The sequence below is a fragment of the Vibrio pomeroyi genome (assembly GCF_024347595.1).
GTDB classification, from domain to species: domain Bacteria; phylum Pseudomonadota; class Gammaproteobacteria; order Enterobacterales; family Vibrionaceae; genus Vibrio; species Vibrio pomeroyi.
This window is the reverse complement of sequence record NZ_AP025506.1, coordinates 1211100-1268770: the sequence shown is the minus strand read 5'-3', so window position 1 is coordinate 1268770 and position 57671 is coordinate 1211100. Positions and strand designations below refer to the sequence as shown.

The window sequence follows — 57671 nt, the reverse complement described above, 5'->3', positions numbered from 1 at the left end:
CACAGAATAAGGGACAACTTCAGCTTTGCTAGGCTTTATCGACTCATTGATTTCAAGCGAATAGCCCGTTTTACTCACGGTACGAATCGTCGCACAACCACACGTGACTCGAGACAGGGTTTTGCGAATCTTGGAGATCACATTGGTGAGAGCTTGTTCTGAAACAATCACATTGCCCCAGCACCTATCAAATATCAGGCCTCGTTCAATGCATTCACCAGCATTCTCTAGCAAGAACAAGAACACCTTACCTTCTAACGGCGCGATAGTTTCTACGTGGCCATCTTCACGCACAAACTGCCTTAGCAAGGGATCATAACTAGCATCACAAATTTGGTAGCTTTGTTGTTTCACTATCGTCTTCTAGGTTTTAATTCGGTCGCATATGATATTGAATAGTTTATAAATGACCAGTGAATTTTCCAATTTTCACGCAATTATTTCGCGACGATAAATAATATTTTTATTTGTAAGGACAACCAACTAGATGGTCATTAACCATACCTGTTGCTTGCATAAACGCGTAACAGATTGTTTCCCCTACAAACTTGAATCCTCTTTTCTTCAAAAACTTGCTCATCGCTTTGGATTGCTCGGTAGAAGCCGGGACTTGAGACATCTCTGTCCATTGATTGACGATCACCTCATTATCAACAAACTGCCATAAAGCATTCGATAGAGAACCAAACTCTTTCTGAAGTTCAAGCGTTGCACGCGCATTATTGTAAACCGAGGCAATCTTGCCCTTATGTTTAACCACATCGAAGTTTTCAATGATATTTGGCACATTGTCTTCATTGAGTACAGCTAGCTTATTGAGGTCGTAGTTTTCAAATGCAGCACGATAGCCTTCACGTTTTTTAAGTATCGTAATCCAACTTAGGCCGGCTTGGGCACCTTCTAGCGTAATGAACTCAAATAGCACTTGGTCATCATAAACAGGCACGCCCCACTCTGCATCGTGATATTCCCTTTCAAGTTCATGTTTCAGTGCCCATGCACACGTTCTATCCACTGTATTCGCTTCCATTTCGATGGTCTCTTTTTAGTAATCGTACATAAAAATAATGCCCCAATTAGGGGCATTATTTCAAAGGTTAGTTGGCGTTAAGCTACTTCAATTTTATGGAATAGACGATACAGCACAGGTACTACGATTAGCGTGAGTACAGTCGCAAAGCCCAAACCAAACATAATGGTTACCGCCATTGGTTTGAAGAAGATATCTGGTAGCAGAGGGATCATACCAAGAATGGTAGTGATCGCCGCCATACATACCGGACGAACACGACTCAGTGCCGCATCAACAACCGCTACATATGGATCTTTACCTGACTTCATCTCAATCTCAATTTGATCAAGCAGTACGATACCGTTCTTCAGAAGCATCCCTGATAGACTCAAGAAGCCCAACAGCGCCATAAAGCCGAATGGTGTATTCAAGGCTAACAAGCCTGTCGTCACCCCTATCAAGGCGAGTGGCACTGTTAACCAAACAATCAGAGGCTCTTTCACCGAGTTAAACAAGAACACAGTGATCAAGAACATGAACAAGTAACCCAGAGGCATGGTTGTAAACAGTGACGCCTGTGCATCTGCCGACGACTCATATTCACCACCCCACTCCAATGAGTAACCCGGTGGCATCTCAATCGCTTCAATTTGTGGTTGTAAGCGTTTCTGTAGAGTCGAAGCCGTTTCCTCACCCAATAGATCAGGATCCGCCATTACCGTCAGCATACGCTTACGGTTTTTACGGATGATCAGCGGGTCTTCCCATTCCAGTTCGTAACCTAGCGTTACTTGTTGCAGTGGGATGTACTCACTTAGTGCTGGGCTCCAAATCTTCATGCCTTCGATGTTACGAATATCAACACGCTCATCTTCAGGTAAACGAGCCACGATAGGCATCAGCGTAGTACCGTCACGATACACACCAATCGATTTACCCGAGAAAGACATCGCCAGGAAATCATCAACGTCAGACTTAGTAATACCGTAACGACGAGCTTGGCTTTCGTTGAACTGAGGCTCTAACACCTTAGTTCTTTCACGCCAATCGTGACGAACGTTAAATGCACCATCATCAGCACGCATGATGTCCATCACTTGGGCTGCAATTGAACGTAATACCGTTGGATCAGAGCCTACAATTCGCGCTTCAATTTTCGCACCGCCACCAGGGCCTAATTCGATTTGTTTCAGCTTGTAGTCGATCTCAGGGAACTGACCATTTACATGTTCACGGAAACGCAGCATCAGCCCTTCAAGCACTTCATAGCTCTTCACACGAACCGTTATCTCGCCGTATGCGCTATAACTTTTCTCTGGTGAGTAAGTCAGCATGAAACGTTGTAGACCTTTACCTGCTGTCGTCGTGATGTGCTCAACTTCGTCCTGCTCTGCTAACCAACCTTCAAGCACTTTAAGCTTGGTGTTGGTCGCACGAATATCGGTCCCTTCCGGCATCCAAACATCCACTTGGAACATTGGCGTAGTAGAAGATGGGAAGAAGGCTTGTTTTACAAAACCAAAACCGTAAACACTCGCACCCAAACCAATAATCAGAACGAACATGGTTAGCCACGCACGCTTCATACAGAACTCAAGGAAGTTTTTATAGATAACAAAAACCATCCCGTTGTATGGGTCTTTGCCTTCGTTATCAGGATCAACCTTCTGACCTTTAAAGAACATATCAGCAAAGAATGGCGTAATTGAGATTGCCGTAAACCAACTCAACATGAGCGAGATAAGCAGAACCGTAAACAAGGTGCCACAGTATTCGCCGGTTGAGTCTTCAGACAAACCGATAGGCGCAAAAGCGGTCACCGCAATAACGGTTGCACCCAACAGCGGCCATTTAGTTTGGGTAACGATATCGGTGGCGGCCTGCATCCGGGTTCGCCCCTTCTGCGTGCCGATCAATATCCCTTCCACCACCACAATGGCATTATCCACCAGCATCCCCAAGGCGATAACCAATGCGCCTAATGAAATACGTTGGAGATCAATCTTGAAGTACTGCATGAAAATGAAGGTACCGAAAACGGTCAACAACAGTATCAAACCGATCAACAGACCGGAACGTAACCCCATGAAGAACAGCAGAACTACGATTACGATCGCAACCGCTTGTCCGAGGCTGACAACAAAACCACTGACCGACTTATCTACCTCTTTCGGTTGGTTATAAACCTCAGATATATCGATGCCGACAGGTTGTTGGTACTTAAGCTCAGCAAGTCGTCGGTCAAAGGCTTCACCGACAGCAACCACGTTTACACCTTGAGCAAAAGAGACACCAAGGTTGAGTGCCAGTTTACCGTTATAGCCAATGATGTTGCTCGGTACTTCAACGTAGCCACGAGTAACGTCAGCTACGTCTTTCAAATAGATAAGACCTTGAGCACCGCCTTCAGTTAGAATCAAATCGCCGAGCTGTTCAACATTCTGAAACTCACCCGTTGGATGGATGCGAATGTATTCGTCGCCAATTCTTACCGCACCGGCACTTGATACAATGTTTTGAGTCGATAAAAGATTAAATACCGTGCTTGGAGACAGACCTAAGGAGCTTATCCGCTTCATCGATATCTCAATGAATACTTGCTCTTGTTGTTGACCAGAAACGGAGACCTTACTGACCCCATCAACCAACTCCAGCTCTCGCCTTAGGTAATCGATGTAATCCAGCAGCTCTTTGTAACTGTAGCCATCGCCCGTTACCGCGAGCAAAATACCGTAAACGTCACCGAAATCATCAATAACTTGAGGGTCATTTACGCCCGGCGGCAATTCGACCTTCAAATCATTCACTTTTCGACGAAGTTCATCCCATATTTGCGGAAGATCATCGGGGCCGTAGTTATTCTTCATCGTTACCGTTACCTGCGACAGGCCACGGCTTGAGATAGAGTTCACTTCGTCTACATAAGTAAGCTGTTGAATCGCTTTCTCTAATGGATAGGTCACTTCCTCTTCCACTTGCTGAGGGGTCGCCCCAGGGTAAGAGGTTACAACCATTGCATCTTTGATAGTGAAGGCAGGATCTTCTAGACGACCCAAACCAAAGAATGCAGAAACACCACCAATAAGAAAGATCAGAGATAGCATCCAGCTAATGACTTTGTTACGTATAAAGTAAGAAGCAACACCTGTGATCTGATCATCACCCTGTTGATCGTCATTTTGAGGCTTGTTATTCACTTCACTCATTGTTCGTCTCCTGAGACAATACTTCCACTGTCATCCCATCTCGCAATCGCGATACGCCTGCAACAACGACATGCTGCCCCATTTCTAATCCTTTCATTATCTGCAATGTTTTCTGGTTTGCTTTTCCTAACACGACTTGTTGTTTCGAGACTGTCTTGTCATCGTTAAGAACCCACACATAAGAGTTTTTACGATCCAGTTCATCACCGTCTGCATTGAATACCGCTTCGATCGGGATAAGTACGCCAGCTTTTAGCTCCAAACCGATATCTCGCCCGTTTGAGGTCACATCAACGGCCATACCATCAAGAATCAAATCGTCTTCTGGCATCGGCAAAGCTAGTGTCACCGTGAAGGTACCCGTACTTGGGTCCGGCTCAGTGGTGAACTCTTTAATACCTGCTGTGTATTCATTGCCGCTTGGCACTCTCACCACAGCTTCAACATTCGACAGTAGCGTCTCATTAGGTTGATTCACATAGATTTGGTCAGGGAGCTGAATGACAACTTCGACATCCTCGACACTGTGAATGTTCACAATCTGTTGGCCAACCTGAATATTTTCATATTGGTCGACACTCACGCGAGAGATAATCCCATCAACTGGGGCACGAAGATTAGTGAAAGACAAACGCAGTTTCGCAAGCTCTAATTCGGCATAAGCGATCTGACGTTGCGCGGCGATTTCATCGAACTGCGATTTCGCCAATAGCCCTTTCTTCACCAACGGACTTGAACGTCTGTATTGGCTGTTGATTACCGTGTAACGCGCCTGAGCGTTGTCCACATCCAATTGATAATCGGTCGGGTCAAGCTCTGCAATGATGTCACCAGCAGAAACACGTTCGCCTTCTTTAACATCAAGCTTATAGATTTCCCCCGCCACTCGGAAACTAAGGTGAGCTTTCTCAGCCGCATTTGCGACCGCTGGGAAATAGAGCTTGTCGCTAAAATCAATGACTGAAATCTCGACGGCTTTAACTAAGGGTGTATTGTCCACTTCTACCACTTGTTTATCTTCACAAGCTGTCAGTAAGGCTAAACACGACAGTCCTGCGGCCACTTTAAGTGTTTTCATGTTATAGCCCCCTTTCCTTGATCCACTCTCGGACTTTTACGCCCGGCTCAAGACCATTAACGCCAGAAGTGACAATGCGGTCTCCATCATTCAGCCCAGAGACGATATGGCGTTTTTCATCAATGACGATTGCTACATTCTCAACAATTCCATCGTTGTTTACACGCCATACCGACACATCATCGCCGTCAGTTATCATTGCTGACGTAGGGATTTTGGTCGCAGCAGCTTGCGCAGAAACAAGTCTTACCGTGCCAGACATGCCCGGTAAAATACCGATATCGGTTGGTCTTTCCATAACCATGGTTACCTTGTATGAACCCGTTTTTGGATCCGCTTCGGTATCAACTTCTTGGAAGGTCAAAACGTAAGGGTTCTCAGGAAACGCATCAAATACCATGGTTGCATCGGTTTCAAACCCTGAAGAAAAGCGCGTGATAAGTTGGTCGGGTAATAAGAAGACGACTTTAAGAATCTGATTAGTTTGAATATTCATCACACCTTGTTTCGCGGCGATGTATTCATGGTTTTCAGCAGGAATGATGGAGATCGTTCCATCGTAAGGCGCAACCAGAGTGGTGTAACGCAGGTTAGCTTTAGCTTGGTTCAAGACAGCTTTAGCCGAGTTGTGATTCGCTTTCGCTTGGTCGAAATCTTGCTCTGAAACCACTCGATCTTTACGCAGCTTGATCGAACGTTGGTATTGAACATCGGCAAGTTTAAAGTTGGCTCTCGCTTGCTTTTCTAACAGCTGATATTCATCAGGGTTAAGCGTTGCAAGTTTGTCACCTTTGGTAACCTGTTGACCCGATGTGACATCGATAGTCTGAAGTAACCCAGGAACACGAAACGCAAGAACGGCTTTATCGCCAGCTTCTGTGGTGGCGGGGAAACTACGTTCAAAGGCATTATTACCGACGGAAACGGTGAAGAGTTTGGCGGGTCTAGATTCAGGCTCAGGTACGGGAGGAAGCTCCTTACCACACCCAGACAACCCAGCTATGGCTGTCAATAGGACAAGGGAGGCTCTATACATTGGTGATCATCCATATCTATAAATATTTTTATAACATAGATTAATCGCATGTAACTTACCAGTCGGCGTAAGATTTATTTAGAGAAAATTATTAAAAAAAATAACGGCTTGGAATAAATTTTCCTAAACCGTTATCTAATCTTTTTTAGGTTTTAGCGCTACATGTTCTTAAATTCACGATTCACTTTAAACGTGTCTGAGGTGACATAAGCTTCCATGTTGCGGACACTGGTCTCTAACTTCTGGAAATCACCCTCTAAAGTGCCCAGTAAAGACTCTGCTGTTTGCCCTTTTTCCCAAGGCTTTTGCTTCAGCGTATGCTCTTGTTTGGCTTTCATCTCATCCACATACTGAGGTGGTTGTTTTTCAAGCATAAATGTCAAAGCTAAATACGCTAACAAGACAAGAAAACTACCACCAAGCAGTGCTGCAGAGATAACTAAGATTCGAACCAGCCAAACTTCAAGCCCAAAGTAGTTCGCTAAGCCCGCACACACGCCAGACAATTTTCCGTTGATTGGGTCGCGATACAGTTCTCTACTCATAGTTTCGTCTCCAGTTAGGCGACTCCGCATCCAGTATTTTTTCTAGTGTTTTCACACGATCTTGCATCGATTCCGCTTGCGCTGAAAGCTTGTGCAGACGCTGAAGATCCGTTTCTGAAAGACCGTTACTGGATTTCTTCTTGCTGCGGTAATGTAAGAATAACCATAGCGGTGCCACGAAGATTAAGAAGACAATCAGTGGACCTGCAATTAGAAATGTTGACATAGAAAACTCCTAAATTATTTATCGCGGTTTTCAACTTGTTGCTTCAGTTTCGCTAGCTCTTTTTCAATTTCATCTTGAGCTTGTAGCTCGGCAAACTCTTGGTCTAAAGATTTTGCGTTGCCTGTTTTTGCGTAAACGTCAGCTTCAGCTTCTAATTCATCCACTTTACGCGAGAATTGCTCAAACTTCGCCATTGCTTCGTTGGTTTTGCTTGAATGCAGATGTTTTTGAACATCACGACGATTGCTCGCAGCATTATTACGAATCATCAATGCTTGCTGCTTGGCACGAGTTTCTGCAATTTTAGTTTCTAGCTTGCCAATCTCACTGGTTAGCTTCTCGATGGTTTCATGAACCAAAGTTTGCTCAGTGTGCAGGCTCTTGATGATGTCTTCAAGTTTTTGCTTTTCAATCAGAGCTGCTCTCGCCAGATCTTCGCGTTGTTTAGTTAGCGCTAGTGTCGCTTTATTTTGCCAATCTAGAATCTGAGTTTCGATAGCTTCAACTTTGCGTGCTAGCTCTTTCTTGTCTGCGATGGCTTTTGCTGAGTTAGTGCGAACCTCAACCAGCGTATCTTCCATTTCTTGGATAATCAGGCGAATCATCTTTTCAGGATCTTCAGCCTTATCTAATAGTGCACTGATGTTTGAATTTACAATGTCTGCAAAGCGAGAAAAAATACCCATGAGGAACTCCTTAATTACAATGATGGCAAATGCGTTTTAAATCGTCATTAGACTCTCAATCCACTTGCTCACAAATTTACGTTTGTTGTTAAACCTACCATAACTAATCCAAGTAGCGTGCCAACTTTTAAGCCTTTTATTATCAGACACTTACAATAAAATGGTGATTAACTCGATACATGCTATGATGAATTTAGCCAAGTATTGGTATTTTTCACCACTACAGCCTTTAAATGAACTCCATCAGTGCTCAGCTCACACAAGGACCCACTATGCAGCAGAATCTTATTGGTGAATCACCTAGCTTTCTCTCTGTTTTAGATAAAGTTTCTCAACTCGCACCAATCGAAAGACCCATTCTGATCATTGGTGAGCGTGGTACAGGTAAAGAGTTGATTGCTCAAAGGCTGCATTACCTTTCAAGACGCTGGGATCAGCCTTTAATCTCGCTGAACTGTTCAACACTCAGTGAAGGCTTGATTGATTCTGAGTTATTTGGTCACGAGTCTGGCTCTTTCACTGGTTCGAAAGGTCGTCATCAAGGTCGCTTTGAAAGAGCAGAAGGCGGCACACTGTTTCTCGATGAACTTGCTACCACTCCTCTTGCCGTTCAAGAAAAATTATTACGTGTTATCGAATACGGACAATATGAACGTGTTGGCGGCCAAAAGGCTTTGAGTGCCAATGTAAGACTGGTATGTGCAACCAATGCTGACTTACCTGAGATGGCATTAAAAGGCGAGTTCAGAGCCGATTTACTCGATCGATTGGCGTTTGATGTGATTACTATCCCGCCGCTTCGTGAGCGCAAAGAAGACATCACGTTATTGGCAGAATACTACGCCATCAAGATGTGTCGTGAATTGGAATTAGAGTTGTTTGTCGGCTTTGCTCCGTCAGCCGTTGAGTCGCTATTGGAGTACTCTTGGCCGGGGAATGTGCGAGAGCTGAAAAACGTCATTGAACGCGCGATCTACCAGCATGGTAAGAATCCATATCCTATTGAATCTTTGGTGTTTAACCCATTCAAACCGGCATGGAAAACAGATCAAGATTCGACGCCAGAAACTGGCAATGCTCAGTCCAACAGCCATACTTCATTTGATAGCGCTTTTTCTTTGCCGTTGGATTACAAAGCATGGCAGGAGCAGCAAGACATCAAACTACTCAATCAAGCCTTAAAACAGAGCAAGTACAATCAGAAGCAAGCCGCTGAATTACTCGGGTTAACATACAACCAATTACGAGGAATGGTGAGGAAGTACGCGATTGTCGGACAAGCTAACGATAAATAGCTGCCCACACTAGATTATTATTTGGAGCCGAATAAATAAAATGTTAAATTGTCCGGATCTTGAGGCTCCTCTAACGCCTCGTTTCGAAAAGTATTTCTTTTTATGAAAGCACTAATAAGACTATCACTGAGCATCTGCACGCTGAGCTTTTTAGCCGGATGTGGTGAGAGTGTGGATCACGAACAGATCCGTGAAAAAGGCTTCATTTATTGCGGCCAAGGTAACCCTAGTACCTTCAACCCACAATTGGTTGATAGTGGCATTACCGCAGAATCGCTGAGCCCTCAAATCTTCGATACCTTGCTAACGCTTGATCCTATGACTTACCGACCACAACAGAACTTGGCAACGAGCTGGTCTGTCGATAAATCAGGTACTGAGTACACTTTCACATTGCGCCCTAATGTTGAGTTTCAAACCACAGATTGGTTTACTCCAACTCGTAGCATGAATGCGCAAGACGTGGTCTTTAGTTTCGAACGCATCATCGATAGCTCGAACCCATTTCACTATGTGGGTGGTGGCTTATATCCATGGTTTGCGGGTATTGATTTCAAAAACCTGATTGTCGACATTACTGCAGTCGATGACCTTTCGGTTAAATTCCAATTAAGTCGCCCTGACAATTCATTCCTTAATAACATAGCCACCAGCTACGCGGTCATTCACTCCAAAGAATACGCTAATAAGCTCGTTGCTGCGGATGAGAAAAACCAAATTGATTCTAAGCCAGTAGGCACTGGTCCTTTCTACTTAGATGAATACCAGATCAACGATCTAGTGCGCTTGAAAAAGAACAAGCATTACTGGAAAGGTGACGTTCAAATGGACCAAGTTGTGTTCGACACCTCACAACGTGGAACAGGTACACTTGCTAAGCTTCTTCGCAACGAATGTGACGTGCTGAACTCACCGATTTCAAGTCAAATCCCGATTATTCAAGCTCATGAAGAGTTACAGATTTCCGCAACGCCTGCGGTTAATGTTTCTTTTATTGCGCTAAACACTGAACACCCAGCCTTACGTGATTCGCGAGTCCGTAAAGCATTGAACTTGGCGATCAACCGCCAGAACATTCTCGATTCTGTTTATTACGGTACAGGCACCAAAGCTTATACCTTGTTGCCACCAACCTCTTGGGCCCACCAAAAAGACAGCGTTCAAGTTCGCTACGATCGAAACTACGCTGTGGCACTGTTGAAAGAAGCAGGTGTTGAACCGGGGTTAGAACTTTCAATGTGGGTACCTTTAGAGCCTCGCGCCTACAACCCAAGCCCACGAAAAACGGCAGAATTGATTCAAGCAAACTTGGCTGACATTGGTATCGAACTGAAACTCTATACCGACGACCGATTCGATCGTACTCAACTGTCATCCATTGCTTCAACAGACTTGCTTCTTACAGGTTGGATTGGCAACACGGGCGATCCTGACAACTTCTTACGTCCCCTGCTCTCTTGCAGTTCTGAACGCGCAGGGTTAAACGTCTCTATGTGGTGTAATTCAGACTTTGATTTCCTTCTGGATTTAGCATTAGAGATCAATCAACAAAGGCACCGTGTGAACTTGTATCGACAAGCGCAAAACATTCTCAACGAAGAAGTTCCTGTAATTCCTCTGGCGCATGGCGTGCAATTCCGAGTTCACGATCGTTCGCTAACCGGCTTTAAACAGAGCCCATTCAATGCCCAACCTTTTGATCAAGTCAGAAGAGAGGTGCGCTAATGTTTTGGTATACATTAAGACGTATAAACTTATTCGTTATTACCCTAGCGATTCTGACTCTGGTTGGCTTTTCACTACTTCGATTAGACCAAACCTCTCCTTGGGCTATCCAAGATTTCTGGCCCGGTTGGATTAGCTATATTACTGAATTATCGACGCTCAACTTCGGTTTGAGTAAACACGGTGTGCCCATCATTGATGAACTAGTCGTTGTGTTCCCTGCGACTCTGGAACTGTGCTTCTTCGCTTTTGTACTAGCGCTTTTCATCGGTATCCCTTTTGGCACCATCGCGGGTATGAGACAAGGTAAATTTGTCGATACTACTATCTCGTTCACCTCAATGGCAGGCTACTCGGCACCTATATTTTGGGTCGCACTATTGATGATCATGGTGTTCTCACTGCACTTTGAGATGTTCCCTGTTGGCGGTCGATACGATCTACTTTACGAGATTGAGCACGTGACTGGCTTCGCGATGATTGATGCTTTTTTTGCTGAAGGTCGCTACCGAGCACATGCATTGCAAAGCGTTATCGAACATATGGCACTGCCTTGTCTTGTTTTAGCACTCGCGCCAACGACGCAGGTTATCCGACTTATGCGCGCGTCGGTAGCAGAGGTGATGACTCAAAACTACATTCGTGCGGCACGAATAAAAGGTCTTTCAACAAGAGAGATCATCACTCAGCACGTGTTAAGAAATGCGATTCCACCGATTATTCCTAAGGTCGGCGTTCAGCTATCGAGTATGTTAACGCTCGCGATCATTACCGAATCGATTTTTAACTGGCCGGGCATTGGCCGCTGGTTATTAGATGCTCTGTCTAATCAAGATTATGTGTCAATTCAAGCGGGCGTAATTGTGGTGGCAACTCTGGTTTTGACTGCGAACATTCTGTCCGATCTATTGGGCGCGATGGTCAATCCACTGGTAAGGAAGGAATGGTATGCTAACAAATAACGTCTACCAAGAAGAACAGATTCCAACCCAGTTCGAACGTTTCTGGCGAAGCTTCCGTGCCAATAATCTAGCGATGTTTGGCCTGTGGTGTTTGGTGCTTATCATTCTGGTTACCGTCACTTCACCATGGCTTGCGCCGCACGACTCTCAAGAACAAACCGGGCATCTATTAACGCCGCCTTCTTGGGATCCAGCAGGCACCGTTGAATACTTCCTAGGTACTGATGATTTGGGCAGAGACATTCTTTCTCGTCTGATTATTGGCTCTCAGCTGACTTTCGGTGCTGCAGTTGTTATCACCTTTATCGCGGCTGTGATTGGCTGCCTGATTGGCGTACTTGCTGGTATGACTCGCGGACTGCTATCAAGCACGCTCAACCACCTGCTTGATACGGTTATGTCGATTCCATCGTTGCTACTGGCAATTATCTTCGTGGCCTTTCTTGGATTTGGTGAATTTAATATCCTGCTTGCCATCTGTTTGGCACTAATACCGAGGTTTATACGCTCGGTATACATTGCCGTGCATGCCGAAGTAGAGAAAGACTACATTCTCGCTTCTCGCCTTGATGGTGCGAACGACTTTTATCTGTTATGGAATTCGATTGTTCCCAATATTCTTACCGTGGTTGCACTAGAAGTGACATTGGCATTATCAGTGGCGATTCTTGATATCACAGCATTGGGCTTCCTTGGTCTTGGCGCTCAAGCACCAAGTACAGAATGGGGCTCAATTTTGGGTGATTCAGTAGAATTGATTTACCTAGCACCATGGACAGTAACCCTACCCGGCTTAGCTATTATGTTTACAGTGATCGTGATTAACCTTGTCGGTGAAGGTGTTCGCCAAGCGCTAAACGCAGGAATCGAATAATGCCGTTACTTGATATTCGACATCTAACCATCGAGATTGAGACTCCTCAAGGGATGGTTAAAGCGGTAGATCGAATGAGTATTACCCTCAATGAAGGGGAAATTCGTGGTCTAGTAGGCGAATCCGGCTCTGGTAAAAGTTTGGTTGCGAAAGCGATCGTTGGTGTTTGTAAGGAAAACTGGAAGGTCTCAGCTGACCGAATGCGACTGGGGAACGTTGACTTACTCCAACTGACGCCTAAAGAGCGCAGACGTGTTATTGCTCGTGATATCGCGATGATCTTCCAAGAACCATCAACGTGTCTTGATCCTTCCGAAAAAGTGGGACATCAACTGATCGAAGCGATTCCTTCTCACGCATTTGAAGGTCGTTGGTGGCAACGATTTAAGTGGCGTAAGAAGCAAGCGATAGCACTACTGCACAAAGTCGGTATCAAAGATCACTCACGTCTAATGGACAGCTACTCATATGAGCTGACCGATGGTGAATGTCAAAAAGTGATGATTGCCATGGCGATCGCAGCCAAGCCAAAAGTCTTGATTGCCGATGAACCAACCAACGATTTAGACCCAATTACACAGTCTCAAATACTGCGTTTGTTGAGTCGAATGAATCAGCTCAATAACACGACGATTGTTCTGATTGGTCATGACTTAACCACCATTACCCAATGGGCGACTCGTATTACCGTTATGTACTGTGGACAGTCTGTTGAATCGGCTGACACGCAAAAGCTTTTGGATGCGCCTAAACACCCTTACACGGTTGCGCTATTGAAAGCGATGCCAGACTTTAACGACTGGATCCCTCACAAAGAGAAGCTTCAGTCGCTGCCGGGGTCGATTCCACCGTTACAACACCTTCCGATTGGTTGTCGGTTGGGACCACGTTGCCCATACGCGCAGAGACAGTGTGTCGAGATCCCACACACCAAGCGCATCAAAAACCACAAGTTTAACTGTCACTTCCCTCTGAATATGGAGAAGAAAAAGAAATCATGAGTGCATTATTAGAAGTCAGTGATCTATCTAAAGACTTTACGACTCGCTCTGGTCTTTTCCGTAAGAAGATTCATCAAGCCGTAAAGCCAGTGAGCTTTAGTCTTGAAGCCGGACAGACGATTGGTTTTATCGGCCAGAATGGCTCAGGGAAATCGACATTAGCGAGAATGCTAGCAGGCATGGTAGAGCCAACTGCAGGCGAGATTCGTGTGAATGGTGAAAAGCTAGAGCATAAAGACTACTCGACTCGCTGTAAGCTAATTCGCATGATCTTCCAAGATCCGAACACATCGCTTAACCCACGCATTCAGATTGGTCGTATTCTTGAAGGCCCATTGAAGCGAAACACCAACATGCCTCCAGAAGCCCGTATGCGTCGTGTGAAAGACACGTTGTTGCGTGTTGGTCTTCTACCGGAACATGCTTACTTCTACCCTCAGATGCTTGCTGCGGGTCAGAAACAGAGGGTTTGTTTGGCTCGTGCGTTAATACTTCAACCATCGATCATCGTTGCTGATGAAGCGTTGAATGGTTTAGACATGGCGATGCGCTCTCAAATCATCAATTTGTTCTTAGAATTGCAAGAAGAGATGGGCGTGTCGTTCGTTTACGTATCTCAGCACCTCGGTATTGTTAAACACATCACCGACAAGATCATCGTGATGCACGAAGGTGATGTGGTTGAGAGTGGTGAAACGGATCAAGTGCTGACCAACCCAACTCACCAAATCACTCAAAGACTGGTTGAGAGCCATTTCTCCAAAGCGCCAAACCACTAGACTGGTTTCGCTTTTTTAACTCGCCACTAGAGGGGTAACGCATGCTAACAAAAGCTTCAATGCTTCCCCTCTTGCTTGCGGTTGTTTCCTTCCATGCCATAAGTACACCACTCACTTGGTTAGATAAGTCGTTCGTAGAAACGGCCTTCTACAACGTCGCGCTGCAACACGAATACTCCCAAGGTAATAAACCACTCGCTAAATGGAAGCAACCTATCAAGATATGGGTTGATCACCAAGTCGGCGACAAAGAACTCCATCAAGAACTCACAGAACTTCATATCCAGCACTTATCCGAAGTGACACAACACCCCATCAAAATCGTCAGCAAAGAGTCCGAAGCCAATGTTAAATGGATATACACAAGGCAAAGCAACTGGATAGCGGAATCTAAAACCATACTCAAGCTTAAATCGACACAGCACCTAAACAGCGCTATCTGTACTGCTGGTTATCGAACTAACTCCAAAGGTGAGATTATTTATGCTGGGATTATTATCCCCGTTGACCAAGCAAGACAGCGAGGCAAGCTTGTCGCCTGTATCGTAGAGGAGATAACGCAGGTGCTAGGGCTACCTAACGATTCCGATAAAGCCTACCCTTCTATCTTCAATGATCACACGCCAGAGGACTTATTATCGCCATTAGATGTGGTGCTACTAAAGATGTTGTATGAACCAGAATTAAAAGCGGGAATGACCAAAGCACAAGCTAAGCCTGTGGTGAAAAAGATTCTAAAGAAATACAGCGAAACAGGCGTACTTCAACGAGCAGCAAAAGACGCACAACAAGCACCTTTGTATCAGTTGATTGGGTATTAACAAAACTATCAAAATAAACGGTGAAACCAAAAATTCTTTCCTACAATAGTTTAAACGGATTAAAAGGAAAGGAGACCGCTTGGAAGACCAAATCAAACAGCCTTTTAAGTGGCGATCTTATAATTTAGGTATATGCCTGATTTTTCTATTCTCCGTTCAGGCTTTTTACATCCAGTCATCCATGATTCTAAATGCGGATGTCTCTTTCTTATCACAAATGGCTATTTATTCAGAAGGTAGTGATTTTTACCTTCAATTCTATGAAGTTAATCCCCCTCTCATTGTTTATATTTACAAGCTATTCATCTCAATTGGTTCTGTTTTACATATCAATGATATATCAGCGTTAAGAGTGGGGATGTTAATCTACATATTTTTATGCTCTAGTATAATACTATACAATTTTATTAACATAAAAAATGGATTATTAATCGCCTTAACTCTATCCTTCTGTCTTTTCTTTACTTTCCCTAATGACTTTCTTCAACGAGAACACATCATCACCGGTTCGTTCCTTTCATATTGCAGCATGATATCAATAAGGCTACTAGGAGTAAGTCCGAATAAAAAAGTTATAGTTGCTAACATTCTAATTATAGCTTTGGCGATCTCATTAAAACCACAATATTCAATAGTCTTTTTAGTATCTGAGCTCTATCTTTCCTATCATTTAAAATCCATTAAAACACTGTTCAGGAAAGAAAATTTTTTAATATTGTTACTTGGTTTAGTCTATGTGTCGTTTGTTTACTTTAACCATGAAACGTATTTTTCGACAGTGGTTCCATTAGCCTCTACATCATACTCGTCTTATTTTATTTCAATAGAAGATCTTTTCTTATTACCTATTATCCTACTACTCGTATCTTTTCTTCCATTAAGATTTATCTATACACACAGTCGTAACTCACCTCTAATGACTACAGTTACTTATGTTATTTTGATATATCTATCTTCTATTGTAACTTTTTTAATAGGCAGAACCGGATTCAGCTACCACTTACTCCTAACCGCTAATCTAGCCTTATTTTTTGTTTTTTTATTTATGTATTCATCATTCGCTAGTTTACGCAGCAAACGAAGATTAAAAGATATAATACCTCTATCTTTAGCCATTTGTTCCCTTGTTTATTTACATAGCATGAGTTACTACAATGTCCTGCCAAACAGCAGATTGTCCGTCAATCACAACAACATCGACAGCTTAGTTAATATCGTTTTGGATAACGAGGAAAACCGTCATTTATCACCTCTATTTAATTCAATAGCATTGTCTTCTATTCCTCAAGATAAAGTATTCGCAATAACGACAACACTTTACCCTATAAATTCGATAGCTAGGCATAGCCAGTTGCAATGGGTTAACAAGTTTCCTGCGATGTGGTCATTGCCTAACCACGTTAATAGTGAGAATGAGGAAAGCAAAGAGGTTTTAAAGCTAGTAATAGAATCTATAAAAAATGACATAGTGTCTAATTCGCCTGAAATAATAATCATAGAAACAAGTGAAGAACTTAAAAGGCTGCCGTCAGGGTTTTCATTTATAGACTTCATTAGGTCAAGCTCTGTAATCTCTGAAGAATTAAATAAATACGAAATATTTGATACCATCATGATTAGAAAATACAGAGATATGGAGTTTACAATCTACAAAAGGATTTTAGATGAGTAAACTAATCAGTATAATATGCCCTGTATTTAACGAGGAAAATAGTTTACTTCCTTTTACATCAGAAATATCGAAAATTTTTGACAATTTGGATTATGACTTCGAGATAATATTTGTCGATGATGGGTCTATTGATTCTACTTTGATAAAAATCAAACGAATTAAGGAAGAATATAACAACATTGAGTTTATATCCTTCACGAGAAACTTTGGCAAAGACGCAGCACTGACAGCAGGACTCAATTACGCTAAAGGGGACGCCGTAATACCAATGGATGTTGACCTGCAAGATCCACCCAATCTAATTCCAAGAATGATCGAACTATGGCAATCAGGTAAAGACATAGTGCTCGCTAAGCGAGGTAGTCGATCAAAAGATTCTTGGCTTAAAAGAAACTCAGCAACCTTCTACTATTACTTGATGGACAAGGTCGGAGACCAGCATCTTCATTCAAATGTTGGGGATTTCCGATTAATGAGTCAACATGTTGTTTCTGCTATTAATACCTTGGAAGAACGCTCCCGATACATGCAAGGGTTATTATCATGGGTCGGTTACGATGTTGCTATCATTGAATTTGACAGAGTAGCGCGCCATTCTGGAAATACAAAATTCAATTATACAAAACTTATTTGTCATGCTTTAGATGGCCTAACAAGCTTTAGTATTGTACCACTGCGATTTTGGGGCTTTCTTGGGTTTATCTTCTCTAGTATCGCTTTTATATATGGAGGGTATATTACACTGTACACGCTCATTACGGGTGGTGATACAGATGGTTTTGCTTCCATATTTGTTGCGATTGTATTTTTTGGCGGAGTTCAGTTGATCAGTATAGGTGTTCTAGGGGAGTACATAGGCAGAATCTATATGGAGACCAAATCTAGGCCAATATACCTAATAAAAGATAAGACGATTAAGAAAAAATAAAGTTAGTTCTATTTTCTTCGGAGAGCTGAAGTAATAAAACAGAACTAAAGCGCTGCCTAGCAGAAGGCAACGCTGACTTATGATGTTACGAGAAGATTATCGCTTAGCAGCCTGCTTCTTCAGCTCGAAGTCGAACTCATCAGGGAACAGGATAACGCCTTCTTCTTGCTCGTTCGGGAATACCACGATAGCAAGTTCATCGTCTTCTAGACCGTTAGTCCAGCGACTGTCCCATTTGTTTAATGAGATAGACTTAGCTTTACATTCAGACCAATCACCCGTTGCCCACGACTCCGCGAACTCTTGGTTTGGCCATACTGGAACACAGTCTTCGTCTTCTGTGTTTAGCATTACACAACCGTGTTCATCGGTTAAGATCCATACTTCACGGTTTGCTACGATTTCTTTCACACAGTATTTAAGGCGTTGCTCACCCGTATACTTATTAATTTCAGCGATTTTTTTATCGTCTAGCTGTGTAGTCATCTTAATTTCCTACGTTAGTCAGTAACTTTGTTCATCTTATGCTGAGTAGTATTAACTTCAAATATTTCTATTGAGAAGAAAGGCTACTTCAAAGAAAAACGCCTGCTAAATAAGCAGGCGTTTATTATTTAAGTGACTTGATTAAACAAGCTCACCTTGTAGCCAAGGCCAGCCTTGCTTCTTACGGCTTAGTGTATTTTCCATCATCAATACGCCGTCTTTCTCGTGCTTAACCAATTTCTCAGCCCACTCACCTTTGTAAAGAAGACGAGTTTGCGCAGTAGTGATGTCAGTTAGCATTACCGCAGCAAATGCTAGACCGTCTTTCTCACAACGCTCTTCAAGATCAGCTTCTAGAGCTTCGATCATACCGTCTACTTGCTCAAGAGTCGCAAGCTCAACTTGACCAACAACAACATCGCGACCGTTGAATGGGTAACCTTTAAGGTCTTTTTCTACTAGCTGTGCAGCAGATAGGCCTTCGATGTTTGTTTTAGCGATTAGAAGTGCTTTGATGAATGCATCAACGTCTTCTACACCTGCGATTTCAGCAAGTTCAGCAACCGCGTCTTTGTCTTTTTGAGTACATGTTGGAGATGCGAAACCAACGGTGTCTGAAAGAATTGCAGACATCATTAGCTTAGCGATTTGTTGAGAGATAGCGTGACCTTCAATCTTGAACATGTTGAAAAGTACAGTGTTTGTACAACCAACAGGCCAGATCCAAGCTTCCATTGGGTTTACTGTCATCACGTCGCCTAGACGGTGGTGATCGACAATACCTACGATCTCTGCATCAGCAACATCGTCTGGTGCTTGTGCTAGATCTGAGTAGTCAACTAGCCAGATTTTCTCACCAGCAACAGAAGTACGAAGCTCTGGCTTTTCAGCACCAGCGACTTCTAGAATGTGTTGAGTTTCGCGGTTGATCTCGCCTTGGCGAATTGGTGTCGCTTCCTCGCCACGAGCTTTAAGAAGCTCTGTTGCAACTAACGCACTACAAATACTGTCACTATCAGGGTTTTTGTGACCAACAACTAAAATCATGTTTCTTCCTATTACACTAACAATTATGACTCTACCTTTAGAGCCTCTCTTTATTAGCCATACTTTACCTCATTTTTTTAGATTGGTCATGTTTCCTAGGTTTAGCCAATAGTAACAATAGATAAAAAAACAACAAATGCAATTGATAATTATTATCATTCGTATATATTTATCTTAAGCCACTAATTTTGAGTAACACCTATGGATCGTCTAATCTCTTTTTTGCCAAGCAGTCGTGCTTCGAAAACAACTCAGTTTTCACTGTCATTTAAGCGACTGCTATTACCTATCTCACTTGCCGCTCTTGTGGCAGCTCCCGCTACACGTGAATTGACGGTGACCACTCTGTCAGACGCGTTCTGGGCAGTGTCTTGCTATGTTGCTTTAACCTTGGCGATTTACCACTGGTTAAGCCTTTACATCAACAAAGACAACGTCTTCAACAAGCTTGTGCATCAGTCTCGTTCAAACCAAGTAGTATTTGCTGCACTCATGGGGGCTTTACCCGGTTGTGGCGGTGCGATTGTGGTGACCACGCAATTTATATCCGGCAAACTCGGGTTTGGTGCGGTTGTGGCCGTGCTAGTCTCCACCATGGGCGATGCTGCCTTCTTGTTGATAGCAAGTGAACCCAAAACCGGTTTAGCTATGATGGCGATGGGCGTAATTGTGGGCACGGCGTCAGGTCGAATCATTAACCTATTCCATGCGGATGACTTCTTACGTCCAAAACAGGCTGAGCAAAATGAAGCTGTTCGCAGGTGCTCATCTCAATCCCAAGACAAAGAATCCGTCTCTAAAAAGGCGATCAACCTGCAAGGCTACCTATGGTCGGTGCTGATTATTCCCGGCGCTGCAGTGGCCCTACTTGGCTCTTTTCAAGTGGACGTCAACGAGTTACTCGCGTTGCCTGAAATGTCGATGGAATGGGCGGGAACAATTTTACTGATTAGCTCCATGTTTCTATGGGGCCTGACTCGAGAAATTGAAGATTACAAATCAGCAGTAAGTGAAGATGAGAAATGTTTAGGCTCTCATCCACTGCAAAAAACCGCTCAAGACACCAACTTTGTCACAGCGTGGGTTGTGGTTGCCTTTCTTTTCTTCGAATTTGGTTCTGTGCTAGCAAATGTGGATTTTGCGACGTTATTCTCAAGTTGGGGGATCATGCTCCCCCTGGCGGGCGTGTTGATGGGTTTGCTACCTGGCTGTGGTCCACAATTATTGGTCACTAGCTTGTACCTGTCGGGTGCGCTGCCACTTTCGGCTCAGGTTGGTAATGCGATTTCAAATGATGGTGACGCGTTATTCCCTGCAATTGCCATGGCACCGAAAGCAGCGCTTATCGCCACCTTGTATTCGAGTGTGCCCGCTTTGATCTGTGCATACGGTTATTGGTTTATGTTCGAAATGTAGGCTTAAGCTTCTATTCAAAACTCAAGTTTTTATTCAAGATTTAGGCTTCACTCCATAGGTTTCTAATCGGCCGGTACTTTGTATCGGCCTTTTTGCTTTCGACGACCTAGTTCTTAAGAGAGCCCCTTCAAAACACCCTCTTCCTTTGCTCCATAGCTGTTACCACGTTACTTGTGCAATTTATCTCAATCTATACGTTATAGCTCCCCGGTAGAAAGCCCTCATAAACGCGACTACATGACTTAATTAGAAATCTCTGTACAGATATCAGAAATACAAAAAGCCCCTGTAAGAACGCTTACAGGGGCTTTAATTCAAGCTTTAATCTCAGCTCTTAAGCGAGAGGCTTAAGCAACTTCGATTGGACCACCGAATGAAGTTACTGGAGGCAGTTTGCCTTGGAACTTCTCGAAGTTAACCAAACATGTGTTTGCTGACGTTGCTTGAGCAAGTTCAGACGTACCGATGTCTTGAGTCAGTGTGTTTGGATCGCCGTATGTATCTAGCGCGCCCACTTTCTCGTTGATCGGACCGTACCAAGCACCTTCTTCGATACGTACAACACCAGGAGCGTAGCTATCCATCAGAACAGCACCTGCTAGTAGTTGACCACGGTCGTTGAAAACGCGTACTACATCGCCATCTTTGATGCCTTTCTTCTTAGCATCTGTTGGGTTGATGTAGATTGGCTCACGGCCTTGTACCGCGTAAGTTGCACGCCACTCTTCAGATTCACACATCTGTGAGTGAAGACGCTTGTCTGGGTGACAAGATTGTAGCCAGTACGGGTGTTTGTCAGAGCCTGGACCACCGTGTGAACGTTCAGATTTCTCGAACCACATTGGGTGTTCTTGACAGTGCTCGTAGCCCATGTTGCCAACTGTACGGCTTGTGATTTCAATGAAACCAGAAGGCGTACCTAGTGCGTTGATCTCTGGATCTTCACGGAATGAAGCGTGACGAGTCCATGGCTTACCTTTACCAAAGTCTAGGAAACCTTTTTCCCAGAACTCAGTGAACTCAGGCATTTCAAAGCTGCCTTCGTTTGAAGCGCGACATTCGTCGTACAGAGATTTAACCCACTGCATTTCGTCCATACCACGCGTGTAATCGTCGTAACGACCCCAGCGCTTAGTCAGGCTAGACATGATCTCGAAGTCAGTCTTAGACTGGAACAGAGGATCCACTAGCTTGTGCATTGCGATCAAACCACGGCCAGAGTATGCACCGTAACCGTCAATATCGTTACGTTCCCACTGAGTACATGCAGGAAGCACGATGTCAGAGTGACGACAAGTTGCAGTCCAAGCGAAATCAACAGCCACTACAGTTTGTAGGCTCTTGAATGCTTTACGCATCTTGTTGCGATCTTGGTGGTGGTGCCACGGGTTGTTACCACTGAATACCATCATCTTGATGTCAGGCAGTGTCACCGTTGCGCCGTTTGCTTTGATCTTCTTACCAGGCTCTAGCAAGCTATCTACCCAACGCGCAACAGGGATTACGCGGCTGTAACCGTTGTAATCAGTGTTAGTGTGCTTAGGCGATTGACCTTGGTCGATGTTCAGCGGGAATGAACCCGGAGCAGCGAAGCCAGTTGAAGATACACCGATACCAGAGTAGTGGTGACCGTAAGAGATACCACCACCTGGAAGACCAATTTGGCCAACCATTGCTGCGATAACTGCACACATCCAGTAAGGCTGTTCACCGTGCTCTTGACGTTGGATACTCCAACCAACAAGAATCTGTGTACGACCGTTAACCAGCATCTTAGCGAATTCACGGATTGAGTCAGCGCTTGCGCCACAGATTTCTGCAGCCCATTCTGGTGTCTTCTCAACTTTATCTTTCGTTTCACCTTGAACGTACTTGATGAAGTCTTCAAAACCTAGACAGTAAGTTTCAATGAACTTCTTGTCGTATAGGTCTTCGTTGTAAAGAACGTGAGCAACACCAAGCATGAACGCCACATCAGTTTGTGGGTTGATGTACATTTGCTCGTTTTCTAGGTAACGACCTGTTTTGTTCTTAACAGGGTCAACAGAAACAACGTTGATCTCTTTCTTAGCAACTTTTTCTTTCAGCTGTTCTAGGTATGCGAACGACTCGTGAGTCTCACATGTCCAACCTACTTGAAGGTTTTTCACTGGATCGTTACCCCAAAGAACAATGTTGTCACTGTTTTCTAGGATAAGTTCCCAAGATGTACCTTGTGCGTAAACTTCAGTAGAACCTAGCACGTAAGGCATGATCGTTTGACCAGCACCTGTTGAGTAGTCACCGATTTTCTTCACAGAGTAACCGTGAAGTGCCATTGCACGTTGCATGTGGTTCGTACAGCTGTGGAACTGACCTGTTTGTCTCCAACCAGTTTGACCTGTGTGAAGCGCCCATGGACCGTAATCTTTCTGTACGCGCTCTAGTTCGCGGTAAACAAGGTCTAGTGCCTCGTCCCAAGTCACACGAATGAAGCGGTTGTTACCACGCGTGTCTGCGCTGTATTTGTGCTTCTTCAACCAATCTAGGCGAACCATTGGGTAACGCACACGTGATGGGCTGTAGATAATACCTTTGATACCTTTCAGCATTTCTGTTGGGTGCTGATCGATTTCTAGAGGTTTAATTTCTTGTACTTTACCCGCGTAAACACGAGCTCGGAATGCACCCCAGTGAGAACCTGATACTTTCCAAGTTCCCTCTGTTTCTGCTGCTGAAGCCGACGCTGACGCCAATAAGCTTGGGCCAATAACAGATGCCGCACTTGTGGTAGCGACACCTTTCAGAAAACTTCTTCTTGTAATTGCCATTGTGTTACTCCAATTGACGTCTTATTAGTGATGGCCTTCAGAAAAATCTGATGAGTGCTTCTGTAGATACTTAAGAACAAGTGCTTCTGTATCTGTGTCGAAGTTAACGAATGCGATCATACCATCTAGCATGCCTACCCAGCCGTTCGCGCTGAAGTGAGCTTCATCTGGCTGTGAGTGACACGTTGAACAGTTAGATTGGTAAGCTTGACCAGCTGCATCCCAAATCGGTGCGTAGTCGCCAATCATAGACTCTTTCTTCATCCAAAGTGTTAGGTCAACTTCTTCCCAAGGAAGGCCTGTTAACTCATCTTCTTTCTTCTCACCAATAGTAATGCCGTTACTTTGAGACACTTCTTTAGTCAGGATTGCAGTAGAGATGTTCATACCGAAGTCTTCTTGGATTACACGTCCGAAGCCTTTCGCTTTACGCCAACCGTCGATCTTAACTTCGATCATGTCGCCTTTCTCGCCAACGATAGCCACTTTACTTGCAGGGCTTAGTAGGCCAGCTTCAACTTCTGCAGTTTCGTCTGTGTATAGAGGAAGGTGACGAATAGAAATCACATCATTACCTTCAGAGTAAGACGTGCTGCTCGCAACGTTTTCTAGCTCACCAACGATACCACTTGCCGAGTCCATATCTAATGGAAGGTTGTGTGCGATACCTTTGTGACAGTCAACACAGCTTTGGTCACGCTCTGCCGCGTTCTTCATTTGGATACGCGCTGTTGGGCGCATGTTTTCGAAATCCATTGAATCGTAGTTGTGGCAGTTTTTACATTCTAGAGATTTGTTCGAAGAGAAACGATCCCATTCATGCTTAGCCAATTCGATACGACGTGCTTCGAATTTCTCTGGTGTGTCTAGGTCACCAAATACTTGTGCGAATACTTCTTTAGATGCTTGCATCTTACGAGCAATTTTTGCTGTCCATTCATGTGGAACGTGACAGTCAGGACAAGTAGCACGTACACCAGAAGTGTTTTTCCAGTGAACCGTTTCTTGCAGTTCTACGTATACATTGTCACGCATGGTGTGACAGCTTACACAGAACTCTTCTGTATTTGTGTGCTCTAGAGCGGTGTTGAAGCCACCCCAGAAAATAACACCGGCGATAAAGCCACCCATTGTTAGTACACCAAGACTGATGTGTACTGCTGGGCGAGTCATTGTGCGCCATAATTTCACTAAAAATGATTTCATGTTTAGCTCTCTTAAATATTGGTTTAAAAAAAGTTGTTACTAGAGGGCATTACATGCCGCCGTGAGCACCAGGAGGTCCGAATACGAATACTTGTAGTGCCCAAACTATGAAGCCGTAACCGCCTACAAAAGCCACACTTAATATTGGAAAGAGAACCACCGCAATGAAGAGGAATGACTTCCACTCCAGCGAGCGTTTTTCGCCAGTTTCAATTTTTTTAACATCACTCATACATTTTGCCTATTTTGTATTTAGTAATTTCGAGTAACCCATTCTATGGGGCTAAAGTTCTTGAGTATCTAACAACAAATTTTAGACCATACTCAAAGTAGGGTTCAATCAAATCTCCCCTTATAACCCTTGCTAATCAATACTTTTTTGAGCTCATCCAAAGTTGTTTTTAGTTAAACAAAGTTATTAAAAAGTATTAACAAATGTGAAGAATTAAGTATATTTCACAAATGTTAAATTCCAACACTCACACAACCTTATTGTAACCAATTTTAACGTTTTACCTACTAAGTAGTAGCTAAAAATGCCTTAAACAACCAATATTTTGTACTTTGGTTGTTAAATAATTGAGCACTTTTTGAATCGACGGGTTTGAAGCTGAAATACATCATTTGGCACTTTCAGATATGATGGAGGCCTACTTAAAAGGAAGCACTATGCAAGACGTTATTGATATATCTTGGTGGCAGTTGTTGTTCTTCAGTTCACTTCTCTTTCTGCCCATTGCCATCAACCACAAGCTGAAACTCGGCCTTGGAAAAGAAGCCTCTATCAGCATCATTCGCATGGTTATTCAGCTGTTTCTTGTGGGTCTTTACCTAGAGTATTTGTTTACCTTGAACAGTTTGTGGGTCAATTTGTTGTGGCTGTTTGCCATGATAATTGTCGGTGCGAGCTCGATTGTTGAGAAGTCTAGGTTACCAAAGCAGCTATTATTAGCGCCTGTTGCCGTTAGCCTTGCCGTAACCTGTGTACCCATCGTCTTGTTTATCTGCTTTTTCATCATTAAACCGACACCGGTTTTCAACGCGCAATACCTTATCCCTATTGCAGGTATGTTATTGGGCAATAGCTTAAGCAGTAATATAGTGGCATTGCAGAACCTGTTTGGTGCTTTTGAAACGCAGAAATCAGAATATGAAGCGGCAATCGCGCTAGGTGCGTCTCCAACCTACGCTGCTACGCCTTTTGTACGTAACGCGATACAGAAAGCAATGTCTCCAATTATGGCCTCTATGGCGACCACAGGCTTAGTGACACTGCCAGGCATGATGACTGGTCAGATTTTAGGAGGCGCTTCACCGATGATCGCCATTAAATATCAACTGATGATCATGTTGGCTATTTTCGTGATGATGAGCTGCTCTTTGGCACTGGCTCTTCACCTCTCATTGAAGACTTCTCTGACAAAAGAAGGTCGAGTTCTCGCTCAAATAAAACCAGCAAAATAGCCTCTCCACTCCCCCTTAGATCTGGTTACTCACTGAATTTGAGACAGGTTATCCACAGAAACTGTGGATAACCAAATCAATATAGATCCTTTTTTGTCCATTTCGACCATTAGAAAGATCATTGCTATTGATCCTTGGGTAATTTCAAAGACATATGCACACATGTTGATCAATGCTGTTGTCTCTTCAGGTGACAAACAGAGCAACAAAAGGAATGGTTTTCCACAAATAAAAAACGGCCTGCAATGCAGACCGTCTTGTAAGTGTCATATGTCAATTCAATTGTTTCGCTGAGCTTTAACTACTCTCGTCGACTGAACTTGTCACGCAATCACTGTTGATCGCGTCATCTATATTAATCACGCAGGTAGATTAACCAGTACCACATACCAACAAAGATACCGCCACCAATGATGTTACCTATAGTAACGGGCAGCAAGTTGTTCATCAGAAAGTCCATCATGTTCAGGTCAACGTAATCCGCAGGGTTAGCGCCCGTCATCGTCCAGAACTCAGCAGGGGCAAACGTCTTGATGCCGATTGCTAATGGAACTTGGAACATGTTGGCAATACAGTGCTCAAAACCTGCTGATACAAACATCGCAACAGGTAGAATCATTACCGCGATTTTGTCGGTCAATGTGCGTCCACTGAATGTCATCCATACTGCGATACAAACCAATACATTACACATGATACCTAGTGCGATAGCTTGGATGAAATCATGGTGCATCTTATGTTGGGAAATCGCCATCGCGTTTAAGCCCACTTGGCCGTGGTCAAACATGTATTGTTTGGTCAGCAACATACAAGCCACCAGCAACAAAGCGCCGATCAAGTTGCCTACATAAACTGTCGCCCAGTTCTTAACGAGTGTACGCCAAGTGATCTTGCCACTTGCGCGCGCCACCAGAGTTAACACCGAACTAGTAAACAGCTCACCGCCAGTCACAACAACGAGGATCAAGCCTAAGCTAAATGCCAAGCCACCTAATAAACGTGTAATGCCCCATGGCAAATCACCAGCACCGGTGGTAACGATGGTGTAGAACACAAACGCAATACCGATATGGATACCAGCTGAAATCGCTAGGAGAAAAGATTTGATTGGATCTTTGGTTGCTTTACCTACGCCAATATCTGCAGCGCGCTCAGCCATTTGTGGCGGTAATAATGAGTCAAATTGGTTTAGATTCATGATGATTTACATTTTGAAACATGTCGTCGGGAGCGCGATAATCCTCTCTTTCATTTCTTAATTCAAGAGCTATTTTATGCTCGAATTTCCTTCAACAACTAAGAAAACGCCAAACCTCCAATGATATTGGAATTTCTTACGACTTTAGTAGTAAAAAGAAAAGTCTGATGAATGAAAGCAAACTAACGATAAAAACAACACATCTATAAATATCAACAAGTTACGTTAAAACCAAAAGAATGACGTACACTATAGACCTGTTTTGAAGGCTTTTATTTTCAGATTTTGACATAGATCAACAGAACGTAAAAAAGCGCCCTAAGGCGCTTTTAAGTCAGTCACAAATAAAGACATTGGTTATGCTAAACCGAAGGTTCAATCACTTCTTCTGATGATTGATCTAAAGCCGCATCTTCGAGGTTAGATTCAACGTTAGTTGGCGTAACGTCGGAATCGCTTTCATTCGCTACCTTACCACCTAAGCTTTTCAAGCTATCCACCAACTCTTCCAAGCTTTTTATATGAGCATCACTCTTAGTCACCTGCTCATCCAATAGCTGATTGTGTTTGGTCGCTTCAGACAATTGCTGTGCTTGTTGCTGGTTTTCACTTTCAAGCTTAGCTAATTGCTCAGTCAACGTTTCGATCTCTGACTTTAATAAAGAGGTCATGTCTGAGCTTTTTAACGCTTTGACACTCTCTACAATCTTTTGAGACTGAATACGCAGCACAACGTCACGGTAATCTTCATCATTCACCACTTGTGAAATACTCAGCAACTGGTTCTCAGCGTTCAATACCGACTGCTCGAACTTGTCCCCTTTCACACTCGCCAGCACTTTCACTTCATGAGCGACGCTGCGCACGTGGTTCAATTCAAACTCGGCTGCTTGAACTGCGTCTTGGATGATCGACTTTTCACGTGGGCTTGCTTTCACTTGGTTTTCTGCCAACGTGATTTGAGCAGCAGCCTTAGCAAACGTTAATGGAACAACGTCATCAAAGTCTTCATCTTCTAAAAACTCTAATTCATCCTTCAAAGGCTCAATGTATTTCTTGTGTGCCACTTTCACTTCAAGCAAACGAGCGTTATTGAGGAATTCAACTTGAGCTTCTTGAGCATCTTCAAGCTCGTCGACTAGTACGTACTCGAACAGCTCGCTGTATTCTGAATACAACCTTTTATAGCTCGACGTAAACATGGTATCTGCGCCAAGAAACTTAAGGTAATCCATTTGTACAATCGAATCGGCTAATACTCGGTCAGCCTTTTTCTTAAGCGCTAAGATCGAATCATAGTTCGATTTGATCAAAGCGATTTTTTCATCAAAAGCTTCAGCGTAAGTTAGGCTGGAAAAAATCGAGTAGCTCTTCGTCAGGCGAGATTCGTCTTTCAGTAAGTCCGCATAAATGCTTTCAGCATCGTCCCATGCGTCTAACAATTCATTGTAATTCTCTGGTGCATAGAGAGACAATTGAGCATGGTCTTCAAGCTTAACTTCCCATTCGGAATAAACGCTTTGGACAGACTGGAAAGAACGGACCTCTACGGTTGATTCATTGTTGTTCGTGGTTTGGTTCGCGTCTGTCTGCTCTGAGGGTGTGCTTTGACAACCTGAGATAGCAAATAGCATACTAATAACTAATGCTACTTTGTTCGCTCTCACTGATGCATTTCCTTTTTTATTCAATATTAGCTGAATGCAATATATTTCTAGTCCCACAATATATTACAACCACTTAGCAATAAACATCATTCGCAATTTAAGTGGGTGCAAATCACCCAATCTAACCAAAATAAACCCATCATACGTCGATTAATCATTCAATTTGGTATCACTTATCAATTCTATTTATTTGCTATTGCCTGAGTTGTGAATGCGCACTAAGGTGAAGGTAGAGAACGTTATGAATATATAGGTTAATTATGAAGTACAACGCTGAACATATTGCTGATTTAAACCTCCTTCTTCAATTTGATGTAAGTAGCGCAGCTACGGGCATTAAAGTTCATCAAGAGGCTGCTCAAGAAACTCAAGACGCTGTTAAGCGCCTATTCGAAAAGAACCTTTGTACTCAGCCAGACGGCGGTTACCTAACAGATGAAGGTATCGAGATGGCAGAGCGCGCAGACAAACTACTTCGCGTACTTAAATAAAGCTTCATTGTTCTAGTAAAAACTCCACTCGCTTCGGCTGTGGAGTTTTTTCATTTTTGGCCAAAGGTTTGTTAGGCTTATTCTAAATCCATAGCTTGTCGTTGTGAGGTACAGATGGCTTCTATATTTATTGTCGGTGCAGGATGGGTAGGCGCCCCTTTATCTGAGCATCTAGAGAGACATGGTAACCGAGTGGTCGTCACCAAGACGACTCAAGCGGGTGCAGACACCATCGGTAATGAGCGTATTCCCTGTGAAGTATTCAGCTTTAACGCATCACAGGCTGACCAAACTATCGGACAACTCTATTCGCTGTTACTCGAAAACAATGCCGAGATTGTGATAGGCAGTTTCCCTCCTGGTTTTCGAAAAGGTGCAGGCCAAGAGTACGCTGATTACTGGCAGCAGCTAACCAGAGCTTGTCAGAAGGCGAACGTTAAGAAGCTCATTATGGTGAGCTCAACCACGGTTTACCCGACTAAGCCAGGTGTATTAAATGAGCAAGATGCCTCACTGCTCCTCTCCACCTCAGATAAAGAGCACGCATCTTCATTTTCCGATAACGCACGCGTCATGCTGCAAGCTGAACAATTGGTGATAGATTCAGGTATCGATTACACCATTCTGCGCTTTAGTGGCTTAATTGGTCCAAGTCGCCACCCATCAAGGTTTGCTAGTAAATTGAAGCAAGTGAGCACTCAAGCTCCGGCTAACATGCTTCATCTTGATGATGCCATTGGCGCCGTCGACTTTGCTATTAACCAGCTTCACAATGAAGTGGTTAATGTGACCACACCAAATACCGTAAGTAAGGCGGAATTTTATGCCGCGGCACTGAAAAGCGCGAATAGCAGCGAGCCTCTGCCACCAGTCGTTGATACACCAGACAAGCTGATCTCGTCGAAAAAGATACTCGACTTAGGTTATTCGTTTAAATTCGAATCCACATTGGACGCATTGCATGACTGAACAATCTATAGCTAAGAAAGAGCCCAATATTAAGCTGCACCGCGCGATCGACACCCTTTGGAACTTCATGTCTATGGGTCACAAGGTTAAACCCTCAGACTGTATTTTTGTGTTGTGCAGTAACGATACTCGTGTTGCTGAATACGCAGCCGAGCTCTATCACCAAAGGGTTGCGCCATACATCGTTTTTTCTGGTGGTGTCGGACGCTTTACCGAAGGCAGCTTTGAACGCTCAGAAGCAGAAACCTTCGCAGCTATTGCACGTGACTGTGGCGTGCCAGATTCAGACATTATCATAGAGAAACACGCGACTAATACTGGGGAGAATGTCCGCTTCACTCATGAGTTGCTGACTGAGCGAGGGTTACGTCCGAAAAGGCTGACCTTAGTGCAGAAGCCTTTTATGGAGAAACGTACTTACGCGACCTTCAGTAAACAGTGGCCTCAAGAGACGACAGAAATCACCGTGACATCTAAATGGCAAGATTGGGTCGATTACTTTAATGAAGACTTGCCATTGGACATGGTTTTAGGCGCGTTAGTGGCCGATTTTGAGCGTATCAAGACCTACCCTGCTCAAGGCTTCCAGATCGAAATGCCGATTTCCGAGGAAGTTGATCACGCCTATTTAACGATTAAGAAGCTCGGCTTTGAATAAATAGCGATGACCTACCAGAAAACAAAAACGGTGGCACTTGGCCACCGTTTTTTATTTTACTGCTTCGCTTCGTCATCTATTGCCGAAACATTAAGAAGCTCTTATTTACCTAAGGCTTCTTTGTAGTGCAAACGGCAGACAGACACATATTTGTCGTTACCACCAATAGCAACTTGGTCACCTTCAGCAATCGCAACACCGTGCTCATCAGTACGAATCACCATGTTCGCTTTACGACCGCAGTGACAAATCGTTTTTAGCTCAACTAGCTTGTCAGCCCAAGATAACAAGTAACGGCTACCTTCAAACAGTTCACCCAAGAAATCAGTACGTAAACCGTAACACAGTACAGGAATGTGCAGCTTATCCACTACTTCTGTTAGTTGGTATACCTGCTCTTTCGATAAGAACTGACACTCATCAATCAAAACACAATGACGCTTCTCTTCATCGTTTAGCTTTTTGATCGCATCAAACATGTTGGTGTCGTTTTTAAACAGTTGCGCTTCAGATTGCAGACCAATTCTAGAGCTTACTTTACCGATACCATAGCGATCATCCAATGCAGCCGTGAAGATCACTGGCGTCATACCGCGTTCTTGGTAGTTGAATGACGATTGAAGAAGCGTTGTTGATTTACCCGCATTCATTGCCGAGTAGTAAAAATACATCTGAGCCACAGAAATATTCCTGTTAAATAAAATTGAATATGAAAAGGTGAAATTAGAGAATTTTTGTTAGAAAAAAGGGCTGAAAATCAGCCCTTTTTATAAGATTTACTTACGACGCCAAGTCGTGCCTTCAGGGCCATCTTCTAGAACGATGCCCAACTCGTTGAGCTTGTCACGTGCAAGGTCGGCATTTGCCCAATCCTTAGAAGCACGAGAATCGTTACGCAATTTGATCAACGCTTCGATTTCAGCCACTTCGTCATCGTTACCAGCCGCATCACCTTGTAGGAAGGCTTCTGGCTCTTGGTGAAGAATACCGATGATGTCTGCTAGTTCACGCATCAATGCACCCAGTCCGCTTGCTTTTTCAATGCTTTCAGGCTTGATACGGTTGATTTCACGCGCCATTTCAAACAATACAGAGTAAGCTTCAGGCGTATTGAAGTCGTCGTTCATCGCAGTAGAGAAACGAGTTACGTACTCTTCGCCACCAGCAGGAGCTGCGGTAAGGTCTAGGCCACGAAGTGACGTGTATAGACGCTCTAGCGATGCGCGAGCTTGGTTTAGGTTATCTTCACTGTAGTTCAGTTGGCTACGGTAGTGACCAGACATTAGGAAGTAACGCACTGTTTCAGCATCGTAGTGTGCTAACACATCACGGATAGTGAAGAAGTTACCTAGTGACTTAGACATTTTTTCTCTGTCTACCATCACCATGCCACTGTGCATCCATGTGTTTACATAGTCAGTACCATGTGCACAGCAAGATTGCGCGATTTCGTTCTCGTGGTGTGGGAATTGTAGATCTGAGCCGCCACCGTGGATATCGAAGTGATTACCTAGAATAGACGAGTTCATTGCTGAACATTCAATGTGCCAGCCTGGACGACCTGGGCCCCATGGTGATTCCCATGTTGGTTCACCTGGCTTAGACATCTTCCAAACAACGAAATCTAGCGGGCTACGTTTTGCAGAGTCTACGTCAACACGAGCGCCAGCTTGTAGCTGGTCAAGGTCTTGCTTAGAAAGCTTACCGTATTCTTCGAACTTCTTAACTTCGAACATTACGTCGCCGTTGCTTGCGACATATGCATAGCCGCGTTCAATCAGCTTTTCAACAAGTTCGATGATTTCAGAAATGAACTCTGTTGCACGAGGTTCAACATCTGGACGCTTCATGTTCAATGCATCGAAATCAGCGTGCATTTCGCCAATTAGACGCTCAGTCAGAGAGTCACAAGACTCGCCGTTTTCGTTAGCGCGCTTGATGATTTTGTCATCGATATCTGTGATGTTACGAACGAAGTTCAAATCGTAACCAAGGTAACGAAGGTAGCGAGTTACTACGTCGAAAGAAACGAACGTACGACCATGACCGATGTGACAGAGATCGTATATGGTTACCCCACAGACATACATGCCGACTTTGCCAGCTGTAATTGGTTTGAATTCCTCTTTCTGTCTTGTGAGCGTGTTATATATCTTCAGCATGATCTCTATCTATTTTATGGATTAATCAAAAATAAGCTCGCAGTATAACAAGTCATACCTTAATAGGTAATACCTTTCACCATCAAATCAGCTAAACTCCTTGTTATCTATTGACGATTTCGTATTTTGAAACTCAATCAAACTAGGCTAGAATCGCCTTTCATATTAAAAAGACAGTAAGGTAACAATCATGATCATCCTTCACACAAATTTTGGTGACATCAAAGTTCAACTAAACGAAGAAAAAGCACCAGAAACAAGCGCAAACTTCCTACAGTATTGCCGTGACGGTTTCTACGACAACACACTATTCCACCGTGTTATCGATGGTTTCATGATTCAAGGCGGCGGCATGACTTCTGGCCTTAAAGAAAAGGCAACTCGTGCAACTATCAAGAACGAAGCAAACAACGGTCTAGCGAACAAAGTTGGTACGCTAGCAATGGCTCGTACTATGGAACCGCATTCAGCGAGCTCTCAGTTCTTCATCAACGTTAACGACAACTCTTTCCTAAACTTCCGTAGCGAAAGCCTAGACGGTTGGGGCTACTGTGTATTCGCAGAAGTTGTTGAAGGCATGGACATCGTAAACAAGATCAAAGGTGTTAGCACTGGTTCTATGGGTATGCACCAAGATGTACCTCTAGAAGAAGTGATCATCACTGGTACTACAATCGAAGCTTAATTACTTGCTTTCGATTAGTCTTAATAATTGATGAGCCGATAAAATCAGGATATAGGGAGCGAATCGCTCCCTTTTTTAGACCTATGAAAACATATTTTATATCAGACCTGCACCTTGCTCCGTCACGACAAGACATCACTGACTGCTTCCTAACCTTTATGAAGAATGAAGCGGTAGAGGCGGATGCTCTCTACGTATTGGGTGACCTTTTCGAATTCTGGATTGGTGACGACGACAAAAGTGAGTTCGCGACCTCTATCCGCCAAGCGTTTATTGATTTGGTGAAAACAGGCGTACCTTGCTACTTCACTCAAGGTAATCGTGATTTCCTTGTCGGTAAAAAATTTGCTAAACAAACCGGCGTGAAACTACTAGACGAAGTATCAACAATCGATATCTACGGCCAAAAAGCGGTTGTGTTGCATGGTGATACCCTATGCACCGAAGATGTAAAATACCTCGCTTTCCGCGAAAAAGTGCATCAACCGTGGCTGCAATGGGTCTTCAACAGAATTCCATTTTTCATCAAGAAGAAGATCGTCTCGAAGGTTCAATCTGATATCAAAGATGACAAGCAAACTAAGTCTCTCGACATCATGGATGTGACACAACAAGAAGTCGAAGATGTGATGGAACGAAACAACGTTGATCTAATGATTCACGGCCACACTCATCGCCCTGACATCCACACCTTCAATGCTAATAATTGCACTAAAACCCGTATCGTACTTGGCGATTGGTATACGCAAGGCTCAGTGCTGGTGTTCACTCCGCAAAGTTTTGAACTACAGAATCGAGAGTTTAGCAATAGCTTTCAACATCCGTCTTAAACTTTCACTTTGATTATTATTGTCGGTCAGACTTTCTTAGATTGTGTATGGTAATTTCCACTGAATTAGCTATTATCTCTCTATCAGAAATAAACCGAACACAGTACCAAGTTGAAATATTCATACGTAGCGCGTCAACCAATACTCGATACAGATAAGAAAACCATAGGTTACGAGTTGCTATTCAGGGATGGTCCTAAGAACACTTTCCCTGAAGTAGAGCCGGAGCTCGCTACTAGCCGTTTGCTTTCCGACCACTTCTTATCAACTCACTATAATACGCTGGGTGATAAGCTGGGGTTCGTGAACTTTCCTTATGCAAGCCTGATTAACTTGGTCCCTACCCTATTTCCAAAAGAAAGCCTCGTTGTTGAGGTTCTTGAAGACTGCGAACCAACAGACGAACTACTTGAAGCGATTAAAGCTATCTACGATGCGGGTTATACCATCGCATTGGATGACTTTGTGCCGAGCAAAGCATGGAAGCGTTTCTTACCTTACGTCTCTATTATCAAGTTTGATATCCGTTTGATCTCTATCGCGAAAGCTTCGATGTTCATGAACTCTCTCAAAGGGTTAAATATCAAGTTCCTTGCTGAAAAGGTGGAGACTTACGACGAGTATCAAGAAGCGAACCAAGCTGGCTTCTCCTACTTCCAAGGCTACTTCTTTAGTAAGCCAGAAATGATTCAAACTCGCGCGCTCAACCCTGCGTTTTTGACCATTGTTCAACTTTTGAAAGAGATCGCTAACGATCCTATCGACTTTAGTGAAGTAGAGCGTCTGATCACTCTGGATGTGACCTTATCTTATAAGTTACTCGCTTACGTGAACTCGGCTGGCGGGTCAGCAACGACCATTCGTTCATTCCGCCAAGCACTGATTTACCTAGGCGAGCAAAAACTGCGTAAGTTCGTTTCACTTGTGGCGATCGCATCAGCGAAAGAAGACAAGCCAGATTCACTCTACGGTTTAGCGGTATTACGCGCGCGTCAATGTGAGCTATTAGTCGAGAAGATGAATGTGAAGGTTGAGCCCGGACAAGCCTTTTTGACCGGTATGTTCTCGCTACTGGATTCACTGTTTGACCAACCATTGAAACAAGTATTGGACTCGGTGCCAATCGACGATGAGATTAAACAGGCTCTTATCCAACGCAAGGGCGTGTTAGGTGCCATTTTGGCTATGATTATTGCTTATGAACAAGCTCGATGGGATGAAGCAACGCGCATTCGTAAACTTCTCAAGCTCAGCGAGGCTCAACTAGGCCAAGCTTACGATGAAGCAACGACTTGGGCACAAGAGCTACTGTCACCAGCATTGAGATAATTCACTTCTCATAACCGCTTCAATAGAAACTAAGCTTTGGTGAGCGATCGTTTCTTGGTAAACTCCAACGCATTCATTTATGGCCTCTTAATAGAGGCCATTTTTACAGGATTTGACTATGTCTTTATGCCCGTGCGGTAGCAAAAATACTTACCAACAATGCTGCGAATCAGCGCACCTTAATCACAGTTCAGTTGAAACACCTGAGCAATTGATGCGTTCACGTTACTCAGCGCACGTATTGGGGTTAGTTGATTATGTTATTGCGACTTACCACCCTAGCTGTAATGCAGAAGCTCAAAGAGAAGGTATTGCAGAATCTATCGATAGTGATTGGGCAGGCTTAGAAGTCATTGATGCATCCGCTGGCTCACACGAAAACGAAGGTTTTGTCGAGTTTAAAGCCTACTTCAATGAAGACGGCGCGCAATACTGCATGCAAGAGCGCTCGCGTTTCGTTCGTGAAGATGGCCTTTGGTTGTATATCGATGGGGAGTTCCCAAAGCAAGAAAACGAACATGAAGAGCTAACAGAGCCAGAGATTGACCCTCGCCTAAACCAAACGGTAGAGAGCTTTAAGATCGGCCGCAATGACCCGTGTATTTGTGGTAGTGGTAAGAAGTATAAAAAGTGTTGCGGGTAACTCGTACGTCTAGGAAGTTAGATTAAGAGAATAAATTCCTGATGTCACTTAGGCTCCTCGGAATGACAGGGTTCAGTGCTTTTTCAGTAGATTAATATCTTAGATAATTTAAAAGCCCCGTAAACATGGTTGTTTACGGGGCTTTTATCTCTTTTTTACCGTGATTCGATAAATCTAAAGAGGCTTACTTATGGCGCTCTTTAAGTTTATTCACTACGTCGTTCATCGATAGGCCTTGGTCTTGAAGAAGAACCATTAGGTGGTAAATCAAATCTGCTGATTCACACACTAATTCCGCCTTATCGCCCGACGTCGCCGCAAGCGCGACTTCAACGCCTTCTTCGCCCACTTTTTGCGAAATACGCTTGGTGCCACGGGCATATAAACTGGCAGTATAAGAAGACTCAGGATCTGCGTCCTTGCGGGCAGCCAGTAGCTGCTCAAGTTGATGAAGCCACACCATCTGGGTCTCTTCTTGCGGATCAACATCCCAACACGTGGTGTTGCCCAAATGGCACGTTGGACCAATTGGGTTCACTTTTACCAGCAAGGTGTCATTGTCGCAGTCAAGTGACATGTTCACCAGTCGCAGAACATTGCCTGAGGTCTCCCCTTTCGTCCACAAACGCTCTTTAGTACGCGAGAAAAAAGTTACTTGACCCGTTTCACCCGTTTTCTCAAGTGCTGCTGGGTTCATGTATCCCATCATCAACACTTGGCTCGATTGGTAATCTTGAACAATAGCTGGCACTAAGCCATCTACTTTTTCCCAGTTAATACGCTCTGATAATGCGCCTACTGCTGCTTTTGATAAGCTTGCGGTTTCAAAACTCATAGTCGCACCTCTACATCTTGTTGTTTTAAGTACTGTTTAAGTTCACCAATATTGATGACTTGTTTGTGGAATACCGAAGCCGCTAATGCTCCGTCCACGTTGGTCTTTTTGTAGGCTTCAGCAAAGTGCTCCATCGCGCCTGCGCCACCCGAAGCAATCAGTGGCACGTTACACACTTCGCGCACCATGTTGAGCTGCTCGATGTCGTAACCGTTACGAACGCCATCTTGGTTCATCATGTTTAATACAATCTCACCCGCGCCACGCTTCTGTACTTCCTGAACCCAATCTTTGGTTTCCCATTTGGTCGCTTTGGTACGCGCTTCATCACCAGTAAATTGGTAAACCTGATACTTACCGGTTTCTTTGTCGAAGTATGAGTCGATACCAACAACGATACACTGCACGCCGAATTTATCAGCAAGGTCAGTGATCAATTGAGGATTAGCCAGTGCAGGCGAGTTGATCGATACTTTATCCGCACCGAACTCTAGAATGCGCGCTGCATCTTCTGCTGATTTAATGCCACCAGCGACACAGAAAGGAATATCAATCACTTCTGCGACACGCTTGACCCAGCTCTTATCAACAACACGGCCATCACTTGATGCTGTGATATCGTAAAATACTAATTCATCAGCGCCCTCTTCCGCGTAGCGCTGTGCTAACGGAACGATGTCGCCAATGATTTCGTGGTTACGGAACTGAACGCCCTTAACCACCTGTCCGTCACGGACATCCAAACAAGGGATTATTCGCTTTGCCAACATGCAAATGCCTCCTCTGCGGTAAACTTGCCATCAAGTAACGCACGACCAACAATCACACCAGCAACACCGCTGCCTTTTAGAGCTTCGATATCCGCTAGGCTGCCGATACCGCCCGATGATTGGAATTGAACCTGTGGATACTGCTTACAAAGATCGACGTAAAGCTCTACGTTTGATCCTTCTAGCGTGCCATCACGTGAAATGTCGGTACACAGAACGTGTTTAAGACCCACAGTTAGGTAGTCTTCAATCAGCGCTTCAATCGTCACGCCTGAATCTTCTTGCCAACCTGAAATCGCCACTTTACGTGTGCCGCTTTCGTCGATGTTGATATCCAGCGCCAGTACAATTTTCTCAGCGCCGTATTTTTCCATCCAACCTTTAACAAGTTCAGGTTGCTTAACCGCCGTTGAGCCTACAACAACGCGCTGCGCGCCAGCTTCAAGTAGGTCGACCACGTCTTGCTCGTTACGAACACCACCACCAATTTGGATATTGGCAGGCGTGCTAGCAAGTAGCTTTGCGATTAGGTCAAGTTGACGAGCGGTTGTGTCTTTTGCACCCGTTAAGTCAACAAGGTGAAGCCAGCCTGCGCCAGCTTGGTGATACAGGTTAAACTGCTCTGCAGGATCGACTTTGTATTCTGTTACTTGCCCGTAATCACCTTGGAATAAGCGAACTACTTGGCCTTCAATTAAATCTAATGCGGGAATAATCATTTACATTCCTTATATGGCAACGTTGGCCGTTGCCTAATCCTTATTACAATTCCAAGAAGTTCTGAATCAGCTTAGAGCCAGCTTTTGAAGAACGCTCTGGGTGGAACTGAACACCATAATAGTTGCCACTTTGCACCGCCGCTGTGAACGGGTTACCGTAATCACATTGTGCGATTGTGTAGCCACCCACTGGCATTGCGAAGCTGTGAACGAAGTAGAAGTACTCGCCTTCTTCAATGTCTTTAAACAAAGGGTGATTAGGTGTCGAAGTTACTGTGTTCCAACCCATGTGTGGTAGGGGTAAATCGCCCGTTTCAAGTAAACGTACTTCACCATCACACAAACCTAGACATTCAACTAGCTCGTCAGCCTTTTGGCCTTTCTCTTGAGACAGTTTACCTAACAGCTGCATACCTAAACAAATACCCAGCAGAGGCTTCTCTACTCTCTTCACAAGAGATACAAGGTCACGCTCTTGTAGGTTCTTCATTGCCTCACTTGCTGTACCTACACCCGGTAGGAAAAGCTTGTCGGCGGCAAGGACGACTTCTGGTTCTTTTGAAATCTCAACTGCGTAACCCAAACGTTCAATGGCAAATTTCACCGAAGAAACGTTGGCACACCCAGTATCAATAATGACGACTTTTTGATCTTTCATTGTTTTTCCTTGCTAACGTTAGCCTTACAAGACGCCTTTGCTGCTTGGTAACTCATTACCTTCAACTTTGATTGCTTGGCGAAGAGTACGGCCAAACGCTTTAAACAGGCTCTCAATGATGTGGTGATCATTATTGCCATCAGAAGAAAGGTGTAGCGTACAAGCCAGTGTGTCGGTTAGAGAGCGGAAGAAGTGAACCACCATCTCGGTTGAAAGATCACCCACTTGCTCACGGCTGAATTTCGCATCGAACTTCAGGTATGGGCGGCCAGAAAGGTCTAGCGCACACTGAGCCAAACACTCGTCCATTGGCAGACTAAAACCAAAACGACCGATACCACGTTTGTCGCCTAGCGCATCTTTCAGAGCTTGGCCTAACGCAAGTGCTGTGTCTTCTACTGTGTGGTGATCATCAATGTGTAGATCGCCTTTCACAGTTAGGTTCATTTGGAAACCGCCGTGTGTCGCGATCTGATCAAGCATGTGGTCGAAGAAACCCATACCTGTATCGATCTTATTGCCGCCAGTTTCATCAAGGTTTACCGCCACCTTAATGTCGGTTTCTTTAGTCGTACGAACCACTTCAGCAACGCGAGCGTTAACCGTCAGATCTTTAACGATCTGTGGCCAGTTAAGCGTACCTTCCGTTTCTGCATCCGGGCCATATTGAATACCGCGAATTGCCATGTTCTCAGCTAGTTGCAGGTCAGTCACTCGATCGCCAATCACAACAGAGTGTTGGAAGTCGACTTTACCGCCCTGTAGGTATTCTTTAACCATACCTAGCTTAGGCTTGCGGCAAGAGCAGTTGTCTTCGTCAAAGTGAGGACAAATAAGCACGTCATCAAACTTAACGCCTTGAGATTCGAAGAACTCCATCATCATGTTGTGTGGCGCATCGAAATCTTCTTGTGGGTAGCTATCAGTACCTAGGCCATCTTGGTTAGTCACCATCACTAGACGGTAACCAGCATCTTGCAGTGCAAGCAGGCTAGGAATCACTAGCGGTTCAAATTTTAGCTTGTCTAAACGGTCTACTTGAAAGTCGACTGGCGGCTCAACAATTAAGGTGCCATCGCGGTCTATAAAAAGTATTTTCTGTTGTTTACTCACTTGAACTTCCTTTTAATTTTAAATCTGGTGGCCTAGCTAAAATCAAACGCTAACCCAAAATATTGGTTTCATTTGTCAGTCGACGATTAATCAACTTAAGACTGACAAATGTTATTACTGGTAGCCTTTCGTTACTGAAAAAAGTTACGAATGAATCCAAGTGTCTTTTCGCACTCTTCGCGGTTACCAATACTAATGCGAACACAGTCTTCGATTGGCGAGTTACGTAAAATAATGCCACTGTCCCATGCCGCTTTAAATAATTCGTCGCCGTTAGGGAATTTAACCAATAGGTAGTTACCCCACCCATCAAATACCGTCACTTGAGGTAAGCCCAATAAACCGGCTTGTAAATAAGCGCGGTTCGCACTTAAATCCAAAACCTGAAACTTCGCTCTCGCAAGACCTTGTTCTGAAAGTGCTTGAACGGCGATATCAGCAACAGGGATTGGCACTGGGTAAGGTGCAATCACTTTCAACAATACATCGATAAGCTCTTGGTTCGCTAGCGTAAAACCACAACGTAAACCGGCTAATGCAAAAGCTTTAGACAAAGTACGAAGAATCGCTAGGTTCGGGTACTGTTCAAGCAAATCAACGGTTGATGCTTCAGGACAGAAATCAATATACGCTTCGTCCATCACTACAATCGCTTTGCCTTGAGTCATCTCAAGCAGCTTGATGATGTCTTTTCGATTAACCAAATTACCAGTTGGGTTATTTGGGCTACAAACAAACACCACTTTCACGTTATCTAGTTGCGCTTCAATCGCAGGAAGATCCAGTTGCCATTCAGAAGTTAGAGGCACAACTTTACGCTCAACACCGATCGTCTCTGCACTGATAGCGTACATACCGTAAGTAGGTGGGCAGTAAAGAATAGCGTCTTCATTCGGCTCACAGAAAGCACGAATCAATAACTCGATGCCTTCATCAGCACCACGAGTCGTCAGTGTTTGCTCTGGTTTCACACCTGCATATTGTGCGTAAGCGTCAATCAACTCTTTAGGCTGACATTCGCTGTAGCGATTAAGACGAGACAGGTTTAGGTTGTACTCGTTATCAAACGGAGATTCGTTGGCGTTTAGCCATACATCACCCGTCCCGCCAATGCGTCTTGCAGACAAGTAAGGTGTTAGAGCCTGAACTTGTTTTCTTGCTAACTTTTCCATGCCCAACCCTTACTTCGCTTTATTTAACTTTTCAACTCGGATAGTCACAGCGCGTTTGTGTGCATCCAAGCCTTCGGCTTCCGCCATTGTTACTACAGTGGGCGCTAGGCCTTTCAAACCATCGGCGGTTAGCTCTTGTACTGTCATACGCTTAGAGAAATCAGCCAAACCTAGGCTTGAATACGTCTTCGTGTAACCGTAAGTCGGTAATACGTGGTTTGTACCAGACGCATAATCGCCCGCAGATTCTGGAGACCAGTCGCCAAGGAAGATTGAGCCTGCATTGTCTAACAATGGCAGCAGTTCACGTGGATTCTTGGTTTGAACAATCAAGTGCTCAGGACCGTAGAAGTTTGAAATCGCAATCGCTTGAGTGATTGATTCAGCAATGATAATTAAGCTTGAAGCCAATGCTTGCTGAGCGATGTTCGCGCGAGACAACTCTTTCAGTTGTTTCTGAACCGCTTCCGTTACTTGGTCAGCAATCACTGGAGATGGCGTTACCAATACTACTTGAGAGTCAGGGCCGTGTTCAGCTTGGCTCAACAAATCCGCTGCAATGAAGTCGGCATCGGCTGTTTCATCAGCAATCACCAACACTTCAGATGGGCCTGCTGGCATATCAATCGCTGCACCGCGGAAGTCATTGCTCACTTGGCGCTTCGCTTCCGTCACGTAGGCATTACCTGGGCCGAAGATCTTATCGACTTTAGCGACACTCTCGGTACCGTAAGCCATTGCAGCAACCGCTTGACCACCACCAACGTTGTAAACTTCATCGATTTTACAAAGCTTAGCGACATACAAGATTTCATCAGCGATTGGCGGAGGTGAACAAAGCACCACCTTACGACAACCTGCGATTTGTGCAGGTACACCTAACATAAGAACCGTTGACGGAAGTGGTGCACTGCCACCTGGAATATAAAGGCCAACAGTATTAATCGCGCGAGTCACTTGCTCACACACAACACCCGGTTGTGTCTCAACCTTAATCGGTTGAGGCTTTTGAGCTTCGTGGAACTTAGCAATGTTGCTATAAGCTTGCTCAAGCGCTTGCTTCATTTCTGGTGTTAGACGAGCGCACGCCTCTTCGATTTCATTTGAACTGACTCGAATAGATTCTGGAGTTACACCATCAAACTTTGCAGTCAGCTCTTTAAGCGCGGCATCGCCTTCATTTCGTACTTTTGCAATAACATCAGAAACAGTCGCTGTGATGTTTGCACCTTCAGTAATAGCTGGACGCTCTAATACCGAGTCTTGCTGTGATTCACTTAAAGATTGCCAAACAACGGTTCTCATCGTCACTACCCCATCATTTTTTCGATTGGTAATACTAGAATCGAGCTCGCACCCAACTCTTTAAGCTGTTCCATCGTTTCCCAGAACAAGTTCTCTGTACTTACTAGGTGCACGGCAACTTTGTCTTTGTCTGTCGATAGTGGAAGAACCGTTGGATCTTCAGCACCAGGCAGTAGTGCTTTGATTTGCTCTAGTTGAGAGGTTGGCGCGTGAAGCATGATGTACTTCGACTCTTTCGCTTGTTGAACACCCTGCATACGAGTCAGTAGTTTTTCAATCAATGCAGTTTTGTCAGCGTCGAACTCACCAACACGTTGAATCAGTGTTGCTTTAGATTGGAAGATAGCTTCTGCTTCTTTTAGGCCGTTCGCTTCTAGCGTCGCACCTGTAGAAACTAAATCGGCAATAGCGTCTGCAAGGCCAGCGCGAGGCGCGACTTCAACCGAGCCTGTTAGCATACAAGTGCTGAACTCAACACCCTGCTCGTCCATGTAGGCTTTAAGTAGTTGTGGGTAGGTTGTCGCAATACGTTTGCCCGCTAAGTCTTGTGGGCCGTTGTATTCTTCGTCTTTGTTGATAGCGATAGAAAGGCGGCAACCACCGAAGTCTAAACGACGTAGTGTGCGGAACTCTGAAGGCTCTTTAAGAGCAACACGGTCTAGACGAACTTCTTCTAGCTCATTTTCACCGATGAAACCAAGGTCAACTACACCATCCATGATAAGACCTGGGATGTCGTCATCACGAACCAGTAACAAGTCGATTGGCATATTTAGTGAGTGAACCACTAGGCGCTCACCCATGATGTTAAATTTAACACCACATTTTTTAAGTAGGTCTTGGCACTCTTTACTTAAGCGACCTTTCTTTTGAATTGCGATTCTTAGGCGTTGTGTCTGCATTGCTGTATCCCTGTGCAAATATTTGAATTTATTGATTATTTAAAAGCGCTAAAACTAAAAAACCCTCGGGGACTTTGTCATCCCGAGGGTTTAAATCTAAATTCTTTTGACTTAACCTCCGGGAGTAATCTTGCTCCCGGGTATACGTAAATCTCCCCGAAAGACTAGATAGGGTGATGATGGTGATGAATGTTCATTACTAATTTACGCATACTTATCAGCTCTTAGGTTGTTTGCTGTCTTGTCTCCACACTAACTAAGCTGACATCCTTTTTCAACCATTTATTCGAACTTTTTTCACGAAACTTAAAATTAAATTAACAGGCACAAAAAAGGGAGGCAAACGCCTCCCTGATAGTTTACTGATTAACTGTCAGTTTTAGCTTTTGCACGTCGCCATTTTGCAGCGAGAGAAGTAAGCCAATGCAAAACATACAGCAACAAACGTTAGAGACGCTGCGCCAAATGCGATGCCAATTGAAGATGTCATACCTAGAGTGATGAAACCAATGCACGATACGAACGCTACAGACAACGCGTATGGAAGCTGAGTCGATACGTGGTCGATGTGGTTACAGCGAGCACCAGTAGAAGACAGAATCGTCGTATCTGAGATTGGAGAACAGTGGTCACCAAATACTGCACCCGCTAGAACCGCACTTAGCATAGGAAGGATCAGTGCGATGTCCGATGCTGCTGCCATGTCACCCGCGATTGGTAGCATGATGCCGAATGTACCCCAAGATGTACCTGTAGAGAACGCCATAACGCCCGCTAGAAGGAACAACATCACCGGTAGCCAATGGTAATCAATGCTGCCTGTTACTAGAGATGATAGGTAAGAACCCGTTTTCATGTCACCGATTACAGAACCGATAGTCCATGCAAACACAAGAATCAGAATCGCGCCAAACATAGAGCTAGCACCGATCCACATTGTTCTTGCGATATCAGCCATAGATAGCTTTTGCTTGAATACTGTTGCTAGTGCTACTAGTAAACCGATTACACCACCGTAAACAAGAGACTTACCGACATCCGTGTTTTCGAATGCACCTAAAAGGTTGAATGCTTGACCATCAGCAGCCAGCGCTTGGCCACCTGTGTAAAGCATTGCAGCAACTGTCGCTACAATTAGCGATACGATTGGCATAACAAGATCAGAAACTGAACCGTTTTCACTCTCTTCGATATCTAGCTCTTCGTTTAGATCGTGAGCTTGCTTTTGATCGTTGTCGCCTTCAAAGCCACGGCCTTGAGATGCTTCAATTTCATGCTCACGCATCTTACCAACATCTAGACCGAACCAAGCCACTGCGAACACCATTAGTAGTGCAAATACAGCGTAGAAGTTCATTGGAATAAGACGAACGTAAGCACCCAGTGCAGAATATTCAGTTACACCGTGTGTTACTAAGATGCCACCAATAATAGTAATGATGTAAGCACCCCAGCTAGAAGCCGGCATGATCACACACATTGGAGCAGCAGTAGAATCGAGAATATAAGCAAGCTTAGCGCGAGATACGTAGAAACGGTCTGTTACAGGGCGAGAGATAGCACCTACCGCTAAGCTGTTGAAGTAGTCATCAACAAAGATGAATACACCTAGGAAAGCAGCAAGTAGTTTTGAACCACGTTTGCTCTTAACACGAGACTGAGCCCACTCAGCGAATGCACGAGTACCGCCAGACAGTGTTAATAGTGCAGTTGTCATTCCAAGAATAATTAGGAATGCGATGATGCTCATGTTCCAAGTGTTGATGCCACCATCTTCGATGAAAACACCAGATGCTTTAGTAAACACGTAGCTCGCTGCGTTACCTACTGAATAGTCAGCAAGTAAGATAGCACCCATGATGATACCGACACCCAAAGAAACCAATACACGGCGGGTAACAATAGCAAGACTTAAAGCCACAAGGGGCGGAAGCAAAGATAAAGGCGATGTTGCAAAATCTATTAAATTCATGATCTTCAAAAACCAGTTTTTTATTTGGCTAGAGATCTACTGCAGACAAACTTGATACAGCTTATCAAGTTCATGTTGAACTAAGCGAAAGGGAAGTGAACACTTCACCCAACCCTACAGTAGCGCTCCATAGTTTAAAATTAAGACTATGGCAGTGTTGTACCTATTGAGCACAACCCCAGCAAATTGCTTAGATATACAATTTACTTCGGCAATTACACCTTTCATTCCCGTTCATTGGCATCACCCCAACGGAAGTTACTTTTTATAATTGCACCTCTACGTGCGATAACATTATTAACCGTGCAAACCAGAGTTTAACAACAAATTAACCAAAGCATCGCATCAGGTAGCCGCAATTGTACTCATCAAGAGCAACAATGCAACATATCATTCCGAGAAAAATAGCTTTTTGTTAATGAACTAATCAATAGAAGAATAGTCTACACAAGTTAATTACTCCACCAGTCACATATCAGTTTTTTAGATAATCTTAATAATTATTATAAATTCGATAGAAATGTGCCTTTGAAATTTCAACTATTCATCTCACTTTTATATTTAAATATGTAATAGAAGAAATACTATTTGTTTTATTCCTAAGCTCTGTTTATTATTAGGATGATTATTTAGTTTACCTTGATGGAAAATATCATGTCTGAATTAACAAAAACTCTATTAAATATCCGTAGCCTTCGCGCATTCTCACGTGAATTAACTCTTGAGCAACTAGAAGAAGCGCTAGACAAGCTAACTATTGTTGTACAAGAGCGTCAAGAGTCTGAAGCTGAAGAACGTGCAGCTAAAGCAGAACAAGAAGCTAAGCTTTCTGCTATCGCTGAACAAATTGCAAAAGACGGAATTGATGTTGCAGATCTTATTGCAGCTCTTTCTGGCGAAGCAAAATCTAAAACAACTAAAGCTAAACGCGCTCCTCGTCCAGCGAAATACAAATACGTAGACGCAAACGGCGACGAGAAAACTTGGACAGGTCAAGGCCGTACGCCTTCAGCTATCCAAGAACAGCTAGATGCTGGTAAATCTCTAGAAGAGTTTGCTATCTAAGTTAAGCGTTCAGTTTACTGAGTGGGTAATCAATTACACACTTAGCAATAGAATTAATATTTAAGTCGACCAAAGTATTATTTACGGCTTCAATATATTCAGAAACAAAAAAGGCTCCTTTCGGAGCCTTTTTTATATTTTGTTACCCTTTAATGTTCTTTATAAACATAGATGCGCATTTGATAAACTCGTACGCATCGGATAAACAAAGTCTCTTATCTTTCCCAGTACGCTTCTTCTAGGCTATCTTCTCTTTCAGGAAGACCACGAGATAAACGTGGAGAGTGTTGAACTAACACTTCATAGCTAGCACGGTTTGAATATTTACAAACTTGTGAGAAAGAAGAATAGGTCAAAAATGAATGTTGGTGCTTACTTGAGTTTGGCACGTTTTCTTTGTGGTACTTATTCGCAGCCATATCATGTAATAAAGCCGATAAAGCAGCATCACCTGCACCATTCGTATTTTTGATTTTTTCCGGACCACCCATGTATGGCGCAATATGCGAATACACTTTAGTTGGGTTTTCACATAACTCTTTATGTGCAGGACGGCTAAATTCAAAACGGTTGAATTCCGCAATTGAACCTGGAAGTAGAGGCAGTGATGTTTCACGCTTCGCTGCGTCTTCCGTGTAACCCGCCATGAATAGGCCAACAGGGCCGGCAGTACATAGAACTAAGTCCACCCACTCTAGCGCTTTGTCTGAAGCAGCAAGCGGATCGCTTTCACCGGTTAGGGCTTCTGCTTCGTCTTCATTCATTGCAACAACCGTTACGTGCTGCTCTAAGAAGTCTTTCCAAAATTCTGGATCATCTTGAATAACGAACTTAGTACCTAGTGTTAAAACAACAGGCACATCGTATTTCTTCGCGTATTCAATCGCTTTCATTGTTGCTTCAGGCATAGGGTCACCTGGCTTACAACGAACTAAATAAGCAGTTAATACTAAAGCAGAAGCACTTTTGAAGATCTTTTCAGGAATGCTTTCTGGTTTTAGTTGGTTCATTTGTCCTTCGCTAATTGCGAAAGTACGTTCACCATCTTCTGTAATTAATGCAAAGCAGCGACCAATTGCGCCATCTACCCCTTGTAAATGGTTCAGATCCATTCTGCTTGATGTATTACATAAATAGCGGTAACCATAGCTACCAATCTTAATATCTTGGCTCATTACACCTAATAGTGTTGAACGGTCATCCGCCAATACTGAATAGTTGTGTAGTGTATTACCAATTGTGCCACCAGCGTATTCATTGGTAATCAGGCACTGTTCTTTTAATTCTTGATATAAAGATTCAGCGGCTTCGTCACCAATAACCAGTGAATGTCCCTTACTTAAACCGTACTTCTCAATAAGTTCAGAACTCACTTTTGCTTCAATATCCACCAAAGTTTGGTCAATACCAATAATATGAGTGCGTGACATTCTTTTACTGCTTTGAGCTTGGCTCACTAGAGGATCACGTGCGTGAACCGGAAAATAGTGCTTTGATTTACGTTGTCCAGGGAATTTCATAGGGCTAGTCTAAGTCAAGGGGAAATAGGTGGCGGATTCTACCGCGCTATATTTAACGCGGCAATCTTTCAAACTATAGCAAACGTTTGCCAGGGTATTTTTTTATTCGCCTTCCATAAAGCTTAAATCAGGCAGCATGCCCAAATGCTCGGCGTAACGCTTTTGATTAAACTCAGCGCCGTTTTTCATAACGTCAAATACTTCGATAGCCAATGCACATGCCATTGCAGCAATCGCCTCTTCACGAGGAGTGCCTGTCATCATTAATCGCATTAGCGTTTCTTTTACTTTTACAGGTTCGCCATCTTCAAGTTGATTTTCAATAATCTCGATCAGCTCTTCTTCTTGCATAAATTCATTTTGTTCAGACATTTTTTTATCTCAGGTCTTGGATTTCGAGCGACTATGCCACATATACTTCTGACATCCTAGCGACTCACCTCGCTCTCATGCGATTCTCTAACAAAGTCAGCGCACTATTTGTGCAAATGAAACTGTGATTCCGGTCTCGGATCTGTCACGGCGTTTCTCTTTCTGTTAGAATCTGCGACCAAGTAATAGTAACGGTGTTTAGACATGTCAGATATCAGCTCTGGAAACAGCGAAAAGAAAGTAATTGTCGGTATGTCCGGCGGTGTAGATTCGTCAGTATCGGCGTATCTTCTTCAGCAACAAGGCTATCAGGTAGAAGGCCTTTTCATGAAAAACTGGGAAGAAGACGATAACGAAGAATACTGCACGGCAGCTGAAGATCTTGCTGATGCTCAAGCGGTATGTGACAAACTAGGTATCCACCTTCACACCATTAACTTTGCTGCAGAATACTGGGACAACGTATTCGAATACTTCCTTGAAGAATACAAAGCAGGCCGTACGCCTAACCCAGATATCCTTTGTAACAAAGAAATCAAATTCAAAGCATTCTTAGAGTTTGCTGATGAAGTACTAGACGCAGACTACATCGCGATGGGTCACTACGTTCGTCGTACATTCCCTACTCAAGAAGAGCTAGATGCTGGCGTTAAACCAGAAATGCTACGTGGCCTAGACAGTAACAAAGACCAGAGCTATTTCCTATACACGCTAAGCTCAGATCAAGTAGCACGCAGCCTATTCCCTGTTGGTGAACTAGAGAAGCCTGAAGTACGACGTATTGCTGAAGAGCAAGACTTGATCACAGCGAAGAAAAAAGACTCTACAGGCATCTGCTTTATTGGTGAGCGTAAGTTCACTGAGTTCCTAGGCAAATACCTACCAGCGCAACCGGGTAACATTGAAACGCCAGAAGGCCAAGTGATTGGTCAACACCAAGGCTTGATGTACCACACACTAGGTCAACGTAAAGGCCTACATATCGGCGGCACCAAAGGTGGCGGCGGTAATGAAGAACCATGGTTTGTTGGTGAAAAAGATCTTAAGCGTAATGTACTTATCGCAGTACAAGGTAAAGACCACCCTCTTCTTAAATCAGAAGGTTTGATCGCATCTCAACTTCATTGGGTAAATCGCACACCAATTACTGAAGTTATGACATGCACGGTAAAAACACGTTACCGTCAAACAGATATTCCTTGTACAATCATCCCAATTGATGATGAGAACATTAAAGTTATTTTTGATGAGCCACAAATCGCGGTGACCCCAGGTCAATCTGCAGTGTTCTACCAAGGCGAAGTATGTCTTGGTGGTGGTATCATCGAAAAGCGCATCTAATCAATCAAACGACAAACGATAGAAGACAACTAGGAGTTACTACGTGGCTAATACACTTTATGACCGTACTATTGCTTTCGCCGGAATTTGCCAAGCTGTGGCTTTGGTTCAACAAGTAGCGAAAGACGGCCATTGTGATAAAGATGCCTTCGAAGCTTCACTCAGTGCCATTTTAAATACCAACCCAGCGAATACTGTTGGTGTATTTGGACGTGAAGCGAACCTAAAGCTTGGCCTTGAGTGCTTAGTAAAAGGTATCGATAGTACTCCAGCAGGTAGCGATATCACTCGTTACATCATCAGCTTGATGGCGCTTGAGCGTAAGCTATCTTCTCGCAACGACTCTATGTCTCAGCTTGGTGATCGCATTCAAACTGCAGAGCGCCAAACTGAACACTTTGATCTGTTTGACGAGCAAATGATCAGCAACCTTGCGAGTATCTACCTTGATGTTGTCAGCCCAATCGGCCCACGCATTCAGGTTTCTGGTACACCGTCTGTACTTCAACAGACATCGAGCCAACATAAGGTTCGCGCACTGCTTCTATCAGGGATTCGAAGCGCTGTGTTATGGCGTCAAGTTGGCGGCAAACGTCGCCACCTTATCTTCGGTCGCAAGAAGATGATCGAGCAGGCTCAAATCCTACTAGCTCGAATGTAATTTATTAGCTCGCGCCTCGTCGCGAGCTTGTTTTTTGTATCAACACATCTCTCACGCAAACGATTGCGCAATATGCGTGACAATTGAGATTGTTACTGGTATAAACCTCTCAAAATTTAGAAAACTCAATTCAGGAGAACACCATGGAACTGTCAGCATTGACTGCTGTTTCACCAGTAGACGGCCGTTACGGAAGTAAGACTATTGCATTACGCAGCATCTTTAGTGAGTTTGGACTACTAAAGTACCGCTCTATCGTTGAAATTCGTTGGTTACAAAAGCTTGCAGCTACTGATGCAATCAAAGAAGTACCAGCGTTCAGTGCAGAAGCTAACCAGTTTCTTGATGAACTAGCCGCTAACTTCAGCGAAGAAGACGCTCTGCGTATCAAAGAGATCGAGCGCACAACAAACCACGACGTAAAAGCGGTTGAGTACTTCTTGAAAGAGAAAGTTGCGGGCGTTCCTGAACTTCACGCAGTTAACGAATTCATTCACTTTGCATGTACTTCTGAAGACATCAACAACACATCTCACGCGCTTATGCTTAAAGAAGCTCGTGACACAGTGATTCTTCCAGAAATTCGTAACGTAATTGATGCTATCAAAGCACTTGCGAACGAGTACCGTGACATTCCTCTACTGTCTCGTACACACGGTCAGCCAGCTTCTCCTTCTACTATGGGTAAAGAGATGGCTAACGTTGCGTACCGTATGGAACGTCAATACAAGCAAATCGAAAGCGTTGAGATCCTAGCGAAAATCAACGGCGCGGTAGGTAACTACAACGCACACCTTTCTGCATACCCAGAAGTTGAATGGCACCAGTTCTCTGAAGAGTTCATCACTGAATCTCTTGGCGTAACTTGGAACCCGTACACAACTCAAATCGAACCTCACGATTACATCGCAGAACTATTCGACGCTGTTGCTCGTTTCAACACGATTCTTCTAGACTTCGACCGTGACGTTTGGGGCTACATCGCTCTTGGTCACTTCAAGCAGAAGACTATTGCTGGCGAAATCGGTTCTTCTACAATGCCGCATAAAGTTAACCCAATTGACTTCGAAAACTCTGAAGGCAACCTTGGTCTAGCTAACGCTGTATTCGGCCACCTAGCACAGAAACTTCCAGTTTCTCGCTGGCAACGTGACCTAACTGACTCTACAGTTCTTCGTAACCTAGGCGTTGGTGTTGGCTACGCAATCATTGCATACACTTCAACTTTGAAAGGTATTAGCAAGCTAGAAGTTAACCGTGAAGCGCTACTTGCTGAGCTAGACAAAAACTGGGAAGTACTAGCAGAACCAGTACAAACAGTAATGCGTCGTTACGGTATCGAGAAGCCATACGAGAAGCTTAAAGAGCTAACTCGTGGTAAGCGTGTAGATGGCGAAGGCATGCGTGCATTCATCGACGGTCTAGAGATTCCTGAAGACGAAAAAGTTCGTCTGAAAGAGATGACGCCAGCAAACTACATCGGTCAAGCAATCGAGCTAACTGACAAGCTGTAAGATTCGAATTTCGAATCGCAGAATAGACTAAGGCTTCCCATGTGGAAGCCTTTTTATTGCTCGGAACTAAATCTATCGACACAAGAATCGTCAACACAAGAACACCAAGCCTTCTCCGATTGACCTACTCGGCCCCTATTGATTCAATTTAATCACCTAACGACAACTGCACCTCATATCTCATATCTCATATCTCATGTCTCAACACTTGTTATCTTAAGCGCTAAGATCAAAAAAGGCCTCCCGAAGGAAGCCTTTAGATTGTTCTTGTCGACTAGCGATGGCTAATCGTATTAGAGATTACATGTTACGTAGAGACGCAATACGCTTATCTAGTGGCGGGTGGCTCATTAGTAGCTCAGTTAGAGACTTCTTACCGTTGATGCCAAACGCCATCATAGAACCTTCTAGCTGTGGCTCGTGGCTCACTTTTAGACGCTCTAGCGCTGCAATCATCTTCTCTTTACCTACCAAGTGCGCAGCACCTGCATCGGCATGGAATTCACGATGACGGCTGTACCACATCGTAATGAAGCTTGCCAAGAAACCAAACACCAATTCCAGCACCATAGACACACCAAAGTACACCATCATGTTGCTGCCACCCTCTTCTTCGTTGTCATTCGACGCAACAATGTTCGCGATGAAACGAGAAAGGAAGATAACGAACGTGTTCACGACACCTTGCATTAGGGTCATTGTCACCATGTCGCCGTTTGCGATGTGGCTAACTTCATGCGCTAATACCGCTTCAGCCTCGTCACGTGTCATGTTGTGCAGAAGGCCTGTTGATACCGCCACCAATGAATCATCACGCTTAGCGCCGGTTGCGAATGCGTTGATGTCTGGCGAATCGTAGATCGCCACTGTTGGCATACCAATACCAACTTGTTGAGCTTGACGGCTTACCGTCTCCATCAACCAATGTTCTGTTTCATTACGTGGGCTTTCAATGACCATGCCGCCAACTGAGCGTAGCGCCATTTTCTTTGACATCATTAATGAAATGAATGAGCCGCCAAAACCAAATACCGCAGCCATTAACAGCAAGCCTGAGAGGCTTCCTGGTTGCATACCTGTAACAGCGTATACAATATTAAGAACAACACTTAGTACCAATACAACCGCAAGGTTGGTTGCAAGGAACAACATTACTCGCTTCATTACTTATCTCCGCATGAAAGCTGTTTTTATAAAACTTATTGTTATAGACAAGGCAGACAGCAATTTATTCCAACCTTGAGACTTATACTTACTTATACATATAGTCTTAGATTAAGAAAACAAGGTTAAGCATTAAATTGCAACATTTGATTACGGGAGTGGTTCATTTCTCAATCGTCCATTAGACCTAAGTAGTATGGTTAACCACCAGTGATCCGTTTAGAGTGTCAGTCAATTACTGTATTGGCTAGTTCATGGAACAAAAGGAAAGGATCATGGTTGAAGGTACTAACACTCAAATGGCTATCGACTTACTGTGCTGTCACCTAGGGATTACTGAAGAAGAAGCAAAGAAACAGATCGGTATTCTTACGCCACAAGCAGCGCAAACCAATATAACAGAGACACAACAAGCACTAATGGGCCTTACAAAAGAACATTAATCCCAAGCTTAACTCTACACAGGCTTAAAATAGCAAAAGGGCTGCAATCGCAGCCCTTTTCTTGTTTCACATACAACTCGAGAATTAAAGCTCAAGCAATGGCTGTACATTAATGTACTTACCAATATTCTTAGACTTCGCTTTTGGTACGTAAGGGATCTCACCTAACTTTGGCGCACCTAGCTTATCTTCAAGCATCGCAATAATATCAGCGTAGTGCTCAGTGCCTGGATTAATGCGGTTTGCTACCCAACCGACTAGATTTAGACCATCGGCACGAATCGCTTCTGCGGTTAACAGAGCATGGCTCAAACAACCCAGCTTAATCCCAACGGTCAATACAACTGGAAGCTGCTCTTTCTTGACCCAGCTAGACAAGTATTCGTCATCTGAAACAGGCACACGCCAGCCACCTGCACCTTCAACTAGAACGATGTCCGAGTTTTGCTTATGCTCGTCTAATTTCGCCGATAATACCGCTTCATCAATCACGACACCGTCATGCTTAGCTGCGATGTGAGGTGATGATGGCAGTAGCAACGCGTACGGGTTCACGTCTTCGTAAGCAATATCTTGCGTCGCCGCTTCTTGAAGATGAAGCGCATCACTGTTACGTAACCCTTCAGGGTATTGTTCACACCCTGCAGCAACTGGCTTGTAGCCAATTGTTGATAAATCTTGTGCGGCCAAAGCTTGAAGAATCGCTTTTGAAACCACAGTTTTTCCCACTTCGGTATCCGTACCTGCAATGAATAATGCATCAATCATAATTGAATAACCCCTAAACAAACTTGATATGTTGCTGGTAAGAAACCTTGATGGTTTTTGAACTCTCGATATTCCCGTTCAACAAGCTGCAACATACGGCGACTTGTTAAACCTTGTGAGCGACCACTTACGTGATTAGCACCGATGCCTTTAAGGTCGCGCATCAGTTCAAACGCAGTGTCGTACCAAACGGTGATGGTGGGCAAGTCTAGTTGATGAGCAGTACAGCTAGATTGCGCTAACGCAATTTTTACCTGATTGATTGTAATAAAATGGTTAACGTGTTGATGTGCGTCAATTTTGGACCATGACTTTTCCAGTTCAAACAGTGACCCATCAAGCAAAGTTGAGAAAATCACACGTCCACCAGCCGCTGTAACACGCTTCATCTCTTTTAAAGGTGACGATAAATCATCACACCATTGTAACGCTAAGCTCGAAAAAACGATGTCGAAACATCCATCTTCAAACGGCAATTGCTCAGCGTCAGCTTGTTGATATAAAGCGACCGATGCACCGCAACGTTGTTCTGCCGCTTTTAACATTCCAGCAGATAAATCAGCGCACACAACCTCAGCACCGCGTTTCGCCATCTGTTCGGAGAAATAACCCGTACCACAACCTAAATCGAGTACCTTTAAACCTGAGAGGTCGGCTGGTAACTTATCCAGTAGTCGGTGGCCAACATCGCGCTGAAACTCAGCGTGTTTATCATAGGTTGTTGCTGCTTTGCCGAAAGCTTCGGCAATCGCACTCTTATCTTGGCCTACGTAATTATGCACGACTGCTTCTTGTGACATTTACTGAGCCTCATTATTTATTTCGATGTGAGTTTCGCTATTGGGTCCAAAGCTTGATTCACCTGATTTAACGTTTCTTTCTACTGCTTGACGTAACGAGCGGGTTAACTGAAGAATCTGCTTTTGAGTGTGATTGGCGGTTAGTGTAATACGCAGACGCGCTGTCCCAGTCGGAACCGTTGGTGGCCTAATTGCAGTGACCCAAACTTGGTTGCGCTTTAATTCTTCAGCAACGAAGAGCGCAGCCTGAGCTTCACCGATCACAAACGGCTTAATTGGAGTCTGAGTATCAACAAAACCTTGTACGCCATTCATCTGCTCTGCATAGAGAGCCCCTAACTCGGTTAGCTTCTCGCGACGCCACTCTTGCGTTTGAATCATCTGACAGGCATGCGACAAAGCGACAGCCTGTGAGGGGGGTATTGCCGTCGAATACACATGATGACGAGCAAATTGCGTTAAGTAGTCACCCACTTCTGATGAACACAAAATCGCAGCACCAGATAGGCCAAATGCTTTACCAAAGGTCACCACCAAGATATCAGGCGTTATTTGCGAAGCGTTGCAACTCCCTGCCCCTTTATCACCCAATACCCCAATGCCGTGGGCATCATCAACCGCTAGCCAACTGTCGTATTGATTGGTCAGATTAGATATTTGATTGAGGGGAGCCTGATCGCCATCCATGCTGAACACGCCTTCCGTCACAACCAAGGATTGTGGAGAACGGCGCAGTAGCGACTCTAGATGTTGCGTGTCGTTGTGCTTAAAGCGTTTCATTGTTGCAGGAGAAAGCATCCCCGCTTCCATCAAAGAGGCGTGGTTAAGTTTGTCTTGCAGTAATGAGTCGTCTTTTTCGAGCAGAGAAAACAAAAAGGCTTGGTTAGCACTGAAACCAGAGCTAAACAGAATGGCACGTTCAAAGCCGAGCCATTCACACAGCTGAACCTCTAAGTTTCGATGAGCAGGACTAAAGCCTGTTACCAATGGCGATGCCGCACTTCCAGCACCATATTGGGAAAGACCCGTTTGCCATGCATCGACCAGTTCAGGATCGTTCGCCAGACCTAAATAATCATTACTCGAAAAATTGATGAAACTAGAACCTTCACTATTCAACAAAGGTCCATTGCTGTTTTCGAGCACCTTGAGTTGGCGATTCAGCCCTTGCTCATGGCGATGAACAAGGGCTTCTTTAATGCGAGCTTTAAACCGTGGCATCGTAGAACATGTCATCTTTAGTTGGACGAGCCGCAACGCGCTCCACCACTTGATCTAACAGTTCGTTTTCTTGAATTTCGTCTGGCTTTTGAGCCACTTCTTGGCTGTTGATACCCAACTTCTTAAACAGCTGCATATCCGTGTCTTCATCTGGGTTCGGCGTAGTCAGTAGCTTACAACCGTAGAAGATAGAGTTCGCACCCGCCATGAAACACATCGCTTGCATCTGTTCGTTCATGTTCTCACGGCCTGCAGATAAGCGAACCGCAGACATAGGCATCATAATACGTGCAATTGCAATCAGCTTGATGAAGTCGAAAGACTCAACATCATCGACGTTTTCCATCGGTGTGCCTTTCACTTTTACAAGCATGTTGATTGGCACACTTTCTGGGTGTACTGGAAGGTTCGCCAGCTCTACAAGAAGGCCTGCTCGGTCATTGGTGCTT

Annotated in this window: 56 protein-coding genes, 1 riboswitch and 1 other annotated feature (2 of these 58 cut by a window edge); of the genes, 23 read left to right on the top strand and 33 right to left on the bottom strand. The window is 44.1% G+C overall.

The window, feature by feature from the left end; all coding sequences use genetic code 11:
• The 8 genes from OCV12_RS05685 to pspA all read right to left on the bottom strand — a co-directional run.
• Positions 1-354 carry the beginning of a winged helix-turn-helix domain-containing protein gene (locus OCV12_RS05685; RefSeq protein ID WP_261885570.1) on the bottom strand. It extends 585 nt beyond the left edge of the window, so 354 of the gene's 939 nt are visible here — the first part of the coding sequence; its start codon is at positions 352-354; its stop codon lies beyond the left edge, outside the window.
• Between the two features lie 109 nt (positions 355-463).
• On the bottom strand, positions 464-1030 hold the full coding sequence (locus OCV12_RS05680) for a DNA-3-methyladenine glycosylase I (protein ID WP_261885569.1): 567 nt from the start codon (positions 1028-1030) through the stop codon (positions 464-466).
• A 77-nt stretch (positions 1031-1107) separates the two neighbouring features.
• Positions 1108-4218, bottom strand: a complete 3111-nt coding sequence (locus OCV12_RS05675) for an efflux RND transporter permease subunit (protein ID WP_176681612.1) — start codon at positions 4216-4218, stop codon at positions 1108-1110.
• Positions 4211-5296 carry an efflux RND transporter periplasmic adaptor subunit gene (locus tag OCV12_RS05670; RefSeq protein WP_048664065.1) on the bottom strand — a complete coding sequence of 362 codons (1086 nt, stop codon included), beginning with the start codon at positions 5294-5296 and terminating at the stop codon, positions 4211-4213. Before OCV12_RS05670 ends, OCV12_RS05675 begins: the two co-directional genes overlap by 8 nt.
• Position 5297: 1 nt before the next feature.
• Complete coding sequence (locus OCV12_RS05665) at positions 5298-6332, bottom strand: efflux RND transporter periplasmic adaptor subunit (RefSeq protein WP_239846977.1); 1035 nt, start codon at positions 6330-6332, stop codon at positions 5298-5300.
• A 158-nt stretch (positions 6333-6490) separates the two neighbouring features.
• Complete coding sequence (pspC, locus tag OCV12_RS05660) at positions 6491-6877, bottom strand: envelope stress response membrane protein PspC (RefSeq protein ID WP_026084203.1); 387 nt, start codon at positions 6875-6877, stop codon at positions 6491-6493.
• On the bottom strand, positions 6870-7103 hold the full coding sequence (gene pspB / locus OCV12_RS05655; protein WP_004734605.1) for an envelope stress response membrane protein PspB: 234 nt from the start codon (positions 7101-7103) through the stop codon (positions 6870-6872). The genes pspC and pspB overlap by 8 nt, the downstream gene beginning before the upstream one ends.
• Positions 7104-7117: 14 nt before the next feature.
• The gene (gene pspA, locus OCV12_RS05650) at positions 7118-7789 is read right to left on the bottom strand and encodes a phage shock protein PspA (protein WP_010440091.1); all 672 of its coding nucleotides are present in this window, start codon (positions 7787-7789) and stop codon (positions 7118-7120) included.
• Between the two features lie 272 nt (positions 7790-8061).
• Here pspA and pspF point away from each other — a divergent pair, with 272 nt between their 5' ends.
• The 9 genes from pspF to OCV12_RS05605 all read left to right on the top strand — a co-directional run bounded on the left by pspF (position 8062) and on the right by OCV12_RS05605 (position 17846).
• Positions 8062-9084, top strand: a complete 1023-nt coding sequence (pspF, locus tag OCV12_RS05645; protein ID WP_176681614.1) for a phage shock protein operon transcriptional activator — start codon at positions 8062-8064, stop codon at positions 9082-9084.
• Positions 9085-9186: 102 nt separating this feature from the next.
• Positions 9187-10809 carry an ABC transporter substrate-binding protein SapA gene (gene sapA, locus OCV12_RS05640; RefSeq protein ID WP_261885568.1) on the top strand — a complete coding sequence of 541 codons (1623 nt, stop codon included), beginning with the start codon at positions 9187-9189 and terminating at the stop codon, positions 10807-10809.
• Complete coding sequence (locus tag OCV12_RS05635; protein WP_017630456.1) at positions 10809-11771, top strand: ABC transporter permease; 963 nt, start codon at positions 10809-10811, stop codon at positions 11769-11771. The genes sapA and OCV12_RS05635 overlap by 1 nt, the downstream gene beginning before the upstream one ends.
• Positions 11758-12645 carry an ABC transporter permease subunit gene (locus OCV12_RS05630; protein WP_176681617.1) on the top strand — a complete coding sequence of 296 codons (888 nt, stop codon included), beginning with the start codon at positions 11758-11760 and terminating at the stop codon, positions 12643-12645. The genes OCV12_RS05635 and OCV12_RS05630 overlap by 14 nt, the downstream gene beginning before the upstream one ends.
• Complete coding sequence (locus OCV12_RS05625) at positions 12645-13646, top strand: peptide ABC transporter ATP-binding protein (protein WP_017630458.1); 1002 nt, start codon at positions 12645-12647, stop codon at positions 13644-13646. The genes OCV12_RS05630 and OCV12_RS05625 overlap by 1 nt, the downstream gene beginning before the upstream one ends.
• A complete protein-coding gene (locus OCV12_RS05620) occupies positions 13643-14425 on the top strand; it encodes a peptide ABC transporter ATP-binding protein (protein WP_261885567.1) in 783 nt (260 codons plus the stop codon). Before OCV12_RS05625 ends, OCV12_RS05620 begins: the two co-directional genes overlap by 4 nt.
• A 41-nt stretch (positions 14426-14466) precedes the next feature.
• The gene (locus tag OCV12_RS05615; protein WP_261885566.1) at positions 14467-15246 is read left to right on the top strand and encodes a DUF2927 domain-containing protein; all 780 of its coding nucleotides are present in this window, start codon (positions 14467-14469) and stop codon (positions 15244-15246) included.
• A 79-nt stretch (positions 15247-15325) separates the two neighbouring features.
• The gene (locus OCV12_RS05610; RefSeq protein ID WP_261885565.1) at positions 15326-16918 is read left to right on the top strand and encodes a hypothetical protein; all 1593 of its coding nucleotides are present in this window, start codon (positions 15326-15328) and stop codon (positions 16916-16918) included.
• Positions 16911-17846 carry a glycosyltransferase family 2 protein gene (locus OCV12_RS05605; protein WP_261885564.1) on the top strand — a complete coding sequence of 312 codons (936 nt, stop codon included), beginning with the start codon at positions 16911-16913 and terminating at the stop codon, positions 17844-17846. The genes OCV12_RS05610 and OCV12_RS05605 overlap by 8 nt, the downstream gene beginning before the upstream one ends.
• A 96-nt stretch (positions 17847-17942) precedes the next feature.
• Here OCV12_RS05605 and OCV12_RS05600 read toward each other — a convergent pair whose 3' ends face one another.
• A complete protein-coding gene (locus OCV12_RS05600) occupies positions 17943-18332 on the bottom strand; it encodes a DUF2750 domain-containing protein (protein WP_261885563.1) in 390 nt (129 codons plus the stop codon).
• Positions 18333-18473: 141 nt separating this feature from the next.
• On the bottom strand, positions 18474-19379 hold the full coding sequence (locus OCV12_RS05595) for a manganese-dependent inorganic pyrophosphatase (RefSeq protein WP_017630461.1): 906 nt from the start codon (positions 19377-19379) through the stop codon (positions 18474-18476).
• A 201-nt stretch (positions 19380-19580) separates the two neighbouring features.
• On the opposite strand from OCV12_RS05595, the gene OCV12_RS05590 reads away from it, so the two are divergent.
• Positions 19581-20795: a putative manganese transporter gene (locus tag OCV12_RS05590; protein WP_261885562.1), complete on the top strand. Its 1215-nt coding sequence runs from the start codon at positions 19581-19583 to the stop codon at positions 20793-20795.
• 347 nt (positions 20796-21142) lie between these two features.
• Here the strand turns inward: OCV12_RS05590 and torA are convergent, their stop codons facing one another.
• From torA to torE, 3 genes are read right to left on the bottom strand one after another with little or no spacing between them, the layout of a single operon-like run.
• A complete protein-coding gene (torA, locus tag OCV12_RS05585) occupies positions 21143-23605 on the bottom strand; it encodes a trimethylamine-N-oxide reductase TorA (RefSeq protein WP_261885561.1) in 2463 nt (820 codons plus the stop codon).
• A 24-nt stretch (positions 23606-23629) separates the two neighbouring features.
• Positions 23630-24811, bottom strand: a complete 1182-nt coding sequence (gene torC / locus OCV12_RS05580; RefSeq protein WP_261885560.1) for a pentaheme c-type cytochrome TorC — start codon at positions 24809-24811, stop codon at positions 23630-23632.
• Positions 24812-24860: 49 nt separating this feature from the next.
• The gene (gene torE, locus OCV12_RS05575) at positions 24861-25043 is read right to left on the bottom strand and encodes a trimethylamine N-oxide reductase system protein TorE (RefSeq protein ID WP_010440051.1); all 183 of its coding nucleotides are present in this window, start codon (positions 25041-25043) and stop codon (positions 24861-24863) included.
• Between the two features lie 437 nt (positions 25044-25480).
• Here torE and OCV12_RS05570 point away from each other — a divergent pair, with 437 nt between their 5' ends.
• Positions 25481-26275, top strand: coding sequence for an ABC transporter permease (locus tag OCV12_RS05570; protein WP_261885559.1), 795 nt, complete (start codon positions 25481-25483; stop codon positions 26273-26275).
• Positions 26276-26630: 355 nt separating this feature from the next.
• Here OCV12_RS05570 and focA read toward each other — a convergent pair whose 3' ends face one another.
• Complete coding sequence (gene focA / locus OCV12_RS05565) at positions 26631-27473, bottom strand: formate transporter FocA (protein WP_048614492.1); 843 nt, start codon at positions 27471-27473, stop codon at positions 26631-26633.
• A gap of 362 nt (positions 27474-27835) precedes the next feature.
• Positions 27836-29140, bottom strand: a complete 1305-nt coding sequence (locus tag OCV12_RS05560) for an ATPase (protein WP_261885558.1) — start codon at positions 29138-29140, stop codon at positions 27836-27838.
• Positions 29141-29400: 260 nt separating this feature from the next.
• Here OCV12_RS05560 and OCV12_RS05555 point away from each other — a divergent pair, with 260 nt between their 5' ends.
• From OCV12_RS05555 to OCV12_RS05545, 3 genes are all read left to right on the top strand, one after another.
• Positions 29401-29631 (top strand): TIGR02647 family protein, encoded by a 231-nt coding sequence (locus OCV12_RS05555; RefSeq protein ID WP_017630468.1) that lies wholly within the window; start codon positions 29401-29403, stop codon positions 29629-29631.
• A 114-nt stretch (positions 29632-29745) separates the two neighbouring features.
• Positions 29746-30600, top strand: coding sequence for an NAD(P)H-binding protein (locus OCV12_RS05550; RefSeq protein ID WP_261885557.1), 855 nt, complete (start codon positions 29746-29748; stop codon positions 30598-30600).
• Entirely contained in the window at positions 30593-31258 is a 666-nt protein-coding gene (locus OCV12_RS05545; RefSeq protein ID WP_261885556.1) for a YdcF family protein, read from the top strand. Before OCV12_RS05550 ends, OCV12_RS05545 begins: the two co-directional genes overlap by 8 nt.
• Before the next feature lie 101 nt (positions 31259-31359).
• On the opposite strand, the gene OCV12_RS05540 is transcribed toward OCV12_RS05545, so the two are convergent.
• Positions 31360-31938, bottom strand: coding sequence for a thymidine kinase (locus OCV12_RS05540; RefSeq protein ID WP_048658319.1), 579 nt, complete (start codon positions 31936-31938; stop codon positions 31360-31362).
• Positions 31939-32034: 96 nt separating this feature from the next.
• Positions 32035-33420 carry a cysteine--tRNA ligase gene (gene cysS, locus OCV12_RS05535; protein ID WP_261885555.1) on the bottom strand — a complete coding sequence of 462 codons (1386 nt, stop codon included), beginning with the start codon at positions 33418-33420 and terminating at the stop codon, positions 32035-32037.
• A 190-nt stretch (positions 33421-33610) separates the two neighbouring features.
• Here cysS and OCV12_RS05530 point away from each other — a divergent pair, with 190 nt between their 5' ends.
• From OCV12_RS05530 to OCV12_RS05515, 4 genes are all read left to right on the top strand, one after another.
• Positions 33611-34105 carry a peptidylprolyl isomerase gene (locus tag OCV12_RS05530; protein ID WP_017060275.1) on the top strand — a complete coding sequence of 165 codons (495 nt, stop codon included), beginning with the start codon at positions 33611-33613 and terminating at the stop codon, positions 34103-34105.
• 83 nt (positions 34106-34188) lie between these two features.
• Positions 34189-34935, top strand: a complete 747-nt coding sequence (lpxH, locus tag OCV12_RS05525; protein WP_261885554.1) for a UDP-2,3-diacylglucosamine diphosphatase — start codon at positions 34189-34191, stop codon at positions 34933-34935.
• 111 nt (positions 34936-35046) lie between these two features.
• The gene (locus OCV12_RS05520; protein ID WP_261885553.1) at positions 35047-36264 is read left to right on the top strand and encodes an EAL and HDOD domain-containing protein; all 1218 of its coding nucleotides are present in this window, start codon (positions 35047-35049) and stop codon (positions 36262-36264) included.
• A gap of 118 nt (positions 36265-36382) precedes the next feature.
• Entirely contained in the window at positions 36383-36907 is a 525-nt protein-coding gene (locus OCV12_RS05515) for a YchJ family protein (protein WP_261885552.1), read from the top strand.
• 184 nt (positions 36908-37091) lie between these two features.
• On the opposite strand, the gene hisIE is transcribed toward OCV12_RS05515, so the two are convergent.
• The 9 genes from hisIE to OCV12_RS05470 form a co-directional block, all read right to left on the bottom strand.
• Complete coding sequence (gene hisIE / locus OCV12_RS05510) at positions 37092-37742, bottom strand: bifunctional phosphoribosyl-AMP cyclohydrolase/phosphoribosyl-ATP diphosphatase HisIE (protein WP_176681629.1); 651 nt, start codon at positions 37740-37742, stop codon at positions 37092-37094.
• A complete protein-coding gene (hisF, locus tag OCV12_RS05505; RefSeq protein WP_017630683.1) occupies positions 37739-38512 on the bottom strand; it encodes an imidazole glycerol phosphate synthase subunit HisF in 774 nt (257 codons plus the stop codon). The genes hisIE and hisF overlap by 4 nt, the downstream gene beginning before the upstream one ends.
• Positions 38494-39231: a 1-(5-phosphoribosyl)-5-[(5-phosphoribosylamino)methylideneamino]imidazole-4-carboxamide isomerase gene (gene hisA, locus OCV12_RS05500; protein ID WP_012604374.1), complete on the bottom strand. Its 738-nt coding sequence runs from the start codon at positions 39229-39231 to the stop codon at positions 38494-38496. The genes hisF and hisA overlap by 19 nt, the downstream gene beginning before the upstream one ends.
• Before the next feature lie 43 nt (positions 39232-39274).
• The gene (gene hisH, locus OCV12_RS05495) at positions 39275-39889 is read right to left on the bottom strand and encodes an imidazole glycerol phosphate synthase subunit HisH (RefSeq protein ID WP_261885551.1); all 615 of its coding nucleotides are present in this window, start codon (positions 39887-39889) and stop codon (positions 39275-39277) included.
• Between the two features lie 24 nt (positions 39890-39913).
• On the bottom strand, positions 39914-41002 hold the full coding sequence (gene hisB / locus OCV12_RS05490) for a bifunctional histidinol-phosphatase/imidazoleglycerol-phosphate dehydratase HisB (protein ID WP_176681632.1): 1089 nt from the start codon (positions 41000-41002) through the stop codon (positions 39914-39916).
• Positions 41003-41133: 131 nt separating this feature from the next.
• Positions 41134-42174 carry a histidinol-phosphate transaminase gene (gene hisC / locus OCV12_RS05485; protein ID WP_261885550.1) on the bottom strand — a complete coding sequence of 347 codons (1041 nt, stop codon included), beginning with the start codon at positions 42172-42174 and terminating at the stop codon, positions 41134-41136.
• A gap of 9 nt (positions 42175-42183) precedes the next feature.
• Positions 42184-43485, bottom strand: coding sequence for a histidinol dehydrogenase (hisD, locus tag OCV12_RS05480; RefSeq protein ID WP_048668719.1), 1302 nt, complete (start codon positions 43483-43485; stop codon positions 42184-42186).
• Positions 43485-44381 (bottom strand): ATP phosphoribosyltransferase, encoded by an 897-nt coding sequence (gene hisG / locus OCV12_RS05475; protein WP_029223418.1) that lies wholly within the window; start codon positions 44379-44381, stop codon positions 43485-43487. The genes hisD and hisG overlap by 1 nt, the downstream gene beginning before the upstream one ends.
• Before the next feature lie 53 nt (positions 44382-44434).
• Positions 44435-44570 (bottom strand) — a sequence feature (His leader region).
• A 190-nt stretch (positions 44571-44760) separates the two neighbouring features.
• Positions 44761-46353 (bottom strand): Na+/H+ antiporter NhaC family protein, encoded by a 1593-nt coding sequence (locus tag OCV12_RS05470; RefSeq protein WP_026084180.1) that lies wholly within the window; start codon positions 46351-46353, stop codon positions 44761-44763.
• A 112-nt stretch (positions 46354-46465) separates the two neighbouring features.
• A riboswitch (Lysine riboswitch) is annotated at positions 46466-46643 on the bottom strand.
• A gap of 364 nt (positions 46644-47007) precedes the next feature.
• Here OCV12_RS05470 and OCV12_RS05465 point away from each other — a divergent pair.
• Positions 47008-47418, top strand: a complete 411-nt coding sequence (locus OCV12_RS05465) for an H-NS family histone-like protein (protein WP_017060262.1) — start codon at positions 47008-47010, stop codon at positions 47416-47418.
• Positions 47419-47633: 215 nt separating this feature from the next.
• On the opposite strand, the gene OCV12_RS05460 is transcribed toward OCV12_RS05465, so the two are convergent.
• Together OCV12_RS05460 and OCV12_RS05455 are read right to left on the bottom strand one after the other, a co-directional pair.
• Complete coding sequence (locus OCV12_RS05460) at positions 47634-48938, bottom strand: inosine/guanosine kinase (RefSeq protein ID WP_017631378.1); 1305 nt, start codon at positions 48936-48938, stop codon at positions 47634-47636.
• Between the two features lie 102 nt (positions 48939-49040).
• On the bottom strand, positions 49041-49310 hold the full coding sequence (locus tag OCV12_RS05455) for a hypothetical protein (protein ID WP_010439986.1): 270 nt from the start codon (positions 49308-49310) through the stop codon (positions 49041-49043).
• A gap of 204 nt (positions 49311-49514) precedes the next feature.
• Here OCV12_RS05455 and mnmA point away from each other — a divergent pair, with 204 nt between their 5' ends.
• From mnmA to purB, 3 genes are all read left to right on the top strand, one after another.
• Positions 49515-50651, top strand: a complete 1137-nt coding sequence (mnmA, locus tag OCV12_RS05450) for a tRNA 2-thiouridine(34) synthase MnmA (RefSeq protein WP_017060260.1) — start codon at positions 49515-49517, stop codon at positions 50649-50651.
• Positions 50652-50694: 43 nt separating this feature from the next.
• Positions 50695-51312 (top strand): high frequency lysogenization protein HflD, encoded by a 618-nt coding sequence (hflD, locus tag OCV12_RS05445; RefSeq protein WP_146491851.1) that lies wholly within the window; start codon positions 50695-50697, stop codon positions 51310-51312.
• A 143-nt stretch (positions 51313-51455) separates the two neighbouring features.
• Positions 51456-52826 (top strand): adenylosuccinate lyase, encoded by a 1371-nt coding sequence (gene purB, locus OCV12_RS05440; protein ID WP_161686086.1) that lies wholly within the window; start codon positions 51456-51458, stop codon positions 52824-52826.
• 300 nt (positions 52827-53126) lie between these two features.
• Here purB and htpX read toward each other — a convergent pair whose 3' ends face one another.
• Positions 53127-53990 (bottom strand): protease HtpX, encoded by an 864-nt coding sequence (htpX, locus tag OCV12_RS05435; protein ID WP_102344686.1) that lies wholly within the window; start codon positions 53988-53990, stop codon positions 53127-53129.
• A gap of 275 nt (positions 53991-54265) precedes the next feature.
• On the opposite strand from htpX, the gene OCV12_RS05430 reads away from it, so the two are divergent.
• Positions 54266-54433, top strand: coding sequence for a hypothetical protein (locus tag OCV12_RS05430; RefSeq protein WP_017057057.1), 168 nt, complete (start codon positions 54266-54268; stop codon positions 54431-54433).
• An 84-nt stretch (positions 54434-54517) separates the two neighbouring features.
• Here the strand turns inward: OCV12_RS05430 and bioD are convergent, their stop codons facing one another.
• The 4 genes in view from bioD to bioB are tightly spaced (each overlapping or abutting the next) and all read right to left on the bottom strand, a layout consistent with a single transcriptional unit that may run on beyond the window.
• The gene (gene bioD, locus OCV12_RS05425) at positions 54518-55201 is read right to left on the bottom strand and encodes a dethiobiotin synthase (RefSeq protein ID WP_017631372.1); all 684 of its coding nucleotides are present in this window, start codon (positions 55199-55201) and stop codon (positions 54518-54520) included.
• A complete protein-coding gene (gene bioC, locus OCV12_RS05420) occupies positions 55198-56001 on the bottom strand; it encodes a malonyl-ACP O-methyltransferase BioC (RefSeq protein WP_261885549.1) in 804 nt (267 codons plus the stop codon). Before bioC ends, bioD begins: the two co-directional genes overlap by 4 nt.
• Positions 56002-57222, bottom strand: coding sequence for an 8-amino-7-oxononanoate synthase (gene bioF / locus OCV12_RS05415; RefSeq protein WP_261885548.1), 1221 nt, complete (start codon positions 57220-57222; stop codon positions 56002-56004). It abuts the gene before it with no gap.
• Positions 57209-57671, bottom strand: partial view of a biotin synthase BioB gene (gene bioB / locus OCV12_RS05410; RefSeq protein ID WP_048609384.1) — the final stretch only. 590 nt of this gene lie beyond the right edge of the window; the window shows 463 of its 1053 coding nt (coding positions 591-1053); its start codon lies beyond the right edge, outside the window; its stop codon occupies positions 57209-57211. Before bioB ends, bioF begins: the two co-directional genes overlap by 14 nt.

Coding starts and splice junctions, on each gene's coding strand:
- sapA (WP_261885568.1), top strand. CDS start 9,187: ATGAAAGCACTAATAAGACTATCACTGAGCATCTGCACGCTGAGCTTT.
- OCV12_RS05595 (WP_017630461.1), bottom strand. CDS start 19,379: ATGATTTTAGTTGTTGGTCACAAAAACCCTGATAGTGACAGTATTTGT.
- hisG (WP_029223418.1), bottom strand. CDS start 44,381: ATGCAGACACAACGCCTAAGAATCGCAATTCAAAAGAAAGGTCGCTTA.
- pspA (WP_010440091.1), bottom strand. CDS start 7,789: ATGGGTATTTTTTCTCGCTTTGCAGACATTGTAAATTCAAACATCAGT.
- torE (WP_010440051.1), bottom strand. CDS start 25,043: ATGAGTGATGTTAAAAAAATTGAAACTGGCGAAAAACGCTCGCTGGAG.
- OCV12_RS05680 (WP_261885569.1), bottom strand. CDS start 1,030: ATGGAAGCGAATACAGTGGATAGAACGTGTGCATGGGCACTGAAACAT.
- OCV12_RS05620 (WP_261885567.1), top strand. CDS start 13,643: ATGAGTGCATTATTAGAAGTCAGTGATCTATCTAAAGACTTTACGACT.
- bioC (WP_261885549.1), bottom strand. CDS start 56,001: ATGTCACAAGAAGCAGTCGTGCATAATTACGTAGGCCAAGATAAGAGT.
- lpxH (WP_261885554.1), top strand. CDS start 34,189: ATGAAAACATATTTTATATCAGACCTGCACCTTGCTCCGTCACGACAA.
- OCV12_RS05670 (WP_048664065.1), bottom strand. CDS start 5,296: ATGAAAACACTTAAAGTGGCCGCAGGACTGTCGTGTTTAGCCTTACTG.
- OCV12_RS05470 (WP_026084180.1), bottom strand. CDS start 46,353: ATGAATTTAATAGATTTTGCAACATCGCCTTTATCTTTGCTTCCGCCC.
- OCV12_RS05635 (WP_017630456.1), top strand. CDS start 10,809: ATGTTTTGGTATACATTAAGACGTATAAACTTATTCGTTATTACCCTA.
- OCV12_RS05460 (WP_017631378.1), bottom strand. CDS start 48,938: ATGAAATTCCCTGGACAACGTAAATCAAAGCACTATTTTCCGGTTCAC.
- focA (WP_048614492.1), bottom strand. CDS start 27,473: ATGAATCTAAACCAATTTGACTCATTATTACCGCCACAAATGGCTGAG.
- OCV12_RS05590 (WP_261885562.1), top strand. CDS start 19,581: ATGGATCGTCTAATCTCTTTTTTGCCAAGCAGTCGTGCTTCGAAAACA.
- htpX (WP_102344686.1), bottom strand. CDS start 53,990: ATGAAGCGAGTAATGTTGTTCCTTGCAACCAACCTTGCGGTTGTATTG.
- OCV12_RS05430 (WP_017057057.1), top strand. CDS start 54,266: ATGGTTGAAGGTACTAACACTCAAATGGCTATCGACTTACTGTGCTGT.
- bioD (WP_017631372.1), bottom strand. CDS start 55,201: ATGATTGATGCATTATTCATTGCAGGTACGGATACCGAAGTGGGAAAA.
- hisF (WP_017630683.1), bottom strand. CDS start 38,512: ATGTTGGCAAAGCGAATAATCCCTTGTTTGGATGTCCGTGACGGACAG.
- OCV12_RS05555 (WP_017630468.1), top strand. CDS start 29,401: ATGAAGTACAACGCTGAACATATTGCTGATTTAAACCTCCTTCTTCAA.
- OCV12_RS05515 (WP_261885552.1), top strand. CDS start 36,383: ATGTCTTTATGCCCGTGCGGTAGCAAAAATACTTACCAACAATGCTGC.
- OCV12_RS05665 (WP_239846977.1), bottom strand. CDS start 6,332: ATGTATAGAGCCTCCCTTGTCCTATTGACAGCCATAGCTGGGTTGTCT.
- hisH (WP_261885551.1), bottom strand. CDS start 39,889: ATGAAAGATCAAAAAGTCGTCATTATTGATACTGGGTGTGCCAACGTT.
- OCV12_RS05455 (WP_010439986.1), bottom strand. CDS start 49,310: ATGTCTGAACAAAATGAATTTATGCAAGAAGAAGAGCTGATCGAGATT.
- pspB (WP_004734605.1), bottom strand. CDS start 7,103: ATGTCAACATTTCTAATTGCAGGTCCACTGATTGTCTTCTTAATCTTC.
- hisA (WP_012604374.1), bottom strand. CDS start 39,231: ATGATTATTCCCGCATTAGATTTAATTGAAGGCCAAGTAGTTCGCTTA.
- OCV12_RS05545 (WP_261885556.1), top strand. CDS start 30,593: ATGACTGAACAATCTATAGCTAAGAAAGAGCCCAATATTAAGCTGCAC.
- OCV12_RS05615 (WP_261885566.1), top strand. CDS start 14,467: ATGCTAACAAAAGCTTCAATGCTTCCCCTCTTGCTTGCGGTTGTTTCC.
- hisIE (WP_176681629.1), bottom strand. CDS start 37,742: ATGAGTTTTGAAACCGCAAGCTTATCAAAAGCAGCAGTAGGCGCATTA.
- OCV12_RS05625 (WP_017630458.1), top strand. CDS start 12,645: ATGCCGTTACTTGATATTCGACATCTAACCATCGAGATTGAGACTCCT.
- torA (WP_261885561.1), bottom strand. CDS start 23,605: ATGGCAATTACAAGAAGAAGTTTTCTGAAAGGTGTCGCTACCACAAGT.
- OCV12_RS05530 (WP_017060275.1), top strand. CDS start 33,611: ATGATCATCCTTCACACAAATTTTGGTGACATCAAAGTTCAACTAAAC.
- bioF (WP_261885548.1), bottom strand. CDS start 57,222: ATGCCACGGTTTAAAGCTCGCATTAAAGAAGCCCTTGTTCATCGCCAT.
- pspF (WP_176681614.1), top strand. CDS start 8,062: ATGCAGCAGAATCTTATTGGTGAATCACCTAGCTTTCTCTCTGTTTTA.
- mnmA (WP_017060260.1), top strand. CDS start 49,515: ATGTCAGATATCAGCTCTGGAAACAGCGAAAAGAAAGTAATTGTCGGT.
- pspC (WP_026084203.1), bottom strand. CDS start 6,877: ATGAGTAGAGAACTGTATCGCGACCCAATCAACGGAAAATTGTCTGGC.
- OCV12_RS05630 (WP_176681617.1), top strand. CDS start 11,758: ATGCTAACAAATAACGTCTACCAAGAAGAACAGATTCCAACCCAGTTC.
- OCV12_RS05605 (WP_261885564.1), top strand. CDS start 16,911: ATGAGTAAACTAATCAGTATAATATGCCCTGTATTTAACGAGGAAAAT.
- OCV12_RS05570 (WP_261885559.1), top strand. CDS start 25,481: ATGCAAGACGTTATTGATATATCTTGGTGGCAGTTGTTGTTCTTCAGT.
- OCV12_RS05600 (WP_261885563.1), bottom strand. CDS start 18,332: ATGACTACACAGCTAGACGATAAAAAAATCGCTGAAATTAATAAGTAT.
- OCV12_RS05465 (WP_017060262.1), top strand. CDS start 47,008: ATGTCTGAATTAACAAAAACTCTATTAAATATCCGTAGCCTTCGCGCA.
- hisC (WP_261885550.1), bottom strand. CDS start 42,174: ATGGAAAAGTTAGCAAGAAAACAAGTTCAGGCTCTAACACCTTACTTG.
- OCV12_RS05550 (WP_261885557.1), top strand. CDS start 29,746: ATGGCTTCTATATTTATTGTCGGTGCAGGATGGGTAGGCGCCCCTTTA.
- OCV12_RS05675 (WP_176681612.1), bottom strand. CDS start 4,218: ATGAGTGAAGTGAATAACAAGCCTCAAAATGACGATCAACAGGGTGAT.
- torC (WP_261885560.1), bottom strand. CDS start 24,811: ATGAAATCATTTTTAGTGAAATTATGGCGCACAATGACTCGCCCAGCA.
- purB (WP_161686086.1), top strand. CDS start 51,456: ATGGAACTGTCAGCATTGACTGCTGTTTCACCAGTAGACGGCCGTTAC.
- cysS (WP_261885555.1), bottom strand. CDS start 33,420: ATGCTGAAGATATATAACACGCTCACAAGACAGAAAGAGGAATTCAAA.